53 protein-coding genes (2 of these 53 cut by a window edge) are annotated in these 55,989 nt (G+C 74.4%); 29 read left to right on the top strand and 24 right to left on the bottom strand.

The genetic code is table 11. The features are described from left to right. The 4 genes from JOE38_RS10905 to JOE38_RS10890 all read right to left on the bottom strand — a co-directional run. Positions 1-325 carry the 5' portion of an ABC transporter permease gene (locus tag JOE38_RS10905; protein WP_204576297.1) on the bottom strand. Its footprint begins 908 nt before the window's first position, so 325 of the gene's 1,233 nt are visible here — the first part of the coding sequence; the start codon lies at positions 323-325; the stop codon falls past the left edge of the window. Then, on the bottom strand, positions 322-1,029 hold the full coding sequence (locus JOE38_RS10900; RefSeq protein WP_204576296.1) for an ABC transporter ATP-binding protein: 708 nt from the start codon (positions 1,027-1,029) through the stop codon (positions 322-324). Before JOE38_RS10900 ends, JOE38_RS10905 begins: the two co-directional genes overlap by 4 nt. Beyond that, on the bottom strand, positions 1,026-2,039 hold the full coding sequence (locus JOE38_RS10895; protein ID WP_204576295.1) for an efflux RND transporter periplasmic adaptor subunit: 1,014 nt from the start codon (positions 2,037-2,039) through the stop codon (positions 1,026-1,028). The genes JOE38_RS10900 and JOE38_RS10895 overlap by 4 nt, the downstream gene beginning before the upstream one ends. Positions 2,040-2,193: 154 nt before the next feature. Beyond that, complete coding sequence (locus JOE38_RS10890) at positions 2,194-3,315, bottom strand: acyltransferase family protein (protein ID WP_204576294.1); 1,122 nt, start codon at positions 3,313-3,315, stop codon at positions 2,194-2,196. A gap of 122 nt (positions 3,316-3,437) precedes the next feature. On the opposite strand from JOE38_RS10890, the gene JOE38_RS16035 reads away from it, so the two are divergent. Both JOE38_RS16035 and JOE38_RS10880 read left to right on the top strand, forming a co-directional pair. Next, the gene (locus JOE38_RS16035) at positions 3,438-4,637 is read left to right on the top strand and encodes a sensor histidine kinase (protein ID WP_204576293.1); all 1,200 of its coding nucleotides are present in this window, start codon (positions 3,438-3,440) and stop codon (positions 4,635-4,637) included. Continuing rightward, on the top strand, positions 4,634-5,320 hold the full coding sequence (locus tag JOE38_RS10880; RefSeq protein WP_204576292.1) for a response regulator: 687 nt from the start codon (positions 4,634-4,636) through the stop codon (positions 5,318-5,320). The genes JOE38_RS16035 and JOE38_RS10880 overlap by 4 nt, the downstream gene beginning before the upstream one ends. A 34-nt stretch (positions 5,321-5,354) precedes the next feature. Here the strand turns inward: JOE38_RS10880 and JOE38_RS10875 are convergent, their stop codons facing one another. The 6 genes from JOE38_RS10875 to JOE38_RS10850 form a co-directional block, all read right to left on the bottom strand. Then, positions 5,355-6,485, bottom strand: coding sequence for an acyltransferase family protein (locus JOE38_RS10875; RefSeq protein WP_204576291.1), 1,131 nt, complete (start codon positions 6,483-6,485; stop codon positions 5,355-5,357). A 135-nt stretch (positions 6,486-6,620) separates the two neighbouring features. Further along, positions 6,621-8,777 (bottom strand): iron ABC transporter permease, encoded by a 2,157-nt coding sequence (locus tag JOE38_RS10870; RefSeq protein WP_204576290.1) that lies wholly within the window; start codon positions 8,775-8,777, stop codon positions 6,621-6,623. 34 nt (positions 8,778-8,811) lie between these two features. Next, positions 8,812-9,801, bottom strand: a complete 990-nt coding sequence (locus tag JOE38_RS10865; RefSeq protein ID WP_307838860.1) for an iron-siderophore ABC transporter substrate-binding protein — start codon at positions 9,799-9,801, stop codon at positions 8,812-8,814. After that, positions 9,798-10,724, bottom strand: a complete 927-nt coding sequence (locus JOE38_RS10860; RefSeq protein WP_204576289.1) for an ABC transporter ATP-binding protein — start codon at positions 10,722-10,724, stop codon at positions 9,798-9,800. Before JOE38_RS10860 ends, JOE38_RS10865 begins: the two co-directional genes overlap by 4 nt. Before the next feature lie 67 nt (positions 10,725-10,791). After that, positions 10,792-11,532, bottom strand: coding sequence for a hypothetical protein (locus JOE38_RS10855; protein ID WP_204576288.1), 741 nt, complete (start codon positions 11,530-11,532; stop codon positions 10,792-10,794). Positions 11,533-11,750: 218 nt separating this feature from the next. Then, entirely contained in the window at positions 11,751-12,782 is a 1,032-nt protein-coding gene (locus JOE38_RS10850) for a hydrolase (RefSeq protein WP_204576287.1), read from the bottom strand. A 207-nt stretch (positions 12,783-12,989) separates the two neighbouring features. Here JOE38_RS10850 and JOE38_RS10845 point away from each other — a divergent pair, with 207 nt between their 5' ends. From JOE38_RS10845 to JOE38_RS10820, 6 genes are all read left to right on the top strand, one after another. Further along, entirely contained in the window at positions 12,990-13,310 is a 321-nt protein-coding gene (locus tag JOE38_RS10845; RefSeq protein ID WP_204576286.1) for a hypothetical protein, read from the top strand. Between the two features lie 123 nt (positions 13,311-13,433). Next, on the top strand, positions 13,434-14,462 hold the full coding sequence (locus tag JOE38_RS10840; RefSeq protein ID WP_204576285.1) for a LacI family DNA-binding transcriptional regulator: 1,029 nt from the start codon (positions 13,434-13,436) through the stop codon (positions 14,460-14,462). 208 nt (positions 14,463-14,670) lie between these two features. Next, the gene (locus JOE38_RS10835; protein ID WP_204576284.1) at positions 14,671-15,399 is read left to right on the top strand and encodes a 2'-5' RNA ligase family protein; all 729 of its coding nucleotides are present in this window, start codon (positions 14,671-14,673) and stop codon (positions 15,397-15,399) included. A gap of 404 nt (positions 15,400-15,803) precedes the next feature. Then, the gene (locus JOE38_RS10830) at positions 15,804-16,223 is read left to right on the top strand and encodes a BLUF domain-containing protein (RefSeq protein ID WP_204576283.1); all 420 of its coding nucleotides are present in this window, start codon (positions 15,804-15,806) and stop codon (positions 16,221-16,223) included. A gap of 80 nt (positions 16,224-16,303) precedes the next feature. Then, positions 16,304-16,942: a hypothetical protein gene (locus JOE38_RS10825; protein WP_204576282.1), complete on the top strand. Its 639-nt coding sequence runs from the start codon at positions 16,304-16,306 to the stop codon at positions 16,940-16,942. Continuing rightward, complete coding sequence (locus JOE38_RS10820; protein WP_204576281.1) at positions 16,942-17,178, top strand: helix-turn-helix domain-containing protein; 237 nt, start codon at positions 16,942-16,944, stop codon at positions 17,176-17,178. Before JOE38_RS10825 ends, JOE38_RS10820 begins: the two co-directional genes overlap by 1 nt. A 27-nt stretch (positions 17,179-17,205) precedes the next feature. Here JOE38_RS10820 and JOE38_RS10815 read toward each other — a convergent pair whose 3' ends face one another. From JOE38_RS10815 to dnaK, 6 genes are all read right to left on the bottom strand, one after another. Continuing rightward, the gene (locus JOE38_RS10815; protein ID WP_204576280.1) at positions 17,206-17,646 is read right to left on the bottom strand and encodes a YdeI/OmpD-associated family protein; all 441 of its coding nucleotides are present in this window, start codon (positions 17,644-17,646) and stop codon (positions 17,206-17,208) included. A gap of 52 nt (positions 17,647-17,698) precedes the next feature. Then, positions 17,699-18,916: a class I SAM-dependent methyltransferase gene (locus tag JOE38_RS10810; protein WP_204576279.1), complete on the bottom strand. Its 1,218-nt coding sequence runs from the start codon at positions 18,914-18,916 to the stop codon at positions 17,699-17,701. After that, entirely contained in the window at positions 18,913-19,368 is a 456-nt protein-coding gene (locus JOE38_RS10805; RefSeq protein ID WP_204577181.1) for a heat shock protein transcriptional repressor HspR, read from the bottom strand. Before JOE38_RS10805 ends, JOE38_RS10810 begins: the two co-directional genes overlap by 4 nt. Positions 19,369-19,387: 19 nt before the next feature. Next, positions 19,388-20,401, bottom strand: a complete 1,014-nt coding sequence (locus JOE38_RS10800) for a DnaJ C-terminal domain-containing protein (RefSeq protein WP_204576278.1) — start codon at positions 20,399-20,401, stop codon at positions 19,388-19,390. Positions 20,402-20,521: 120 nt separating this feature from the next. After that, positions 20,522-21,193, bottom strand: coding sequence for a nucleotide exchange factor GrpE (locus JOE38_RS10795; protein WP_204576277.1), 672 nt, complete (start codon positions 21,191-21,193; stop codon positions 20,522-20,524). Next, on the bottom strand, positions 21,190-23,061 hold the full coding sequence (dnaK, locus tag JOE38_RS10790) for a molecular chaperone DnaK (RefSeq protein WP_204576276.1): 1,872 nt from the start codon (positions 23,059-23,061) through the stop codon (positions 21,190-21,192). The genes JOE38_RS10795 and dnaK overlap by 4 nt, the downstream gene beginning before the upstream one ends. A 405-nt stretch (positions 23,062-23,466) precedes the next feature. On the opposite strand from dnaK, the gene JOE38_RS10785 reads away from it, so the two are divergent. The 7 genes from JOE38_RS10785 to JOE38_RS10755 all read left to right on the top strand — a co-directional run bounded on the left by JOE38_RS10785 (position 23,467) and on the right by JOE38_RS10755 (position 32,023). Then, positions 23,467-26,862, top strand: coding sequence for a DUF7507 domain-containing protein (locus JOE38_RS10785; RefSeq protein ID WP_204576275.1), 3,396 nt, complete (start codon positions 23,467-23,469; stop codon positions 26,860-26,862). Between the two features lie 140 nt (positions 26,863-27,002). Next, positions 27,003-27,704 (top strand): TasA family protein, encoded by a 702-nt coding sequence (locus JOE38_RS10780; protein ID WP_204576274.1) that lies wholly within the window; start codon positions 27,003-27,005, stop codon positions 27,702-27,704. A gap of 115 nt (positions 27,705-27,819) precedes the next feature. Then, positions 27,820-28,617: a sortase gene (locus JOE38_RS10775; RefSeq protein WP_204576273.1), complete on the top strand. Its 798-nt coding sequence runs from the start codon at positions 27,820-27,822 to the stop codon at positions 28,615-28,617. Next, the gene (locus JOE38_RS10770) at positions 28,614-29,261 is read left to right on the top strand and encodes a signal peptidase I (RefSeq protein ID WP_204576272.1); all 648 of its coding nucleotides are present in this window, start codon (positions 28,614-28,616) and stop codon (positions 29,259-29,261) included. Before JOE38_RS10775 ends, JOE38_RS10770 begins: the two co-directional genes overlap by 4 nt. Beyond that, on the top strand, positions 29,261-29,905 hold the full coding sequence (locus JOE38_RS10765; protein ID WP_204576271.1) for a TasA family protein: 645 nt from the start codon (positions 29,261-29,263) through the stop codon (positions 29,903-29,905). The genes JOE38_RS10770 and JOE38_RS10765 overlap by 1 nt, the downstream gene beginning before the upstream one ends. A 125-nt stretch (positions 29,906-30,030) precedes the next feature. Continuing rightward, a complete protein-coding gene (locus JOE38_RS10760; RefSeq protein ID WP_204576270.1) occupies positions 30,031-30,723 on the top strand; it encodes a hypothetical protein in 693 nt (230 codons plus the stop codon). A gap of 316 nt (positions 30,724-31,039) precedes the next feature. After that, positions 31,040-32,023 (top strand): nuclear transport factor 2 family protein, encoded by a 984-nt coding sequence (locus tag JOE38_RS10755; protein WP_204576269.1) that lies wholly within the window; start codon positions 31,040-31,042, stop codon positions 32,021-32,023. A gap of 52 nt (positions 32,024-32,075) precedes the next feature. Here JOE38_RS10755 and JOE38_RS10750 read toward each other — a convergent pair whose 3' ends face one another. From JOE38_RS10750 to JOE38_RS10740, 3 genes are all read right to left on the bottom strand, one after another. Beyond that, positions 32,076-32,918: a LamG domain-containing protein gene (locus JOE38_RS10750; RefSeq protein WP_204576268.1), complete on the bottom strand. Its 843-nt coding sequence runs from the start codon at positions 32,916-32,918 to the stop codon at positions 32,076-32,078. Beyond that, positions 32,915-33,982 (bottom strand): S26 family signal peptidase, encoded by a 1,068-nt coding sequence (locus tag JOE38_RS10745; protein ID WP_204576267.1) that lies wholly within the window; start codon positions 33,980-33,982, stop codon positions 32,915-32,917. The genes JOE38_RS10750 and JOE38_RS10745 overlap by 4 nt, the downstream gene beginning before the upstream one ends. A gap of 96 nt (positions 33,983-34,078) precedes the next feature. Then, positions 34,079-34,747, bottom strand: a complete 669-nt coding sequence (locus JOE38_RS10740; RefSeq protein WP_204576266.1) for a hypothetical protein — start codon at positions 34,745-34,747, stop codon at positions 34,079-34,081. Positions 34,748-34,972: 225 nt separating this feature from the next. Between JOE38_RS10740 and JOE38_RS10735 the strand changes: the two genes are divergently transcribed. After that, the gene (locus JOE38_RS10735; protein WP_204576265.1) at positions 34,973-35,467 is read left to right on the top strand and encodes a MarR family winged helix-turn-helix transcriptional regulator; all 495 of its coding nucleotides are present in this window, start codon (positions 34,973-34,975) and stop codon (positions 35,465-35,467) included. Continuing rightward, positions 35,464-35,865 carry an NUDIX hydrolase gene (locus tag JOE38_RS10730; RefSeq protein ID WP_204576264.1) on the top strand — a complete coding sequence of 134 codons (402 nt, stop codon included), beginning with the start codon at positions 35,464-35,466 and terminating at the stop codon, positions 35,863-35,865. Before JOE38_RS10735 ends, JOE38_RS10730 begins: the two co-directional genes overlap by 4 nt. 4 nt (positions 35,866-35,869) lie before the next feature. On the opposite strand, the gene JOE38_RS10725 is transcribed toward JOE38_RS10730, so the two are convergent. Beyond that, positions 35,870-36,622: a phosphotransferase gene (locus JOE38_RS10725; RefSeq protein WP_204576263.1), complete on the bottom strand. Its 753-nt coding sequence runs from the start codon at positions 36,620-36,622 to the stop codon at positions 35,870-35,872. A gap of 72 nt (positions 36,623-36,694) precedes the next feature. On the opposite strand from JOE38_RS10725, the gene JOE38_RS10720 reads away from it, so the two are divergent. Continuing rightward, positions 36,695-38,083 (top strand): MFS transporter, encoded by a 1,389-nt coding sequence (locus JOE38_RS10720; RefSeq protein WP_204576262.1) that lies wholly within the window; start codon positions 36,695-36,697, stop codon positions 38,081-38,083. Positions 38,084-38,095: 12 nt separating this feature from the next. On the opposite strand, the gene pcp is transcribed toward JOE38_RS10720, so the two are convergent. Further along, positions 38,096-38,737 carry a pyroglutamyl-peptidase I gene (gene pcp, locus JOE38_RS10715; protein ID WP_204576261.1) on the bottom strand — a complete coding sequence of 214 codons (642 nt, stop codon included), beginning with the start codon at positions 38,735-38,737 and terminating at the stop codon, positions 38,096-38,098. A 140-nt stretch (positions 38,738-38,877) separates the two neighbouring features. On the opposite strand from pcp, the gene JOE38_RS10710 reads away from it, so the two are divergent. The 3 genes from JOE38_RS10710 to JOE38_RS10700 all read left to right on the top strand — a co-directional run bounded on the left by JOE38_RS10710 (position 38,878) and on the right by JOE38_RS10700 (position 40,796). Beyond that, positions 38,878-40,146 carry a hypothetical protein gene (locus JOE38_RS10710; protein ID WP_204576260.1) on the top strand — a complete coding sequence of 423 codons (1,269 nt, stop codon included), beginning with the start codon at positions 38,878-38,880 and terminating at the stop codon, positions 40,144-40,146. Positions 40,147-40,263: 117 nt separating this feature from the next. Further along, positions 40,264-40,527: a hypothetical protein gene (locus JOE38_RS10705; protein WP_204576259.1), complete on the top strand. Its 264-nt coding sequence runs from the start codon at positions 40,264-40,266 to the stop codon at positions 40,525-40,527. Positions 40,528-40,529: 2 nt separating this feature from the next. Beyond that, entirely contained in the window at positions 40,530-40,796 is a 267-nt protein-coding gene (locus JOE38_RS10700) for a hypothetical protein (RefSeq protein WP_204576258.1), read from the top strand. 97 nt (positions 40,797-40,893) lie between these two features. Here JOE38_RS10700 and JOE38_RS10695 read toward each other — a convergent pair whose 3' ends face one another. Further along, a complete protein-coding gene (locus JOE38_RS10695; RefSeq protein ID WP_204576257.1) occupies positions 40,894-41,562 on the bottom strand; it encodes a class F sortase in 669 nt (222 codons plus the stop codon). A gap of 5 nt (positions 41,563-41,567) precedes the next feature. Next, complete coding sequence (locus JOE38_RS10690; protein WP_204576256.1) at positions 41,568-42,281, bottom strand: CHRD domain-containing protein; 714 nt, start codon at positions 42,279-42,281, stop codon at positions 41,568-41,570. 254 nt (positions 42,282-42,535) lie between these two features. Between JOE38_RS10690 and JOE38_RS10685 the strand changes: the two genes are divergently transcribed. Together JOE38_RS10685 and JOE38_RS10680 are read left to right on the top strand one after the other, a co-directional pair. After that, complete coding sequence (locus JOE38_RS10685; protein WP_239544809.1) at positions 42,536-43,039, top strand: RNA polymerase sigma factor; 504 nt, start codon at positions 42,536-42,538, stop codon at positions 43,037-43,039. Next, positions 43,036-43,830 carry a hypothetical protein gene (locus JOE38_RS10680; protein WP_204576254.1) on the top strand — a complete coding sequence of 265 codons (795 nt, stop codon included), beginning with the start codon at positions 43,036-43,038 and terminating at the stop codon, positions 43,828-43,830. Before JOE38_RS10685 ends, JOE38_RS10680 begins: the two co-directional genes overlap by 4 nt. Positions 43,831-43,867: 37 nt before the next feature. On the opposite strand, the gene JOE38_RS10675 is transcribed toward JOE38_RS10680, so the two are convergent. Beyond that, positions 43,868-44,635: an SDR family NAD(P)-dependent oxidoreductase gene (locus JOE38_RS10675; protein WP_204576253.1), complete on the bottom strand. Its 768-nt coding sequence runs from the start codon at positions 44,633-44,635 to the stop codon at positions 43,868-43,870. Positions 44,636-45,305: 670 nt separating this feature from the next. On the opposite strand from JOE38_RS10675, the gene JOE38_RS10670 reads away from it, so the two are divergent. The 6 genes from JOE38_RS10670 to JOE38_RS10645 all read left to right on the top strand — a co-directional run. Beyond that, positions 45,306-48,683 carry a thioester reductase domain-containing protein gene (locus JOE38_RS10670; RefSeq protein ID WP_307838859.1) on the top strand — a complete coding sequence of 1,126 codons (3,378 nt, stop codon included), beginning with the start codon at positions 45,306-45,308 and terminating at the stop codon, positions 48,681-48,683. Positions 48,684-48,938: 255 nt separating this feature from the next. Beyond that, positions 48,939-50,531 (top strand): APC family permease, encoded by a 1,593-nt coding sequence (locus JOE38_RS10665; RefSeq protein WP_204576252.1) that lies wholly within the window; start codon positions 48,939-48,941, stop codon positions 50,529-50,531. Next, positions 50,528-51,370: an urea amidolyase associated protein UAAP1 gene (locus JOE38_RS10660; protein ID WP_204576251.1), complete on the top strand. Its 843-nt coding sequence runs from the start codon at positions 50,528-50,530 to the stop codon at positions 51,368-51,370. The genes JOE38_RS10665 and JOE38_RS10660 overlap by 4 nt, the downstream gene beginning before the upstream one ends. Then, positions 51,367-52,059: an urea amidolyase associated protein UAAP2 gene (locus JOE38_RS10655; protein WP_204576250.1), complete on the top strand. Its 693-nt coding sequence runs from the start codon at positions 51,367-51,369 to the stop codon at positions 52,057-52,059. Before JOE38_RS10660 ends, JOE38_RS10655 begins: the two co-directional genes overlap by 4 nt. Before the next feature lie 8 nt (positions 52,060-52,067). Continuing rightward, a complete protein-coding gene (uca, locus tag JOE38_RS10650) occupies positions 52,068-55,724 on the top strand; it encodes an urea carboxylase (RefSeq protein ID WP_204576249.1) in 3,657 nt (1,218 codons plus the stop codon). Positions 55,725-55,761: 37 nt separating this feature from the next. After that, positions 55,762-55,989, top strand: partial view of a TetR/AcrR family transcriptional regulator gene (locus JOE38_RS10645; RefSeq protein WP_204576248.1) — the 5' portion only. Its footprint extends 468 nt past the window's final position; only the first 228 of its 696 coding nucleotides appear in the window; its start codon is at positions 55,762-55,764; the stop codon falls past the right edge of the window.

Below are 55,989 nucleotides of genomic sequence, written 5' to 3'. Positions count from 1 at the left end.
CGACCGTCGTCGCCCATGTGATGCCGAACCGGCCGGACACCTGGCCGAGGATCGCACGCTGGTCGGCGTAGGACGTGACCGCGCCGGTGTCGGACTTCATCGTCACGGAGAGCGTCGCCGGTCGACCGCTCGAGCGCTCCATCTGCTCCGTCTGCGCCTGCTGCACGACTGCGCCGAGGCCCACCACCGAGGTGATCGCCGCGACCGCGACGGCGACCCCGACGAGGGAGAGGAGGACTCGGGTGCGGTGGATCCGGAGCTCGGTCCAGGCCTCGACGACGGCGCCGACGAGTCCGGTGCCCATGCGCTGGAATGAGGCGTTCATGCGTGGGCTCCGCGGGTGAGGGCCTCGGCCGGCGCGAGCACGCCCATCTCGAGGCGGTGGTGCCGGTCCGCGCGGGCCGCGACGGTCGGGTCGTGCGTGATCGTGACCAGTGCGGCGCCGGACGCGTGCGCGACCTGGGCCAGCAGGGTCATCACGGTGACGCCGGTCTCGATGTCGAGGGCGCCGGTGGGCTCGTCGGCGAGGATCAGGCGGGGCGAGCGCACGAGAGCGCGGGCGATGGCGACGCGCTGCTGCTCGCCGCCGGACATCGTCTCGGGCATGGAGTCGATGCGATGGCCGAGGCCCACGCGCTCGAGCATGTCCGCCGCGATCGACGCCCGCCGCCAGAAGGTGCGACCGGTCGAGTAGAGCAGCGGCGTCATCACGTTCTCGCGGGCCGTGCGGCCCTGCAGCAGGTTGAACTGCTGGAAGATGAACCCGATGTCGCCCCCGCGGGCCCGGTCGCGCCGCGATCCGGACACGTGGGCCATGGGTACGTCGTCGAGGTAGACCTCGCCCGTGGTCGGGGTGTCGAGCAGGCCGAGGATGTTCAGCAGGGTCGACTTCCCGGATCCGGACCGGCCGACGATGGAGACGTGGTCGCCGACGGAGACGTCGAGGTCGACGCCGTGCAGGATCGTGAGCGGCTCGTCGTCGGCCCGGTGGACCGTGCGGGTGACCTGCTCGAGGCGGATGAGGCTCATTCGGTGTCTCCTCCCGTCTTCCTCGTGTCGTCCTTCGCCTTGGGGGCGCCGGGGACGAACTCGAGGACCTTGTCGCCCTCGTCGAGGCCGGAGGTGATCTGGATGACCTTGCCGTCGCTGATGCCGAGGCCGACGGCGCGCTCCACGGGGGCGCCGGTGCCCGACGCCACCCAGACGTTGCCGGTGTCGACGAGGCCCTGGACCGCGGTGGTCGGGAGCGTCAGCACGTCGGCCGCCTGGCCCGCGGGGATAGTGATCTCGGCGGCGAGGCCCGGGAAGACCCGGACGCCAGAAGGGATGACGCACCATGCCTCGGTCCCGGAGGAGGCGGCGCCGCTGCCAACCGTGGAGCCCGCGGTGCCGCCCGTGGTCCCGGTGCTGACCGCGGCGGCCTGCTGGCCGATCCGGAGATCGGTGCAGTCGAACGGCGCGGGGCCGGAGGTGATGGCGACCTTCGCGGCGGTCGGCTGCGAGACGAGCCGGTACTGCTCCTCCGCGGTCAGCGGGGCGACGGCGCGGAAGGTGGTCGGGGAGACCTGGCCGACGACGTCGCCGACGGCGACCTCCTGGCCGACCAGCACGCCGAGCGAGGAGAGGGTCCCCGCGGCGGGCGCGGTCACGGTCTGCGTGACGACCTTCGGCTTCGACTGCGTGACGGTCCCGTCGGCGGCGACCACCGGGTCCACCGACGTCTCCTGGCGGATGACGAGGATCGGGTCGCCGGCCTTCACCGTCGCGCCCTCTCCGGCGACGAGCTTCGTGACCTTGCCCTGCAGCGTGGCCTTGACGGGCACGTCGGGATCCGGCTGGATGGCGCCTGTGACGGTGACGTCGTTGACGACCGTGCCGATCTTCGCGGCCACCTGCGACTCGACGACCGAGCCCGTCGGGGTCTCCGCGGTCTCCTCCGTCGCCTGGCCGATGAAGGCCATGCGGACGAGCGCGACCGCGATCGCGGCCAGCACCACCAGCCTCGTCATCGGGAAGATCCACTTGCGCCAGACGCTCACTATCGCTCCTTCTCCGGCGGTCCCTCGTGGCTCGTCCGGTCGCTTACGACGCTACGAAGGGGGTGCTCGCGCGGGATCGGTCGAACGGCCAGGACCGCGAGACGAACGGCCACTCCCCCTGCGCCGTCGCTCGAAGCGCGAAGGGCGAGACTCGTCAGGCGACCCGGGCGGAACGGTCCAGCCGCGTGAGGATGCGCTGGGCGGGGATCTCGATGCCGTGGTGCAGGACGAGCGCGAGTGCCAGGGCCGCGCAGAACGCGGAGACCATCAGCGCGGTGGCGGCCGGCCAGGGCAGGAGGGGATGCCCGCCCGGCCACGGCGACGAGATGGAGGCCATCACCAGCACGTGCACGAGGTAGAACGCGAAGGACGCGCGGCCGAGTGCCTGCCAGGCCGGACCGGCGAGGAACGTGCGCCCTCCCCCGGCATCCATCGCCGCCAGCGACGCGATGAGGATCGCGAAGGCGAGGGCTCCGATCGCGTGCACGATCTGGAGGCGGTCGTCCGGCTGGTCGGGCAGCAGCCCGACGGAGTAGCCGAGGACCGCCAGCGGGACGGCGATGCGAGGGCGCGGTGGTCGCCACTGGTGCTGTCGCAGGAGCAAGGCGGCCGTCATCCCGATGACGAACTCGGGTAGGCGCAGCAGCGGCGTCGCCGACGCGGACATGGGCACCGGCGAAGCGGCGGCGAGGGAGGGGGCGAACAGCATCACGGCGAAGGCCAGGGCGCTCACGACGGCGAAGGTGGGAGCGGTGCGGCCGGAGAGCAGGCGGATCAGGAGCGGGAACAAGAGGTAGAAGAAGGCCTCGCAGACCAGCGACCAGCTGACCGGGTTGCCCGCCTGCCACCAGACCGGGTTCCATGCGCTCACCAGCAGGAGGTTCGCGCCGAGGGGCGCGGCGCCGTGGGTGCGGATGCCGGGCACGAACGTCGCCGCGGTGACGAGCGCGAGCGCCAGCGCGACGAGGTGCAGCGGGTAGACCCGGGCCAGGCGCCGGACGTAGAACGAGCCGACGCGCTGGTGCGGGCGGCTCCCCCAGGCCAGCACGAAGCCGGACAGGATGAAGAACACGGTCACGCCGGCGGTCCCCCCGAAGAAGACCGTCATCCACGGCAGGGACCACGGGTCGGCGAAGTAGCTGACGACGAGGACGTGGTACAGGAAGATCATCATCGCCGTCACCCACCTGAGCCCCGTCAGCGACGGGAGGTCGGGCGCGCGGACGAGGGCGGATGACGGGAGGGGGCGAGCTGATCCGAGGCGCAGGGGGAGCATCCTCCGAGGCTCACGGCGAGGTCCGCGGCGCGGATCGGTCGATCGGCCAGGACCGCGAGCCGGATGGCCACTCCTTCGTCCTGGCGTAGGTGCGCCGAGACGGGGGACATACGGTTGCCCCTGTGATCAGATCCTCGACGAGCCGGAAGTCCTGGCGGCGCGACATCGCGCTCGTCCTCCTCGCCCTCGGCGCGATCCTCGCGGGGAGCCTGCTCGCCATCGCCCTGGGTCTCCGCGAGGCCCAGGTCCTCCTCATCGCCGTGGCCGGCGCCCTGGCCGCAGGTGCCTGGCTCACCACCGGACGCTGGCCGCGGACCTCCCTGGTCCTCGTCCCGGTGATCGTGTACGCCCTCGCCTGGCCGGTGGGGCTCACCGACCTCGAGGCGCTGCTGCTCCGCTCCCTCGCGGTCCTGGTCGTCGCGTTCCGTGCGGCGGTCGCCGGCGTCAGGTGGGCGGTGCTCCTGCCGCTCGTCGCCTTCGGCGCGTTGCTGTGCATCTACGACCCGGCCGCGAACTTCTCGGGGCTCGAGAACGTCCTCTGGCACCTCCTGGACGACCCCGTCCCGCGGACCCTGCTGATGGTGCTCCTCGTGTTCCTCCTCGTCCTCGGCCACATGATCCACCGGCAGCGCGAGGCCGCCCAGGCCCTCGTGCGGCGCGACGAGGCGCTGAAGGAGACCGAGCGCGAGCGCGACGCCGCCCGGGTGCGCACCGCGGTGGCACGCGACCTCCACGACACCGTCGCCCACCACGTCAGCGCGATCGTCATCCGCGCGCAGGCCGCCCTCCGCACCTCGTCCGACGATCCCGACGCGCTGCGCCGGACGCTCGAGGCCGTGGTCACGGACGGCGGCGAGGCGCTCACCTCCATGCGCCGGGCCGTCACCCTGCTGCGCTCCCCCGACGCCGCGACCACGCGGCCCCAGGGCTCACCCGCCGAGCGGCTGGACCGCGCCGTCGAGACGGTCAGGTCGACCGGCGTCTCCGTCGAGGTGTTCGGCGCGCTCGAGGGACCCGAGTACGCGCAGAACGCGATCGTCGAGGTCACCCGCGAAGCGCTCACCAACGTCATGAAGCACTCGGAGGGACGGCACGTGACCATCGACTTCCAGCACCGCGACCGACGGTTCCACGCGGTCATCGCCGACGAGGGTCCCGCGCGTCACCGCGAGGCGGGCGCGCCCGGCTTCGGCATCGTGGGCATGTCCGAACGCGCCATGTCCCTCGGCGGGACCCTCCGATCGGGGCCGACGGCCGAGGGCGGCTGGCGGACCGTCCTGTCGATCCCCATCGAGGAGACCCGAGAGGCGGCCGACCGATGAGCGGGACGATCACGATCGTCGTGGCCGACGACCAGCCGGTGATCCTCTTCGGGATCCGCGCGATGCTCGAGTACGAGGCCGACTTCACCGTCGTCGCGACCGCGGCGAACGGCCGCCTCGCGGTCGAGGCCGCGGCCGAGCACCGGCCGGACGTCGTCGTGATGGACATCCGCATGCCCGAGCTCGACGGCATCGCGGCCACCCGCCGCATCCTCGACGCGCAGACCGCCGGCGCGGTGCTCATGATCACCACCTTCGATGACGAGGAGTACCTCCTCGACAGCGCGCGGGCCGGCGCCTCCGGGTTCCTCCTCAAGGACGCGGGCGCCGACGTGCTCGCGGCCGCCGTGCGCAGCGCCGTCCGTGGCGATGCGCTGATCGACCCCGCCATGACCCGCGGCCTCCTGCAGCGCCGGATCGAGGCGACCCGCATCTCCGATCCGGCGAAGACCGCCCAGCTCGCCACGCTCACCGACCGGGAACGGGACGTGCTCGCGGCGCTCGTCGACGGGCTCAGCAACCTCGAGATCGCCGGCCGGCTGTTCATGAGCGAGGGCACCGTGAAGTCCCACGTGAGCGCCATCCTCGCCAAGTCGGAGTCGCGGAGCCGCGTCGGCGCCGCCGTCTTCGCGTACGAGAGCGGCTTCGTCGTGCCCGGGGAGGGCGACCGCCGCGGAGCGTGACCTCCGCGCGCGGTCGAGGCGACCGGTCCCCGCGTCAGGCGACGCGGACGCGCCGGTCGAGCCGCAGCACCAGGCGCTGGGCGGGGATCTCCACGTAGCGGTGGAGGATCCACGCGAGCGAGAGCGCGAGGAGGAACGCGCACAGCATCAGCGCGGTGGCCTCGGGCCAGGGCAGGACCGGCTGGCCGTCCGGCCACGGGGACGACACCGACCAGATGACCAGCACGTGGACGAGGTAGAACGCGAACGACACCTGGCCGAGCACCTGCCACCTGGGGCCCGCGAGGAACGTCCGGCCGCCGCGGGCGTCGACGTGCGCGAGGGACGCGATGAGGAGCGCGTAGGCGCCGACCTCGACGACGTGCCCGGGCTGGATCCAGCTCCCGTCGTTGACGGGGAGCATGGCGAGGATGGAGGCGGCGTAGCCGACGACGGCCAGGGTGACCGCCACCCGCAGGCGGGGCGGCGCCCACCGGTGCTCCCGCATGAGGACGGCCGCCGCCATGCCGATCACGAACTCCGGCAGGCGCAGGAGCGGGGTGGAGTCCCCGTTCATCGGCAGCGGCGACGCGGCCCCGATCCCCGGCGCCAGGAGCGCCACCGCGAGGCACCCGACGACCACGAGCCCCAGCGTGCGCGCCGAACGGCCGGACAGCAGGCGCATCAGCACGGGGAACAGCAGGTAGAAGAACGCCTCGCAGGCGAGCGACCAGCTCACGGGGTTGCCCGCCTGCCACCAGCCGCGGCTCCACGGGTTCACGAGCAGCACGTTCGCCGCCAAGGGGACGGGCCCGTCCGTCCTGATGCTCGGCACGAGCGTCGCCGCGACCACGAGCGCCAGCCCGATCCCGACCAGGTGCAGCGGGTACACGCGCGCCAGCCGCCGGATGTAGAAGGAGCGCGTCGAGCGGCCCGGGACGTGGCCCCACGCGAGCACGAACCCGGACAGGACGAAGAACATGGTCACGCCGGAGCGCCCGCCGGTGAAGGCACCCATCCAGGGCATCGCGGCCGGATCCGCGAAGTAGCGGACGACGAGGATGTGGAAGCCGAAGATCATCACCGCGGTGACCCACCGGAGTCCCGTCAGGGAGGGCAGGAGCGGCGCTGCGCCGGGCGCCGCCTGCGGCAGCGGGAGGACGGTCGGGAGTCGGAGGGAGGACATGCTCCGAGCGTGATCGCGACGCTCGCGACGCGGATCGGCCGCGCGACCACGGGTGCGCGCCGCTCGACCATGCCTGGCGAGCCGGACGACGGATCGCGCGTCGGCTGCCCGGCGGACCCCGGGCCCCGCGCCGGACTACCGCCCGCGCGCCGCCCGCCCGCGCCACAGCAGCCACACGAAGTACGGCGTGCCGACGAGCGCGGTCACGAGGCCGGCGCCGAGCTGGCCCGGGGCGATCACGGTGCGGCCGAGCAGGTCGGCGAGGGTCACGAGCGCGGCGCCCAGGAGGATCGCCACGGGCACGACGCGCGCGTGGCGGGATCCGACGAGCGCGCGGGCTGCGTGCGGCGCGACCAGGCCGACGAAGCCGATCACGCCGACCGCCGCGACCGCCGTCGCCGTGAGGACGACCGCGACCGAGAGCGCGAGCAGGCGGGAGCGGCCGAGCGAGACGCCGAGGAGGCGCGGGGTGTCGTCGTCGAGGGCGACGAGGTCGAGCATCCGGTGCCGCGGCGCCGCGACCGCCACCGCGAGCACGAGGGCGACCAGCACCGGCAGGGCGTCGTCGAAGCCGCGGCCGTAGGTCGATCCCGACAGCCACGTGAGCGCCTTCGCCCCGTTGAACGGGTCGGTGAGCACGATGATCATGCTGATGGCCGCGGCCGTGCCCGCCGAGACGCCGACGCCGATGAGCACGAGCCGGTTCTGCGGGAAGCCGCCGCGCGCGGCGAGGCCGAACACGACGGCCGCCGCGGCGAGCGCGCCCAGCCCGGCGGCGCCCGCGATGCCCCAGCCGGACGCGAGCGGGGCGGTGGTCACGAAGAGCACGGCGCCGAGGCCCGCGCCGCCGGAGACGCCGAGGATGGCGGGATCGGCGAGCGGGTTGCGGGTCACGGCCTGCACGAGCACGCCGGCGAGCGCGAGCGCCGCGCCCGCGAGCACGGCGGCGAGCACGCGCGGCACGCGGGTGTCGAGCACGTAGCTGACGACCGGGCCGGCGGTGCCGCGGATCCCGTTGACGACGTCGCCGAGGAGCAGCTTCGCGTCGCCGAGGAGCACCGACGCGAGCAGCAGCCCGACGAGCACCGCGACCAGCGCGCCGACGACGAGCGCGACCCGGCGGCGGGTGACCACGCCGTGGCGCTCGGTGGGCGCGGGCGTCGCGCTGTCGCGGGTGCGAACGGCGAGGACCACGAGCACGACCGCGCCGATGAGGGAGGTGACGAGCCCGGTCGGCACGGCGACGGACGCCTCGGCGCCGACCACCGCGCGCAGCAGCACGTCGGCGAGGAGCACGACCGCCGCGCCCATGAGCCCGGCGACGGGGATGAAGACCCACGAGCGGCGGACGCCCGGCACGAGCCGGCGCAGCGGCCGCACGAACGCGGGCGCGTACAGGCCGACGAAGCCGATGGGCCCGGCGACCGTCACCGCGGCGGCGGCGAGCAGCACCGAGGCGAGCACGGCGATCACGCGGGTCGCCCGCACGTCGACGCCGAGGCTGCGGGCGGCGTCGTCGCCGAGCCCGAGCGCGTCGAGCCGGCGGGTGATGAGCAGCAGGATCCCGAGCGCGACCACCACGACGGGCGCCATCTGCGCGACCGCGTCGAAGCCGTTCTGGCCGATGCCGCCCTGCCCCCAGCGGTAGAGGCCGCTGGTCTGCTGCGGGAAGAGGAGGAGGAGCGCGCTGGTGACGGATCCGAGGCCGAGCGCGAGCGCGCTGCCCGCGAGCACGAGGCGCACGGTGCCGGATCCCAGGCCCGAGACCGCGAGCACGACAGCCGCCGCGACGAGCCCGCCGACGAACGCGACGCCCGCGCCCGCGAGCACCGGCAGCGTGAGGCCCGTGACCGCCGCGACCGCGAGGGCCGCGTAGGCGCCCGCGTTCACGGCGAGGGTGTCGGGCGACGCGAGCACGTTGCGGCTCACCGTCTGGAGGGCGGCGCCGGCCGCACCGAGGGCGAGGCCCACGAGGATCCCCGCGGCCATGCGCGGCAGCCGCGAGGCCACCACGACGGACGCGTCGCCCGGCGTCGCGCGCCCGGTGAGCGCGTCCCACACCTCGCGCGGGCCGACCGCGGCGGTGCCCTGGGTGACGTCGATCACCGCGAGCACCGCCACGAGGAGCGCGAGCGCCCCGACGACCGCGACCGCCCGCACCGGGATCCGGCCGGCCCCGTCGGCGCGCGCGACGGCGGCGAGCGACGGGGCAGGATCCGGGATCGCCGCCGACGCGACGGACGCGGGAGGCGCGTCGGCCGGCGGGGGCGCGGTGCGGACGGGAGCGGTCATCGGATCAGCGGGATGCGGTTCGGCGGGGTGCGGGTCAGCCGGCCAGCAGGTCGGACACGGCCTTCGCGTACGCCGTCATCGACGCCGGGCCGCCGAACGCCCAGATGCCGTCGGGCATGCGGTGCACGTCGCCCGCGGTCACGAACGGCAGCGACTGCCACACGGCGTTGCCCGCGAGCGTGGTGGCGAACGGGTCGTCGCCCTGCGTGGAGTTGGAGTTGTAGAGGAACTGCACGTCGCCGACGGTCGTGAGGCCCTCGACGTCGGTGGATCCGAGGCCGTAGGCCGGGTCGACCTCGCCCGTCCACGCGTTCTCGAGGCCGAGCTCGGTCGTGACGTCGCCGATGAGCGAGCCCTTCCCGAACGGGCGGATGGTGACGGCGCCGGCGTCCACGTACGCGTCCGCGAACAGGAACCTCGAGCCGGCGAGCCCGGCCGCGTCGAGCTTCGCCTTGGCGTCCGTGACGGCCTGGTCGTAGGCGCCGATGACCTCGGTCGCCTTGTCCTCGGTGCCCGTCGCCTTCGCGATGAGCTCGAGGTTGTCCTCGCTCTGCTGGATCTGCTTGCTGCCGTCGGCGGAGTTCACCTGCAGCACGGGCGCGATCGCCTTGAGCTGCGTGATCGCGTCGGCCGGCAGGTCGGTGGTCGCGACGATGAGGTCGGGCGCGAGCGACGCGATGGTCTCCACGCTCGGCTCGCCGCGCGTGCCGATGTCGGCGGGCTCGTTGACGAGCGGCACGGCCGACGACCACGCGCTGTAGCCGGCGACGTCCGCGACGCCGACGGGATCCACGCCCAGCGACACGAGGTTCTCCACGACGTTCCACTCGGTGCCGACGACCTTGGTCGCGGGCCCGTCGAGCGTGACCTCCGCGCCGGTGCCGTCGGTGAGCGTGATCTGCTCGCCGGCGGGCGTCGTGCCGGATCCCGTGGACGCCTCCTCGGTCGTGCCGCATGCGGTCAGCGTGAGCGCTGTCGCGGCGGCGAGGGCGGTCATCGCCAGGGTTCGTCGTCTCGTGATCACGGGTGGAGCCTCTCGTTCCTGTGGTGGTGGCGGGCGACCGCGCGGGTGCGCAGGCTGCCCGTCGTCGGGTCCGCGTGGACCTCGACGGGGATGCCGTAGACCTCGGTGAGGAGGTCGGGGGTCAGCACCTCGGATGGGGTGCCGGTCTTCACGATCCGGCCGTCCGAGAGCAGCGCGACGGTGTCGGCGAGCGCGGCGGCCTGATCGAGGTCGTGGAGGACGACGCCGACGGCGATGCGCCCGTCGTCGGCGAGGTCGCGCACCAGGTCGAGGAGCTCGACCTGGTAGCGGAGGTCGAGGTACGTCGTGGGCTCGTCGAGGAGCAGCACCCCCGTCTCCTGGGCGAGGCAGCTCGCGAGCCAGACGCGCTGGAGCTGGCCGCCGGAGAGCTGGTCGACGCCGCGGTCGGCGAGGGCGGCGAGGCCGGTGAGGTCGAGCGCGCGATCCACGGCCGCGCGGCCCTCGGGATCCGCCCCGCCGAAGCGGCCGCGGTGCGGGTAGCGGCCGAACTCGACGACGTCGCGGACGCTCAGGCCGCCGGGCGTCGGCCGGCCCTGCGTGAGGAGCGCGACGCGGCGGGCGAAGCGGCGGAGGGAGAGGTCGAGGGCGTCGGACTCGCTGCCGTCGTCGGCGCTCGCGTCGCCGGCCGCGCCGCTCTCGTCGCGCAGCACGAGCGATCCCGAGCGCGCCGCCTGCAGCCGCGCCATCGTGCGCAGCAGCGTCGACTTGCCGCTGCCGTTCGGGCCGACGAGCGCGGTGACGCAGCCCGGCCGGATCTCGAGCCCGGCCCCGTGCACGACCTCCGTGTCGCCGTACGCCACCGTGATGTCGCGGGCCTCGAGGGCGGATGCGGCGGATGCGGCGGGCGTCGGATCCGGGTCCGCGGCGCGCGCGATCGGGGCGGTCGAGGCGGGGAGGGTCACGCAGGTGAGGTTAGCCTAACCTCATCATCCGCGACAAGCCGGGCGGGGATCCCGCCGCGGCAGCGGCTCAGGCCCGCGCGTCGGCGAGCGCCTCCGAGAGGTGCGCGCCCCACGAGCGATAGGTGCGCTGGTAGCGGCTCTCCTCCGACTCCGGCCGCCACAGCGCGCGCGTGAGCCCCTCGGGGAACGGGACGGCGCGCGTGCACGGGAGCCCGTCGATCACGTCGCGCGTGCTCCGGTTGAGGGCCTGCGCGTGGAGGCCCGCGGCGAGCCGCGCCGGCCGGGAGAGGCTCCCGGCGTTGTCGAGCGGCGGGATGTCGGCCACGAGGATCCACGCGTCCCGCGGCAGGTGCACCCGCAGCGCGTCGATGGCGCCCTGCATGTGCCGGCTCCACGCGCGGGAGGAGGTGACGCGCATCACGTCGGTGATCCCGGCGAGCAGCACGACCGCGTCCGCCCGCGCGAGGTCGTCCTCGGCGCGCTCGATCACGGCGGGCGCCTCGCGGAGGCGCGAACCGGGCAGGGGCGCGATGGACCAGTTGACGCCGCGACCGGTGCGCGTCGCGTGGTGCCGGGCGAGGAACGCGGGGAGGGCGATCTGGTGCGTGCGGACGCCGAGGCTGATCATGCCCATCTCGCCGACCACCGCGATCCGGTCGGGGTCCGGGCCGTCGACGGTGCCGTGCGCGGCGTCGTCCGGGTGGATGTCGCCGGACGCGTCGGACCGGCGGTAGAGGAACTCCCCCACCCGGGCGGCGATGCCGGGCAGGGCGAGCACGGGCAGGAGGGGAGCGAGGAGTCGGAGCATGGGGGTCCTGGGGCAGCGGGCGGATCCGGCGCGCTCCGCTCTCGGACGCCGACGTGCGGCGGCCCGCGCGGAGGGGCGGAGGGGGTCGCGGAGAGCGGGCTCTCCGTCGTGCGCACGGGGGATGGATCCGTGCGGCCCGAGGTCCAGGGGATGCCCCACCCTAGACGCGCGCGCTGACCGTCGGCCCGTCCGGACGATCGTCGGCGCCCGCGGGTCGCTCAGCCGGGCAGGTCCGCGGGCCCCAGCCGGTGCGCCCCGCGCAGCCAGGCGACCAGCTGCGGCGCGGTGGCGTCGGCGGACGACGGCAGCGGATCCGCGCTCGCCAGCGCGTGCGCGATGCCGCCGGGCGCGCTGCCCAGCACGGCGTCGAGCAGCGCCGCGCCCCGCAGCCCGACCTCGCCGAGCAGCTCGACCTCGCGCGCGTTCAGGCCCACCGGGAGGTCGCCGTTGCCGAGGTCGGTGCCGTAGGCGACCCGGCCGCCGAGCGCGACGTACCGGCGGGCGTTGTCGAGGGCCGTCGCGAGGTCGGCGCCGTCGTGGATCGCCAGGGTCGAGATCCAGAGCACGTCCCGCGCCGCGGACGCGCGCAGCGTGGCGTCGTCGAGCCGCTCGGTCCACGGCACGTGCACGAGCACGTCGGCGCCCGCCCGGATCGCGCGCGCCGCCTGCCCCGCGCCCTCCGCGTGCACGGCCGCGGGCAGCCCGGCGTCGTGCGCGGCGTCGACCAGCGCGGCCAGCACGTCGTCGGCGAGGAGCGGTCCGCCATCGTGCAGCACGATCTTCACCGTGCCGGATCCGCCCGCCCGCGCCTCCGCGACGGCGCCCGCCGCGTCCACCGCGCGCACCACCCCGCGCACCGCGGCCGAAGGCGCCCACGGGCGGTCCGAGGGGTAACCGCCCAGGGCGGTGTGGAACGGACCCGCGTAGCGGACCTCAACGCCGGCCGGCGGGCGGGCGGCGATGCGGGCGATCTCCGCGGGATCCCACCCGAGGTCGACCACCGCCGTGACGGGCGATCCGGCGAGCGCCGCGCGATCGACGAGCCCGAGGTGCACGTGCCGGTCGACCACGCCGTCGCTCAGGCTCAGGTCGAGCCGCCCGAGCACCTCGTCGGCCGGGTCGGCGAGCGCGACGCGACCGCCGGCGATCCGCACGGCGACCTCGCGGTGGATCCGGTCGAGCCGCAGCTCCCGCACGCGCCAGGCACCGCCGGACGCGTCGCGTGCGGCATCGACGGCGTCGTGATCCATGCGCCTCCCCGGGTCCCGCCGAACCTAGCGCGCCGCGGCATGTGCAGGGCCCGCGCCGCCGGATCCGCGCGGCCCGTAGCCTCGTGCCCCTCCCGTCCGAGCCGCAGCCCGAGGTCCCATGCCGCACGCCCCGCACCCCCGCACGCCGTCGGTCGCCCTCCCCGCGCACCGCGGCCGCCGGCGCCGCGCGTCACCGGGAGCCCGCGCGTGCTGAGCAGCCCCGACCGCGACGACGACCTCCTGCAGGAGCGGCTCCGCGCGCTGCACGACGTGTGGCCCGGGGATCAGGCCGACGACGACCCGCTCCGCGCGACCCGCCGCGCGACGGCCGCCGCGGGCGCCGACCGGGTCCGCGCACCGAGGCCCTCCGACCTCTTCCGCCTGGCGTGGCGCGCGATCCTCCGCCGACTCGGCGCCAGCGCGGCCGGCCTGCCCCTGCCGCCCGTCCGGGAGCCCGCGGCAGACGCGGATCCCGCGCCCGTCGCCGATCCGCCGCCCGCCATCGATCCCGCGCCGCACCACCCCTGACCTGCCACCCGCGGCGCCCCCGCATCGCTACCGTGGACCCGTGCCCACCGCCGCCGCCCCGCACCCCGCGCCGATCCCGCTCCCCGCCGCCGACCCCGGGTCGCCCTCCCCGGGGATCCGCGCATGAGCCGCCCCGGCGCCGCCCCCACCATCCACGACGTCGCCGCGCGCGCGGGCGTCTCCAAGTCGGTCGTCTCGCGGGCGCTCTCGGGGGCGCCGGGCGTGGCCCCCGCGACGGAGCGGGCGGTCCGCGACGCCGCCGCCGCGCTCGGCTACGTGGCCAACGCCCACGCGCGCGGGATGTCGGCGCACCGCACCCACACGCTCGGCGTGCTCGTGCGCGACGCGTCCACGCCCTTCTACGGGCACCTGCTCACGGCGCTCCAGCAGCGGGCGTCGGAGCGCGGATACCGGGTCGTGACGACGACGGGGTTCGGCGCCTTCGACATCGAGGAGGAGCGCAAGGCCCTCGAGACGCTCGTCTCGCTGCAGGTCGAGGGTCTCGTCGTGTGCAGCGGCGCGCTCCCGGTCGCCGACATCCTGCCGTCCGCGCGCCGGATCCCCACGGTCGTCGCGGGCCGCCCCGAGGTGGACGCGGCGCTCAGCAGCGTCTACTGCGACGAGCGGACGGGCGGACGCGGCCTCGCCGACCACGTGGCGTCGCTCGGCCACCGCCGCGTCGCCGTCCTCACGCTCCCGCCCGCCATCTCCCTCACGATGTCCGCCCGCACCCGCGCGATGCTCGACCGCCTCCGCGAGCTCGGCCTCGACGTCGTGCACGTGCGCGGCGAGGAGCACCGGGACGGGCACATCGACGGCGCGGACGGCGTCGCGCAGGCGATCGTCGACGCGGGCGGAGTGACCGCGATCATGACCCCGAGCGACGGGTGGGCCCTCGCGATCCTCGACGGCCTCGGCCGCCGCGGCATCACCGCCCCGGCGAGCGTCTCCATCACCGGCTACGACGGCCTGCCGCCCTTCACGAGCGCGCTCCTCGACTTCACCACCTGGCGTCAGCCGATCCCCGTGATCGGCGCCCTCGCCGTCGACGCCGTGGTCGACCGCATCGACGGCACCGTCACGGGCACGTGCCACATGGCGGTGGACGGCGCGCTGATCCCGGGCCGCACGGCCGTCGCCCTCCGCGCCTGACGCGCCCCGAGCGCGCGCACCGGTCAAGCGCACGCCGGTCGACCGCACGCCGAGCGTCGGCCGAGCGCCCGGTCCGCCCGGCCCGCCGGCACCACCCGTCCACCGGCCGTTCACCCCGCGGCCGCTCCCCTCCGCCCGCGGTGTGGCACGGTGGTCGTCGCATCGTAGGGAACGTTCCCTGCGCCGCTCGACGACAGGAGGATCCCGCATGGACCACGACGACCCGAACGACTACGACATCGCCGCACCCGACATCGTCCCCGCGTCGGCGAGCCGCGTCGAGATGCGCCCGTCGCTGCTCCCCCGCGACGACAGCGACCCCTACCGCTACGGGATCTTCCTCCGCCCCGACCCGCGCACCTGCCGGGCCGTGACCGTCGTCACCGACCAGATCCGCGCGCAGTACGGCCTCGTGTCCGCGGGCGCCTTCCCCCCGCACGCGACCCTCATCGGGAGCCAGCCGTTCGGGCACGACGAGGCGCGGGTGATCGAGGCGGTCACCGAGCTCCTCGCCGACCGGCCCGCCTTCCCCGTGCACAACGCGGGCGTCCGCGAGCACGGCTTCGGCTTCGTCTACGACGTCGACGAGCGGCCGGACGGCAGCAAGAACACCGAGCTGCTCGCGCTCGCGGCAGACATCGACCGCGTCGCGGCGCCGTTCCGCCGGCCCATGGACTCCCCCGAGCACCACGTGTTCGACCCCGCGCGCTTCCGGGCGCACCTCTCGCTCGCCTCGCACGACCTCCTCGTGCGCCCCGACCTGCACGACGAGGTCGGCGACTTCATCCGCGAGCTCGACGAGCCCGTCCCCACCGGCTTCGTCGGCGACACGGTCGTCATGTACCGCACCGCCAGCCCGGACTGGTCCGGCCGCTGGTGGACCACCCTCACCTGGGAGCACGTGCGCACCTGGACCCTCGGCGGCACCGCCCGCTGACCCTCGGATCCGCGGCGCGACGGGCCTCTCACCCTCGCCTCACCCTCGGTTCACCCGCGATTCGTGCACGACGTGTCCCCCTAAATGAGGACCAGCGTCGTAGAGTCTTCTCAGCACAGCGGGTTCCCCCCCCCGATGCCGCCGTGCGAATGGATACCCGACGAGCGCCCGCCGCGTCCCCCCGCCAGCGGGGCAGCTCATCAGATCCCTCCGCGGTCCGACCCGAACGGACGCGGCAGCAGCAGGAGCCCGACGCGCGCCGTACCCGCGGACGCGTCGGGCTCTTGTGCATCCGCGGGCGTCGGCGGCGACCGGACGGGGTCCGGCGATGTCCGGCCCGCGCGTGCCGTCCCCCGTCGGCCACCGCGACGCGCCAGGATGGAGGGACGGCCTGAGGGGGATCCATGCGCACGACCGTCTACACCAGCACCGCCACGCGACACATGACCGACGAGGACCTCGCGGAGCTCCTCGGCCAGTGCATCCGCAACAACGAGGAGGCGGGCCTCACCGGCCTGCTGCTCCATCGCGACGGGAAGTTCATGCAGGTGCTCGAGGGCCCGCACGACGCCGTGGAGGCGGTGTACGCCACCATCGAGGCGGATCCCCGCCACACCGACGTGCGCCTGCTGCTCGACGAGGAGATCCCCGCCCGGCAGTTCCCCCAGTGGTCGATGGGCTTCCGCACGGTGGACGACGCGACGCTCCGCGAGCTCCGCGGCTACGACGACTTCCTCGACAAGCCCGTGTCCGCCGCGGCCCGCCCCGACGCCCCGTCCCGCGCCCGCTGGCTCCTGGAGTGGTTCCGCACGCACCCGGTGTGATCCCGGCGGGCCTCGACACCGGGCCCGAGCGCGTGCCACCATATCGACATTCGTTGTAACGATGATCGATGGGACACGACATGGGACGCTCGCCTCTCGCCGGCACCGGATCCGCCGCGCGCCTCTCGCGCGCCGTCCTGTGGTCGGCCCTCGCGATCGCCGTGCTGGTGCTGCTGGCGGTCGCCGCGGCGGCCGTCGTGAGCGCGGTGGAGACCCTGCGGACCGGGGTGGTGCGCACGTCGCTCGAGATGCGCGGATCCCTGCCCGCCGAGGCCGACGCCGGCCCCGCCGACCTCCGCGCCGGCGCCTACCGCACGGCCGAGGTCGCGGTGGGCGAGCTGCCCGGCGGGATCGTCGCGCTGCACGTCGCCCGCATCGCGCTGGACGCCGCCGTGGGCATCGCGCTCGCGGGCACGGTCGCGATCCTCGCCCGCCGGCTGCTCCGGCCGGATCCGCTCGCCCGTCGCCTGAGCCTCGTGGTCACGCTGGCGGGCGGCACCGTGATGATCGCGGCGCTGCTCTCGCTCGGCGCGCGCACGGGCGTGGCCTGGATGGTCGGCGACGCGCTCAACGACCCGGACGTCGGGCTCGACGGCTTCTGGCCCGTCATCGCGGAGGTCGACGCCTCCACCATCGCGCTCGGCTTCGCCCTGATGATCGTCGGGCTGGTGGTCGAGCACGGCGAGACCCTGCAGCGCGACACCCGCGGCCTCGTCTGATGGGCGCCGACGACGAGGGCCCCACCGGCGTCCACTGCCGCCTCGACGAGCTGCTCGCCGCGCGCGGCATGACGCTCACGAGGCTGAGCGCGATCGTGGGCGTGAGCCAGGTGAACCTCTCGGTGCTGAAGAACGACCGCGCCCGGGCGATCCGCTACTCGACCCTCGTCGCGGTGTGCCGCGCGCTGGAGTGCGAGATCGGCGAACTGCTGGTGCTGGATCCGCCGACGGCCTGACGCGCGCCGCCCGCGGTGGTGGCCGGGTCAGCCGCGCAGCGCCGCGAGCGCCTTCTCGACGCGGCGCGCGCGGGTCTCGTCCGTCTTGGCCTCGCCGATCGGATCCACGAGGGCGCGCTGCCGGGTCGACGAGAGCGCGCGGAACGCCTCCGCGAGGGCCGGGTCCGCGGCGAACGCGGCCGCGACCTCGTCCGAGATCACGGCCTCGCGCGGCGCGGCGTCGAGCTCGATGGTCACCTCGACCTCGTCGTCGGCGGCGACACCCGACGCGGCACGATGCGCCGCGCTGAGCGGGATCAGCGCCTGGCCGCCCATCGCGCCGACGCTCGTGCGGTACGTGTGGCCCGCGACGGTCACGACGACCGAGGGGCGCTTCCCCGCGCCCAGCTCGTCGAGGGCCTCCGGGGGCACCGGGAGGCCGGTCGCGTTGACGCGGGCCTGCATGACGCGGGTGCGGAAGGTGGGCATGGCGGCTCCTCGGCGAGCGGGCGCGGCACGGGCGGCCGCGGTGGACCCGAGGCTAGGCCCGGCGATCCGGCTTCGTCGAGACGGCCACCGTGAACTTCGCGTTCCGACCCGCCTCGCGCGTGGGGCCGACGATGCGCGTCAGCTGCGGCCGGTAGCCGAGCGGGCCGTTGTAGACGGTCCAGAGCTGGCCGCCGGGTCGGAGCATGCGGGCCGCGGCGGCGAAGAGGCGCGGGGCGAGGCCCGCGTGCACGGTCGCGCCCGTGTGGAACGGCGGGTTCAGGAGCACGAGGTCGGCGGATCCGTCGGGCACGGTGGATCCGGCGTCGTCGCGCACCACGGTCACCCGCTCCGCGACCCCGTTGGCGGCGACGGTCGCGCGCGCCGAGTCGACGGCCGCCCACGACTGGTCGGTCGCGACGACCCGCAGATCCGGCAGCGCGAGCGCCACGGCCGACGCGATGACGCCCGTGCCGCAGCCGAGGTCGACCGCGACGCGGGCGTCGGCGGGCAGGTCGGCGAGGAAGGAGAGCAGGAAGCGCGTGCCGATGTCGATCTTGGATCCGGCGAAGGCGGCGCCGTGCGCGCGCACCTCGAGGCCGAGGTCGGGGTGCGACTCGCGGCGGGGGTAGGCGTCGACCTCGTCGCCGGTCGCGGGGAGCGGCTCGCGCGCCACGAGGATCCGCGACTTCTGCCGCGCCAGCGTCGCGTGCACGTCGCCGAAGCGGCGGCGGAGCACCTCGGTCATCGCGGGCGTCATGTGCTTCACGCGGCCGCCGGCGAGCACGGTCACGTCGTCGGCCGCGGCACGCGCGACCGCCCCGGCCCACTCGTCGAGGGCGTCGAGGCTGCGGGGCAGGCGCGCGACGACGACCCGGGCGCCCGCGGCGAGCGCGTCGTCCAGCCCGTGGTGGGCGATCTCCGCGGTCTCGCCGAGCAGCTCCGCGTTGAGGTCGAGCGCGGTCTCGGAGGCGAGGGCGTCCTGGTGAACGCGGATGCGCACGGGATCCACGGCGCCCGCACGGCGCAGCGCGGCCGCGGCGCCGAGCGCGAGGGCGCCGTACTGGTCGCCGATCACGACGAGCTCCTCCGGCCGCACGGGACGGCCGGTGTCGGAGGCCGCGTCGAGCAGCGCGATCAGCTCGTCGAGGAGCAGCCGGTCGGCCGCGTCCACGGCGAAGAGGTTCTCGGCCTCGACGTCGGGCCGGCGGCGCAGCGCGCCGAGGTCCAGCAGGTCGTCGGCAGCGGATGACGTGGTGGGAGCGTCGCTCACCGCGCGTCGCGCCCGGAGCCGTCGCGGTCGTCGCCGGGCATGGCGAGCGCCGCCCGGTACAGCACGACCTCGGTCGGCCGCGAGGGCCGCACGCCCGCGCGCAGCGACACCACGTCGCCGTCGCCGCGCGCCGCGAACACGCGGCGGCCGGGCCGCGACAGCAGCTCGTCGGCGAGCGCCGACTCCAGCTGGCGCACGCGCCCGCGGAGCTCGCTCACCTGGTTCTCGAGCTCGAGGATCCGCGCGATGCCCTCCAGGCTCACGCCCTCCGCGCCCAGCCGGGCGACCTCCCGCAGCTGCACGATGTCGCGCATCGAGTAGCGGCGGGAGCGCCCGGCGGTGCGGGTGGGCGACACGAGGCCGAGGCGGTCGTACTGCCGGAGCGTCTGCGGGTGCATGCCCGACAGCTCGGCCGCCACGGAGATCACGAAGACGGGGGCGTCCTCGTCCATCGTGTCGCGGGGATCCACGTCAGCTCCTGGCCCGCTCGATGAGCTCGCGGCGCGGGTCCTCGTCGGGTCCCGAGCTGGCGAACGCGTCGAGCGCCACGCGCTGGGCGTCGGTGAGGCGCGACGGCACCGCGACCTCGATGCGCGCGAGCAGGTCGCCCGTGCCCTTCGGGGTCGTGACGCCGCGGCCCTTGACGCGCAGCACCTTGCCGCTGGACGTGCCGGGCGCGACCTTCAGCCGCACCGGGTCGCCGCCGAGCGTGGGCACCTCGATGGTCGCGCCGAGCGCGGCCTCGGGGAACGTGACGGGCACGTTGACCCGGAGGTTCAGCCCGTCGCGCTCGAACACGGGGTGCGGTCGCACGTGCACGGTGAGGATGATGTCGCCCGACGCGCCGCCGTCGCCCGACGGCTCGCCCTTGCCGGCGAGGCGGATCTTCTGCCCGTCGGAGACGCCGGCCGGCACGCGCACCGTGAGGGGGCGGCCGTCGGAGTCCTGCAGGCGCACGACGTCGCCCTGCACCGCGGTGAGGAAGTCGACCGTGGTGGACGCCGTGACGTCGCGGCCCTTGGTGGGCGCGCCGTAGCCCCGGTAGCCGCCGGTCGACTGGCCGAAGCCGCCGTTGCCGAACATGCCGCCGAGGATGTCCTCGAACCCGCCCTGGCTGTACTGCGGCTGGCCGGATCCGAACCCGGCCGCACGCCGCCCGCGGCCGCCGGCCTGCTGGCCGAACATGCCGCCGAACACGTCCTCGAACCCGCCGCCCGGCGCGCCGGCGCCGGGTGCGCTGAATCGCGCGCCGGATCCCATCGCGCGGATCTGGTCGTACTCCTTGCGCTGCTCCTTGTCGGCCAGCACGGCGTGCGCCTCGCTGATCTCCTTGAAGCGCGCCTCGGCCGACGGATCCGGGTTGCTGTCCGGGTGGTACTGCCGCGCGAGCTTGCGGTAGGCCTTCTTGAGGTCGGCCTCCGAGACGTCCTTGGACACTCCGAGGACCTTGTAGAAGTCCTTGTCGAACCAGTCCTGGCTGGCCATCAGACGCCTCCCTTCTTCGTCGTCTCGTGGTGGGGGCCGCACGACCCGGTCCGGGCGCCCGCGCGTGCGGACGCCCGGACCGGGATGGGTGCAGCCGGATCGATGCTGCGGTTGATGGCGCTACTCCGGCTTGTCGACGACGACCTTCGCGGCCCGCAGCAGCGTCTCGCCGATGTAGTAGCCACTCTCGACGACGTCCGCGACGGTGTCCACCTGGACCTCGGGGTTCGGCTTCTGGAAGATCGCCTCGTGCACCTGCGGGTCGAAGGCGTCGCCGACGGCGCCGACCTTGACCAGCCCGATGCGCTCCACGTTCGTCCGCAGCTTGGCGACGATCGCGGTGAGCGGCCCGCCCTCCGCGAGGTCGCCGTGCTTCTCGGCGCGATCCAGGTCGTCGAGCACCGGGAGGATGCCCTTGACCACGTCGCCGACCGCGCGCTGGCGCTCGATCTCGCGGTTGGCCTCGGTGCGCTTGCGGTAGTTGGCGTACTCCGCGGTCACGCGCTTCAGGTCCGCGAGGTGCTCGCTGTCGCCCTCGGCGGGCTCGGCGCGCGTCTGCTCGATGAGGTCCTGCAGCTCCTCGTCCATGGCGTCGGTCGTCTCGACGTCGGGGCCCTCGGCCTCGACGAACGCGCCGTCGACGCCGGGGACGGAGGCCGCCTCGGCCGCGTCAGCCGCCTGCGCGTCGGACCCGGCCGGGGCCGAGGGGGCCGCCGACTGCTCGGCCCCCTGGCCCTCGGGCGTGACGTCGTCGGGCCCGCGGCCCTCGCCGTTCGCGGTGTCCTCGGTCATCGGTCGGTCTTCTTGTCCTCGTCGTCCTCGTCCACGACCTCGGCGTCGACGATGTCCTCGTCGTCCTTCTTCGCCTCGGAAGCGCCCTCGGGGGTCTCACCCGCGGCCTGCTCCTGCTGGCCCTGCGCGTAGATAGCCTCGCCGAGCTTGGTCTGGCTGGCGGACAGCTTGTCGAAGGCGGTCTTGACCGCGTCCTCGTCGTCGCCGGCGAGGGCGCTCTTCAGGCCGTCGACGTCGCCCTGGACCTCGGACTTGACGTCCTCGGGCAGCTTGTCGTCGTTCTCCTTGATGAGCTTGTCGATGGAGTAGGCGAGCTGCTCCGCGTTGTTGCGGACCTCGGCCTGCTCGCGGCGCGTCTTGTCCTCCGCCGCGTGCTCCTCCGCCTCGCGCACCATGCGCTCGATGTCCTCCTTCGCGAGCGAGGATCCGCCCGTGATGGTCATCGACTGCTCCTTGCCGGTGCCCTTGTCCTTGGCGGACACGTGCACGATGCCGTTGGCGTCGATGTCGAAGGTGACCTCGACCTGCGGGATCCCGCGGGGCGCCGGGGCGATGCCGGTGAGCTCGAAGGTGCCCAGGTTCTTGTTGTCGCGGGTGAACTCGCGCTCGCCCTGGAAGACCTGGATCGCCACGGACGGCTGGTTGTCGTCTGCCGTGGTGAAGGTCTCGCTGCGCTTGGTCGGGATGGCCGTGTTGCGCTCGATGAGCTTGGTCATGATGCCGCCCTTGGTCTCGATGCCGAGGCTCAGGGGGGTGACGTCGATGAGCAGGACGTCCTTGCGCTCGCCCTTCAGCACGCCGGCCTGGAGCGCGGCGCCGACGGCGACGACCTCGTCCGGGTTGACGCCCTTGTTGGGCTCCTTGCCGCCCGTGAGCTTCTTCACGAGGTCGACGACGGCGGGCATGCGGGTGGATCCGCCGACGAGGACCACGTGGGCCACGTCGCCGACCGAGACGCCGGCCTCGCGGATGACGTCCTCGAAGGGCTTGCGGGTGCGCTCGAGCAGGTCGTTCGTGAGCTCCTCGAACTTGGCGCGGGTCAGCGTCTCGTCGAGGTTGGCCGGGCCGTTCTCCGTGAGGGAGAGGTAGGGCAGCTGGATGCTCGTGCTGGTGGAGGAGCTGAGCTCCTTCTTCGCCTGCTCAGCGGCCTCCTTGAGGCGCTGCTTGGCGATCTTGTCGTTCGAGACGTCGACGCCCGTCGACTCCTTGAAGCGCTTGACGAGGTGGTCGACGATGCGCTGGTCCCAGTCGTCGCCGCCGAGGCGGTTGTCGCCCGCGGTGGAGCGGACCTGGATCGTGCTGAAGTCGTCGTCCTTGCCCACCTCGAGGAGGGAGACGTCGAACGTGCCGCCGCCGAGGTCGAAGACGAGGATGAGCTCGTCCTCCTTGCCCCGGTCGAGGCCGTAGGCGAGCGCCGCCGCGGTGGGCTCGTTGATGATGCGGAGCACGTTGAGACCCGCGATCTCGCCGGCCTCCTTCGTGGCCTGGCGCTCGGCGTCGTTGAAGTACGCGGGGACGGTGATGACCGCGTCGGTCACCGAGTCGCCCAGGTACTGCTCGGCGTCGCGCTTGAGCTTGCCGAGGATGCGGGCGGACAGCTCCTGCGACGTGTACTTCTTGTCGTCGATGCCGACGGTCCAGTCGGTGCCCATGTGGCGCTTGACGGACGAGATGGTGCGGTCGACGTTGGTGACGTTCTGGCGCTTGGCGGTCTCGCCGACCAGCACCTCGCCGTCCTTGGTGAACGCGACGACGGACGGCGTGGTGCGCGCGCCCTCGGCGTTGGCGATGACGGTGGGCTCTCCGCCCTCCAGGACCGAGACCACCGAGTTGGTGGTACCCAGGTCGATTCCTACTGCACGAGCCATGGGGTGTTCTCCTTCTATTGCCGCGAGGCCCCGGATCACGGGGTCGCTTCGTGTGGTGACGCGGGTGTCCCGCGGAGTCTCGCTCGCGGTGCCGCTTCGTCAGCGGCGTGCTACTTGAGCCGCGATGACTCAACTCTAGCGGAGCCTCCGCGAGCGTCAAGTCGTGGTGCCCGGAGTTGAGCGATGTCGGCTCAACTCACAGGATCGACGCGTCGCGTACCGCCCTCGCCGGGTCGGTGTGCCCCGACCGGGGGGCCGGAGGGACGAGACGGGGGCTACTGGTTCACCTAGATCGCTACTGGGTCCCTTTTCCTGCGTCGACCGGCTGATTTAGCGTTGCCGACGCGAGGCCGGGGGGCCTCTCGGCGCCCTTCATGAGGACGTGGTCTCCAGGGGGTGGTCGACATGGTCGGTACGCGTGCGCGCCATGCCGCCGGTCCGCGTCCGGTCGCCACCGGCGCGCGCTCCCGCCCCGGGATCCGCCGCCTGGCCGCGCTCGCGGCGGCCGCCGTCGGAGCTGCGCTCCTCATCGCGCTCCCCGCGCAGACCGCGACCGCGGCGTCGCAGCTGATCGCCGAGTCGTTCAGCGGGACGAGCGTGGCCGACGCCGCGTGGAAGCCGCTCGGCAGCGCGTGCCTCACCCGCGCGACCTCGGCCCCGAGCAGCGGCTCGACGCTCGGGGTCTGCTCGAGCCGCGCCCAGTCGCTGCCCGCGAGCGCGAACCCGGGCGCGCTCCAGCTCACCGACAACCGCGCCAGCGCGGTCGGCGGCGTCGTCTACGACAACGCGATCCCGGCCAGCGGCGGGCTCGACATCAAGTTCGACCAGTACCAGTACGGCACGTCGTCCGGCGGCGCGGACGGCATCGGCTTCTTCCTCACCGACGGATCCGTGCCGCTGACGGCGGCGGGCCCGGCCGGCGGATCCCTCGGCTACGCCCAGACCACAGCGCCGGGCGTCGCGGGCGGCTACCTCGGCGTCGGCCTCGACGCGTTCGGCAACTTCTCGAGCCCCACCGAGGGTCGCGGCACGGGCTGCGTCAACGCCGGCATCGGCCAGCGCCCGAACACGGTCGCGCTGCGCGGACCCGGCCAGGGCACGACCGGCTACTGCTATCTGACGGGCGCCTCGCCGGCGTCGAGCCTGCGCGCCACCACCACGCTGAGCACGCCGACCACCGACCTCGGCCGCACGATCCGCATCACGGTCTCGTCCGCGCGGCTCCCCGTCGTCACCGTCTACGTGGGCGCGACGGCCGGCGCATCCACCGCCTCCCTCACGCAGGTCGTCCAGTACACGATGACGACCGCCGCCCCCTCCTCCTACAAGCTCGGCTACCTCGCCTCCACGGGCACGTTCACGGACACGCACCTGATCCGCGAGGTCAGCGTCTCGAGCCTCGACAACCTGACCGCCCTCACCCTCGTGAAGCAGATCGACCGGTCGACCGCGCAGCCCGCGGCCTACGCCGAGGGGCAGACGATCCCGTACCAGTTCGTGATGGCCAACACCGGCGGGCTCACGCTCTCGAACGTGTCCGTGAGCGATCCCCTGGTGTCGTCGGTCTCCTGCCCCGGCGGCCTGCTCGGGCTCGGCGTGTTCCTCGTCGGCACGTCGGTGACGTGCACGGGCGGCCACGTCGTGACGCCCGCGGAGGCCATGTCCGGCACGCTCGTGAACACGGCGACGGCGAGCGGCACCAACACGCTGCTCGCGCGCGTGACCAGCAACCAGAGCTCCGCGACCGCGCCGATCGTGGCGCCCGCCCCCGCGCTCGCGCTCACGAAGACCGGCGTGCTCACCGACTCCAACGGCAACGGCCGGGCGGACGTCGGCGAGCGGATCGCGTACTCGTTCGTGGCGCGCAACGCCGGGAACGTGTCGCTGTACACGGTCGCGGTGGCGGATCCGCGCGTCACCGGCATCAGCCCCGCCTCCACGACCCTCGCGCCCGGCGCGTCCCAGACCTTCACCTCCACGGCGTACACCGTGACCCAGGCCGACGTGGACGCCGCGACGCCGATCGTCAACACCGCGACCGTCTCCGGGAGGACCTTCGCCGGGGTGGCCGCGCCGACCGCGAGCTCGTCGACGAGCACGCCCGTCAACGGATCCGCGGCCCTCAGCCTCACCAAGGGCGCGACGCTCACGGGCGGGTCCGTGGCGGGCGCCACGGTCGCCTACTCCTTCTCCATCCGGAACACCGGCACCGTGCCGCTGACCGGGGTGGCGCTCACGGATCCGCTGCCCGGGCTGTCGGCCGTGACGTACACGTGGCCGGGCACGGCGGGCACGCTCGCCGTCGGCGCGACCGCGACCGGCACCGCGAGCTACACGGTGCGGCAGGCCGACGTCGACGCGGGGCAGATCGCGAACACGGCGACCGTGCGCGGCACGAGCTCCGGCGGCACGCAGGCGCAGGCCTCCGCGACCCGCACCGTGACCCTCGACCGCACGGCGACCCTGGCATTCACGAAGACCGCGACGCCCGGCAACGTGCCGGCCGCGGGCGGCGTCGTGACGTACGCGTTCCGGCTGCAGAACACCGGGTCGACGACGCTCACGGGCGTCTCCATCGCGGATCCGCGCGCCGGCGTCTCCGCCCTGGCGTACACGTGGCCCGGCACCGCGGGCACGCTCGCGCCCGGCCAGGTCGTCACGGCGACCGCCACGTACACGGCCACGACCGCGGACGTGGCGGCCGGATCCATCGTCAACACCGCGACCGCCACCGCGACGGCGCCGACCGGGCCGATCAGCCGCACCGCGACGGCGACCGTGCTGGCCGTGGCGGACCCGCTGGCCGACGCCGCGACGACCCCGCAGGGCGTGCCCGTGGTGGTCGACGTGCTCGCCAACGACGGGCCCGCCGCGGCAGGCGCGACCCTCAGCCGCGCGCAGCTCTCGGCGACGCCGGCGCTCGTGGGCGGCGCGGCGGGACCCGTGCCCGCGTCGCCGACCGCCGGCAGCGTCACGTGCGTCGCGAGCGGCACGGACCGCGGACGCTGCACGTACCGGTCGGTCGACGGCTTCACGGGCGTGGACGTCTTCGACTACGCGCTGCAGAGCGCCGCGGGCACCTGGAACGTGCGGGTCACGATCACCGTCACGCCCGTCAACCGCACGGCCGTCGCCCGCGCCGACCGGCTGGTCGCGACGATCGGCGGCCCGGACGTGACGATCGACCCGCGGGCGAACGACACCGACGTGGACGGCGACGCGCTCGCGATCACGGGCGCCACCCCGCCCGCCGCGCTGCCCGGCTCGTTCAGCTGCACGACCGCCCTCTGCACGTACCGACCGCCGGCGGCCGGGACGCCCGGATCCACCGTCGTCGCGTACGCGATCACCGACCGCCCGGCGGCGCCCGGCACCGGGATCGCCGCGACCTCCACCATCACGGTGTTCCTGGACCCCGCCCCGCTCGTGCCCCGCGGCTTCACGCACCGGGACGACGCCAGCCTCGGCGCATCCACCGGCACCTGGACGAGCACGACGACCGTCACCGCCGCGACGGCGAGCTGCGTCGCCGGCCGCCCGGTCACGACGCTGGCCTGGAGCGCGGTCCCGGGCGCCACCGACCAGCTCGTCGAGCGGCGCCTCGCGGGCACGACGCCCGGAGCGTGGGTCACGGTCGCCCGTCTCGCCGGCGCCGTCACCTCGTTCTCGGATGACCGGCTCGGCGAGTCCCGCTCCTACCAGTGGCGCGTCCGGCCCGACCTGCAGCGCTGGCTCGGCGTCCCGAGCGCGCCCTCCGTCGCCGTCGCCCAGCCGGCGGCCGTCTCCGCGGTGGGCTGCTGATGCCCGCCCTCCGCGCCCCCCGGCCGCATCCGCCCCCGGATCCGGCGCGCCTCCATCGACACGTCCATCACCGCACCAGCACGAACAGCAGCACCACCCGCGCACATCGCGCACCACGAGACCCATCGAGAGGAACCACCATGAGCACCACCACAGCACCCCAGCGTCGTCGCCCCTGGAAGAAGATCGTCGCCACCGGCGCGGTCGTCGCCGTGGGCACGATCATCACCGGCGGCGCGTTCGCCATCTTCACGGACTCCGACACGGCGACCCTCCAGGCCGACGCGGGTCAGCTGGACATCGTCGCCACGGGTGACTACACGGTCGCGGACATCGCGCCCGGGGACACCGTCCAGCGGCCGATCCTGCTCGAGCTGCCCGACGCGACCAACGACGGCGACCTCGTCGCGGCCGTGCAGCTGTCCTACGCGGTGACGGCGGAGACCCCCGGCACCGATGACCCGGCCCTCGCCGGAGGCGGCGAGTCCATCGTCAGCGGGGCCGCCGGGCTCACCTACTCGCTGCAGACCTGCGTCGGCGGCGAGTGGACGGCGGCCACCGCGCCCGTGGGCGCGTACACGTGCTCCGGCACCGTGCAGCAGACCGGCACGGGCACCCTCGCGTCGATCACGGGCGCGGGCAACTCCACCACGCTCACGCCGGCGGACTTCGGCGTCACGCCGACGGCGGACGGCACCTTCCCGAGCGACACCGCCGACGTCGCGCTCAACACCCTGATGGTCCTGCAGCTGCCCGACACCGCGGACAACGACTACGAGAACGCCGCCGCGTCGCTGACGTTCACCGCAGCCGCGATCCAGCGCGACGGCCTGCAGCGCTGATCGCCCCGATCGGGCCCCGGCATGCGCCGGGGCCCGATCGCCCGGCGTCGCCCCCGCGCGTCGCCCTGTCCCACCGCACCACCCCTCATCCGCCCCGACCCCGGAGGACCCGACCATGCGCGCACACCACGGCACCGGCGCCATCGCCGCCGCCGCCCTGTGCCTGACGCTGGTCGCCTCCGCCCCGGCCGCCCCGGCCCGCGCCGCCGGGAGCCCCACCGCCGTCGACTCCCCCTCGCTCCAGGTCGAGGAGCTCACCGGCCCCGACATCCCGCTCGACGACCTGGCCCCGGGCGACACCGTCGACTGGGCCGCCGACGTCACCAACGTCTCCGGCGACGCCTCGCCGCTCGCCGTCCGCCTCGACTCGATGCGCTCGATGGCCCTCACCGGCGACGCCCTGGGCGGGATCCAGCTGTCCGTCCGGCTCTGCGAGGACGGCTTCGAGACCCTCACGGCGCCCATGCGCTGCCGCGGCCCCGTCGAGCGCCTCGGATCCGGTCCCGCCGCCACGCTCGACCGCGTCGTCACGCGCACCCCGCTCGGCAGAGGCGAGACCGTGGGCATCGCCGTGCGCGTGCGGTTCCCGTCCGGCGCCGACAACGGGATGGAGTCCACCGCCGGCATGGTGCGCATCGGCTTCGCCCTCGTCGACGAGGCGGGCACCGGCACGGATCCGTCCACCGGCGGCGGCACCGGCACGGGGTCCGGGACCGGCCCGGGCGACGGGAGCGGCACGGGCACGGCGCCCGCGGGATCCGCCCCGGCCGCCGACGCCCCGCGCGATCTGCTCCCCGTCACCGGCCGCGACATCGCCTCCGCCCTGGCCGGCGCCCTGCTCGCCCTGCTCGGCGGCGGGATCCTGCTGCTCGCCGGCCGCCGCCGACGCCGCACCGTCGAGGCCGGCTCGTGACCCGCGACCGCGCCGCCGACGTCGCGCCCGCCGCCCCGGCCGCAGCGCCGGCCCGCCGCAGCACGGCCCGCCGCAGCCCGGCCCGCCGCAGCCCGGCCCGCCGCGCCCTCGGGGCCCTCGGCGGGCTCCTCACGGCGGCCGTCGGGCTGGCCGTGATCGCGGTCGTCGCGCTCTCCGCGCTCGGCGTCACCCGCTTCGTCCCGGTCCTGTCGAACTCGATGGCGCCCGGCATGCCCGTCGGCTCCCTCGCGATCACCGCCCCCACGCCCCGCGCGGAGGTGGCGGAAGGAGACGTCGTCGTCTTCACGGCCCCCAGCGGCCCGCGCGTGCGGGTGATCCACCGCGTCACGCACGTCTTCGGCCCGGAGGACGCGGCGAACCTCGACGGCTGGTCGGACGACCGGCTCGCCATCCAGACCAAGGGCGACAACAACCCCTCCGCCGATCCGTGGATCGTCACCATCGGCGACGACGCCGTGTGGGAGCGCACGTCGGTCGTGCCCTTCCTCGGCTGGCCGTTCGTCTGGCTCGGCGACCCCATCACCCGCGCGATCGCGTTCGCGGTCGTCGGCGCGACGGGCACCATCTGGCTGCTGACGGTCATCTGGCGTCGTCCGCCGCGCACGACCGGCGAGCCGGCCTGATGCCCCGCCATCGCGCCGCGCCCGCCGCCCCCGCCGCGCCCGCGCCGCACGGCCGCCGTGCCGCACGCCGCCGGATCCGCCGCGCCCGTCCTCTGCTCGTCCCCGCGATCGCGGTGGTCCTCGCCCTCGCGGGCGCCGGCACCGCGTACGCCGTGTTCACCGACCGCTCCACGTCGCGGGTCACCGTGGGCGCGGGCGCCGTGGAGCTCGACTGGGGCGGGGGCGGAGCCGATCAGCTCGCCGTCCCGATCACCGGGCTGCGGCCGGGCGACGCCCAGGTGCGTCTCGTGGACCTCGCGAACACCGGCACCGTCGCGGCGCGGGAGCTCCGGGTCACGCTCGGCGGGACGGCCGTCGCGAGCACGTCCGACGGCCTCCAGGTGGCGTTCGACCGCTGCACGGTCGCGTGGACGGGCGCACCCGGCACCGCGGTCTGCTCCGGCACGACGACCTCCGTCGTCGCCGACCGCCCCGCGACCGGGCGGTTCGCGCTGCCCGCCTCCCCCGCTCGCGCGGTCGGCGGCCGGGATTACCTGCGCGTCACGGTGCGTCTGGCCGAGTCCGCACCCACGACCGCCCAGGGCACGACTGGATCCGTGACCCTCCGGGTCGACGGCGACCAGCGCCTCGGCATGCAGCGATGACCCGGATCGGGACCCGCGAGATCACGAAAGCATCACGGGACCCATCGCCTCGGCGAGGGGCGCCGAAGCACCATCCGACTCCAACCGGCGACCACGTCGGCCGCCCTGAGAACAAAGGATCCATCATGCGCAACCTCACCAAGTCCGTCTTCGGCCTCGCCACCGCGGGCTTCCTCGTCGTCGGCCTCGCGGCCTGCTCGACCCCCGCCGAGAGCCCCTCGTCCTCGAGCTCGTCCCAGCCCGCCGCGACCGCGACGACCGAGGCGAACCCCACCCCGCTCGCGACGATCCCGACCCTCACCGGCGTGAACACGCAGGTCACCCTCGACTCCGGCTTCACCGGCGCCCTCACGACCCTGGGCCTGACCCCCGGCGTCATCGGCGGCGCGACCCTCGACGGCGCCACCGGCACCCTCGCGTTCCCCATCACCGGCGGCAACGTGAAGTACTTCGACCCGCAGCAGTCCTACCGCCCCTACGTCCAGGGCGAGATCGACCACGCCGGCTCCGGCATCAGCCTCACCGCCGGCTCCACCGTCGTGAAGCTCACCGACTTCGTCATCGACCCCGGCACCAGCCGCCTCACCGGATCGGTCCAGGTCGGCGACGGCGAGGTCATGAAGGACGTCTACATCTTCAACCTCGACGGCACGACCCTGAAGCCCCTCCAGATGGAGGGCGACAACGCCGTCCTCGAGGGCACCACCGTCAAGGTCAGCCCCGACGCCGCCGCCCTGCTGAACAGCACGTTCGGCACCACCGCGGTCACCGACCAGCTCGTCGTCGGCATCGCCAAGATCACCGTCAACACCAAGTAGCACCCTCCCGGGCTCGACCCCGGACAGCACCACCTCGAACGGCCCGGCCCACGACGCCGGGCCGTTCGTCGTGCGCCCTCGGACACGGCGGGTCCGGGCGCAGCGAGGCCCCCTCGCATGCGCAGCGAGGGGGCCCCTGCCGGGTGACTCGGACCCGGCGCATGGGCTTCGGAACGGAGCGACGATCGGGCGGGCGGGCAGGCCCGCGCGACCCGCACCGGACGATCCGCCTCGCGCGCGGCGTACCAGGAACAGCCGTCGGACGCCGCATCCATGCACATCGGAGATCTCCAGCCGCGGGCCGCATCGTATGTGCATGAGCGTTCAACGAATCCCCGTCTCCCTGCTCGCCCGCGGCACCGCCGCCCTCGCCGGCGTGGTCATCCTCGCCGGATGCTCGGCTCCCGGCGCGGCCTCCGCCGCGACCGACGCCGCCCCCGACGCCACCACCGCCGTCGCCACCACCGGCCCCACCGCATCGGGCGACGGCGGCACGACCGCCGACCGCACCGACTCCGACGCCGAGGACCGCAACGCCGACACCATCTCGGCGCTGTTCACCGCCGCGTTCCCGGATCCCTCCTCCGCCGCGGCGAACGCCGCCGCGATCGCGACCATCGCGCCCGACGCGACCGCGAACGGGACGGGCGCGAAGGCCGGCCCCGGCGGGTTCCTCGACGAGTTCGCCAGCGCGCACCAGCGGGTGCCGGGCGCCCAGGCCGTGGTCAAGCACATCGCCGCGGACGGCGACCTCGTGGCGGTCCACTACCAGATCACCTCCAAGCCCGACGACGAGCGCACCGGCGAAGCGGCCGTCGACCTCTTCCGCCTCGCGGACGGCAAGGTCACCGCGGTCTGGTCGTTCCACCAGCCGGTGCCGCAGGGCACGCCCGCGAGCGGCAACACGAACACCATGTTCAGCGACCTCTACCAGGGCGAGGCGGACGCGCCCGAGCTCACCGAGCAGCAGGAGGAGGCGAACCGGCAGCTGGCCGTGGGCGCCTACGACACGCTCTTCCGGGATCACGACGCGAGCGTGCTCGACCGCTCCTTCGACCCGGCGTACCTGCAGCACAACACGGTCGCCGCGAACGGCACGGCGGCGCTCAAGGCGTTCTTCTCCGGCGGCGCGCAGTTCCCGGCGCAGCAGTCGGTGATCTCGATCGCCGATGACGACCTCGTCTGGACCTTCTCGCAGCCGGTCGGCGCGAAGGCGGACGACCCGTTCCTGGCGGCCGACATCTTCCGGGTCGACGGCGGCCTCATCCGCGAGCACTGGGACGTGGTGCCCGCGAGCTGATCCATCGATCGCACGCACGACGGGACGGCCATCCGGCCGTCCCGTCGTCGCGTCAGCGGCCGGCGGTGTAGTGGTTCTGCACCTGCGTCGCGGTGAGCGCCGTCTTGTACACGGCCGCGAAGCGCATGCTGCCGACGAAGTAGTTGGATCCGGCGTTCGGCCAGCCCGAGGTGTTGTCGTAGCCGATGCGCCAGTAGCCGCTGTTGCTCTCCGGGGCGGTGAAGCCCGTGTTCTGGGCGACGCGGGCGCCGTCGAGGTACAGGGTCATGCCCGTGGCGGGCGACATCGTGGCCACGACGTGGTGCCAGGCGCCGTCGGCGACGTTGGCGGAGCTCGTGATCGTCTGGTAGCCGCCGTTGTAGGTGCCGAAGGCCAGCTGGCCCGTCGTGGAGACGTAGGTGTGGCGGTCGTAGGCCGACGAGGATCCGGACTGCGAGTTGCCGAAGCCGATGAGCTTGCCGCCCTTGACGGTCGTCTTGAACCACACCTCGGTGCTGAACGTCGACGGACCCTGCGCCTGCAGGGCGTTCGTGACGAAGTCGCTGCCGTCGAGCACGTAGGCGCCGCCGGTGTCGCGGGCGCAGGCCCGGCTGCTCGTCGTGTCGCTCGTCATGCCGCCGCGGTACGTGCCCGGGTAGGAGCCGGTGGCGGCGTCGACGGCGGTCGTGGATCCCGAGGCCTCGTTGAGCGGGTAGGCGAACAGCGCGTTCGCCTTGTCGGCCGCGAAGGCGCTCGAGCAGGTGAAGAAGGCGGCGGACGACGCGGCGGTGTTGTTCGTGTTGGTGATGGCGGCGCTGTAGGCGCCGCTCGTGCCGGGCGCGAGGAGGAGCACGGCGCCGAGCGCGACCGCGGAGACGGAGGCGGCGATCCCGGCGAGGCGGGAGGCGACGCTCACGCGCGACGCTCCTCGCGCTCGGCGGGGAGGCCGACGACGAGCGTGCAGAGGAGGGGGAGCGCGCAGATGCCGAAGAAGAGGATCCAGCCCCACAGCGGCAGGTCGAGCGTGGAGGACACGTCGTAGAAGCGCCCGGCCTCGCCGGCGGGGGCGGTGATGGTGCCGACCTGGCCGGCGGCGAGCGTGGCGTGGGTGCCGCCCTCCGCCGCGATGCGGATGGGGAGCATGCCGGTCGAGACGACGGTCGCCTCGACGTCGCTGCCACGCGTCGCGGCGTCGAGGACGACGAGGCCGACGAAGGGCTTGAGCAGGAAGACCGTGAACGCGGCGACCAGCGCGCCGCCGAGCATGCGCATGGAGGCGCGGTGCGTGGGCGAGCCGATGAGGCGGGTCAGCATCAAGACGATGACGAAGCCGGCGAGCAGCAGCGGCACGCCCTTCGCGAGCCAGCCGAAGCCGGGGAGGATCGTGGTGGCCTCGCCGACGAGGTGCGCCTGGTCGGTCTTCCAGGGATCCACCGCGCCGTTGATGTCGCCCTGCGTGGTGAGGCCGTCGGCGTCGACCGCGATGACGCGGTGCGTGTAGGTCTCGTCCGGGGTGGTCGAGGGGTGGAAGCTGACGACGTCGCCCGGCTGGACGTCCTCGAGGAGGACGGGGGTCGTGAGGAGCAGCGTGCCGACCGGGGCCGTGGTGCCCATCGACGGGGTCTGCACGACGAACCAGCGGCCGCCGGACGCCTGGAAGAGGAGCGTCGTCGCGACGAGGGCGGTGAGGATCACGGTGGCCGCCCACATGAGGACGGTGCGGCGGCGGATCGTGCGGGAGGCGCGTGCGGCGCGACGGGTAGCGCCGCGCACGGGGAGGGCGGGGGCGGGGGCGGGGACCAGGGGGACGAGGACCGCGGCCGGGTCGAGGTGCAGGTCCTCGGCGCGGAGCTCGAGGTCGAGCTCCAGGTCCAGGTCGATCTCCAGCTCGAGGTCGAGCTCGAGGGCGTCGATCGCCGTGGCGTCGAGCGCCGTGGCGTCGGCCGTCGGGGCGGTCGAGCGGTCCTGGATGTCGGTCATGGTGCGCCTCCCGGGTCAGGGGCTTCGAGGGGATGGGTGCGGGGCCGCCTCTCGGCGGCCCCGCGGGGGATCCAGCTGGGGGACTGGCAGGGGGGACTAGCTGGCGAAGGTCCAGGTGAGGGGCAGCGAGGCGCCGAGGCCCTGGTACGTGTTGCCGGCGGAGGCGTCGAGCGTGACGGCGAAGGTGAAGTCGGTGCTCGCGGTCGCGGCGAGGGCGGTCAGCGTCTTGGCGGAGGAGCCGGCGAGGGCCGCGGCGGTGCCCGAGTAGACGGGGGTGGCGCTGCCGGCCGCGGTGATGACGACGTTGAGCTTGGAGCAGAAGTCGGTGGCCGAGCCGTTGACGGTGCCGTTCTTGGTCTGCGTGCAGGCGGCGCCGGGGGTCAGCGTGAAGGTCGAGGCCTTGGAGGTGCCGACGTTCTTGATGTTCACGACGCTCGTGACCGTCTGGCCGGGGATCATCGTGGTCGAGCCGCCGAACTTGTTGATGGTGGAGCAGGTGGCGGCGTTGGAGTCGACGCCGGACGTCGCGCTCGTGCTGAGGCAGGTGACGGTCGCGGCGCCGTTGGCGCCGGCCTGCGACTCCTGCATGACGAGCGAGCCGGAGGCCGCCGTGTTCGTGTCGTTGGTGATCGAGGCGACGAAGCCCGACAGCGTGCCGGACATCGAGACGGAGAGGAGGACGGCGGCGGCGACGCCGCCGGCGATGGCGAGGGGGGCGAAGCGGACGCGCTTGGTCTTGGCGGCGGCGGCGATGTGGTGCGACATGGTCAGACTCCGGGTGCGTAGGGGGGAGGGGCGGGGTGAGCCCCTGGGGAGGAAGCTCGGTGACTCGCTTTGCAAGTAACTCGAAGATACAGCTACTTGGGAATCGCGCAATCCCCCCACTGCGGGGGGCGTGCGTTCGCCGAGGGGATCGCGGCCGCGAGGGCGCGTTACAGTCGCTGGACCGCCCATGGATCCGCCGGATCCACCGATGCAGGGACACCCGACATGAGCCCGGAGAGAACCGCTCCCCGCCGCGACGACGCCGCGGCCGTGGAGGCCCTCGCCAACGCGCTGCACATGGTCGAGACGGCGCAGCGCCACCTGCGCACGCGCATCGCGCAGGACATCGGGGTGAACGTCACCGACCTGACCGTGATCAGCGTGGTCGGCGACCTCCACCGGATGACCCCCAAGCACCTGGCCGCGGAGATCTCGATGGGCACGGGTGCGGTGACCGCCGTGATCGACCGCCTGGTGGGAGCCGGGCACCTCGACCGCGTGCCCAACCCGAGGGACCGCCGCAGCGTCTTCCTCGAGCTCACCGCCGCGGGCCGGAAGACCCTCGCGCGCATGGAGGCCGACTACCGGGAGGCGGCCGCCGTCGCGCTGCGGGCCTCCCCCGCGCTCGGCACCGAGGAGACCGCCGAGGACATCGCGCGCGCCGCGATCGCGATGACGGCGCACACCATCGACGGGCCGGACGCGGGCGCGTCCGCGTGAGCGAGGGCTGCCAGGTCGTGCTGGTCGACGCGGCCGGGCGCATCCTGCTGCAGCTGCGCGACGACATCCCGACCATCCCGTTCCCCGGCATGTGGGCGATCCCGGGCGGGATGCTCGAGCCGGGCGAGACGCCGCTCGCGTGCATCGTGCGGGAGGTGGAGGAGGAGCTGGGCGTGCGGATCCCGCCGGCCGAGGTCGCGCACCTCATGACGCGCACGCGCTCCTACGGGATCGAGCACACGTTCACCGCGCGGCTCGACGCGGCGGCGGAGGATATCCGGCTCACCGAGGGGCAGCGCGTGGCGTGGTTCCCGGTGGCCGACGCGGTCGGGATGGGGCTGGCCTACGAGGACGCGGACGTGCTGCGGGAGGTCGCGGGGCGGATCGCGCGCGGCTGAGGCGTCAGGCCGGGCCGGGATGCGTGCGCTCGGCGTCGAGGATCCCGCGGAGGAACGCGGCGTCGCGCTCGTAGTGGGCGGCGTCGTCGCGGAGGCGCGGCTTGCCGAGCTCGTCGGCCTTGGCGAGCGAGATCCCGGCGAGGTCGTGCAGGCGCAGGATCGCGATCCGCAGGACGTCGGCCCACGTGGCGTCGGATCCGTAGGCGTCGAGGAGCAGCGCCACGCGGCGGCGGGCGTCGTCCATGCCGGGCGCGCCCTCGGGGGTCGATCCGGTGAGCGGCACCGCGCGCGTGGCGAGGTACGCGATGTCCCAGATGCGCGGGCCGGGCGAGGCCATGTCCATGTCGATGACGCCCGTGAGCCGGCCGTCGGCGAAGACGAGGTTGTGCGGCGCGAAGTCGTTGTGGCGGATCACCTCGCTCGGCACCTTGACCTCCGACTGCCAGACGGCGCCGCCCAGCATGAAGCCGACGCTCGCGTCGTGCAGCTCGCGCAGGCGGCGGCCGGCCTGGACGAGGACGTCGTCGGCCCAGATCCAGTCGGGCAGCGGGTAGACGGGCACGTCGCCGTGCATGTACGTCAGCCGCTCGCGGCCACCCTCGATGCCGAGCGGCTGCGGGATCCCCTTGACGCCCGCGAGCGCGAGGTGCCGCATCCAGCGGTGCACGGTCGGGGTCCACGGGCCGGCGTCGCGGGTGACGGTGTCGCCCTCGCGCTCGACGCGGTTCATGTTCCCGCCGGTGAGGGGTCCGTCCATCGGGCCAGCGTAGGGGCGGGCCCGAGCGGCCCGCGACCCTGCCGCGACACGTCCACCGACTAGGTTGCGAGCATGAGCACCGCCGCGCCCGGACGCATCGACGAGCCCGCCGCCCCTCCCCGCCGACGGGTCGCCGCGTGGGCGCTGTGGGACTGGGGATCCGCGGCCTTCAATGCCGTGGTCACCACCTTCGTCTTCAGCACGTACCTCGCCAGCAGCCTGTTCGTGGATCCCGCCATCGTGGCGGCCGCGGGCGACGACGCCCGGAACCCCGCGCTCGTGGCCGCCAAGGCCGACACCTCCGGCGTGATCTCGCTCGCCCTCACCATCGCGGGCCTCCTCATCGCGGTGCTCGCGCCCGTGCTCGGGCAGCGCTCCGACGGATCCGGGCGCCGCCGCCTCTGGCTCGGGATCAACACCGGGATCGTCGTGCTCGCGATGCTCGGCATGGTGTTCGTCGAGCCCGTGCCCTCCTACCTCTGGCTCGGCGCCGTGCTGCTCGCGACCGGCAACGTGTTCTTCGAGTTCGCGAGCGTCAACTACAACGCGATGCTCGTGCAGGTGAGCACGCCGCGCACGGTCGGCCGCGTGTCCGGCCTCGGCTGGGGCATGGGCTACGTGGGCGGCATCGTGCTGCTCGCGCTGCTGCTCGGCCTCTTCCTCTTCGACTTCGGGACGCCCGGCGCGTCCGGCCTCCTCGGCCTGCCGTCGGGGGCGGAGGGCGGCGCGCTCGACGTGCGCATCGCGATCCTCGTGGCCGCCATCTGGTGCGCCGTGTTCTCGATCCCCGTGCTCGTGGGCGTGCCCGAGATCCCCGCGACGCCCGGTCGCGCGCGGCAGGGGATCGTCGCGTCGTACCGCACGCTGTTCCGCCGCATCGCCGAGCTCTACCGGGAGTCGCCGCGCGTGCTCGTGTTCCTGCTCGCGAGCGCGGTGTTCCGCGACGGGCTCGCGGCGGTGTTCACGTTCGGGGCGATCATCGCGGCCCAGGTCTTCGGGTTCACGACCACCGAGGTGCTGCTGTTCGGCGTCGCGGCCAACGTGGTCGCCGGCATCGGCACGTTCGCGGCCGGTTGGTTCGACGACCGGTTCGGCGCGAAGCCCGTCATCCTCGTCTCGCTCGTGTGCCTCATCGTCGGCGGATCCGCGGTGCTCTTCGTCGGCGACGCGAAGGCCGGCTTCTGGGCGACGGGCCTGTTCCTCTGCCTGTTCGTGGGTCCCGTGCAGTCGTCGAGCCGCACCTTCCTCGCGCGGATCTCGCCGGCCGGCCGCGAGGGCGAGATGTTCGGCCTCTACACGACCACCGGCCGCGCGGTCTCGTTCCTGGCGCCCGGCCTCTTCGGCATCGCGGTGGCGATCACGGGCGACACGCGCTTCGGGGTCATCGGCATCGTGATCGTGCTGCTCGCGGGGCTCGTGCTCATGCTGCGGGTGCGCGGGGCGGACGCGCGGGTGGCGTGACGCCGCCGCGGATCAGTCGAGCGACCCGCCGCCCACCTTCACGTCGGTCGCGTTCGCGAGCGTCGCCTTCACGACGGCGGTGAGGGCCGTCGCGATCTGCTCCATGCGCATGTAGGGGCGGTCGGTGCCGATCGCCTCCTCCGTCGAGTACGGGATGTGGACGAAGCCGCCGCGCGTGCCCGGGCGCTCGCGCAGCTCGTGCATCAGCAGGTAGAAGACGTGGTTGCAGGTGTACGTGCCGGCGGTCTGCGAGACGACCGCGGGGATCCCCTTCGTGCGCACGGCCGCGACCGCCGCCTTGATCGGCAGGGTGCTGAAGTACGCGGCGGGGCCGCCGTCGACGACCGGCTCGTCGATGGGCTGGAAGCCCGTGTTGTCGGGGATGCGGGCGTCGTCGACGTTGATCGCGATGCGCTCCACCTCGAGGGTCTCGATGCCGCCGGCGAGGCCCACGGAGATCACGACGTCGGGATCCACCTCGGCGAGCGCCGCCCGCAGCGCGTCGTCGACCTTCGCGAAGTCGACGGGCAGCTGCCGCACCTGGATCTCGGCGTCCCCGTCCCAGCGGTCGCGCACCTCCTGCACGGCCGTCCACGACGGGTTGCTGGTGTCGCCGTCGAAGGGCTCGAATCCGGTGAGGAGGACGGTGGGCATGCGGGGGCTCCTGACGGTGCGGGGCGGGTCCCGTCCACGGTACGCCTCGTCCGGGGGCGGCCCGGACGGGGGGATGCGCGGCGTCCACCTCAGCGAGAACCATGGGCACGGGCGACCCGGCCCGCAAGGAAGGAACCCACATGACCCGCACCACCGGGGGACGACAACTCCCCCTCACCGCCCTGGCCGTCGTCGTCGCGGCCGGCACCGCGTTCGCCGGGGTCGCGCCCGCGCAGGCGGCGACGACGCCCGCGCCCGCCGCCGACTCGTCGACCGCCGCAGCGGTCCGCATCCCCGCCCCCACGGTGCGCGGCTACGGCTTCGACTACAGCGCCGACGCGAACTTCCACGGCGTGATCTCGGTGGACCTCGGCGGGATCACCGACAACTCCGGCCTCCGCTACGAGTACCAGCTCGACGGCGCCGGGCCCTGGCTCTCGGACGGGACGGGCAGCGTCACCGGCGACGAGGACGAGGTCTACATCCCGGCCTCCCCCGGCGAGCACCTCATCAGCGTGCGCGTCGCCGGGACCGTGGGCGGCGTCGCCGTCACCGGCACGGCGTCCGCGCCCACGACGGTCCGGTCGGTCGGCGGCCCGCTCGAGTACACGCCCGAGGTGATCGTGGACGGCCCGTCCGTCACGTTCCGGTGGGACGTGCGCGCGGCCCTCAACGGCTTCACGCCCGAGGAGAGCGACATCTTCTACCAGATCGACGGCGGCGCGCTCGTGGACGCCGGCGGCACCGGATCCGTCACGGTCACCCCGGGCTACGGCAAGCGCGTGGCCTTCGACCTGACCTTCGGCCCCATCCCGGACGCGTGGCGCTACGTGCACGTCGAGGGCAGCACGGCGAGCGCGCCGGGCGCGCAGGCGCTCACGTCCGCCCCGCAGCCCCAGATCGTGGGGACGGTCGAGTACGGATCCACCCTCTCCGTGCGCACCGGCCTCTGGCAGCCGGCGCCCGTGACGCTCGAGTACCAGTGGTTCCGCGACGGCGAGCGGATCCCGGGAGCGACGGACGCCGCGTACACGGTGACGGCCTACGACGCCGGGCACCGCCTCACGGTGTCCGTGCGCGGATCCCGCGACGGCTACGTCCCCGTGACCCGCACGTCGGGGCAGACGAAGGTCGTCGCCGCGCCCGTCATCACCGCGGGCACGCCGCGCATCACCGGCAACCCGGTCGTCGGCCGCACGCTCACCGCGCAGCCCGGCGTCTGGAAGCCGTCGTCGCTCGAGCTCGGCTACCAGTGGAAGCGCGACGGGAAGGCCATCGCCGGTGCGACCGCGAAGACGTACACGCTGACGGAGGCGGATCGCGGGCACACAGTGACCGTCGTGGTCAGCGGCGTCATCTACCTGTACGACAACCAGGCGCGCGCGAGCGCGGGCGTGAAGGTGCGCTGACCCGCGCATCCCGCGCCCGACGGGCCCGGCTCCTCCACGGAGCCGGGCCCGTCGGCGTCCGCCCCCATGCGGGTGACTCCCTCGTGCGGGAGCGCTCCCGGCCGATACGTTCGGGGGATGATCTCCTCCCCCGGCGCCAGCATCGGCATCGCCCTCTACATCCTCGTGATCCTCGCGCTCGTGGCCCTCTCGGTCGTCGCGACCGTGGTGCTCATCCGGCTCGCGCTCACCGCCCGGAGCACGCTGCTGGTGACCACGACGCTGCAGGAGGCGCGGCTCGAGCTCATCCGGGAGCAGACCGCGCGGCTGCAGGCGGACGACGGGGACGAGCCGGCCGGGCCGTACGCGCCAGGCGCGGGTCCCGTCGGACCGGCCGCCTGAGCATGGGCGGCACGTCCGACAGCATCCTGCTGCCGACCGCCTACGACGTCGTCTGGTCGATCGCGCTGCTCGTGGCCGTCGCGCTGGTGGCGCTCGGCGCGGTGCTGCTCGTCGTGCTGGTGCGGGTCGCGCTGGCCGGCCGCCGCACGCTGGCCGCATCCGCCGCGCTCGACGACGCCCGGCTCGAGCTGGTGCGCGAGCGCACGGCGCGGCTGCGCGCGGGGCTGCCGGATGCCGGCGGCGTGGACCCCGAGGATCCGGCCGCCTGACGCGCGCCGCTCGCCGCGAGGTGGATCAGCCGACGGGCTCCGCGGCGGATCAGCCGACGGGCTCCGCGGCGGATCAGCCGACGGGCTCCGCGGCGGATCAGCCGACGGGCTCCGCGAACACGACGCGGTTGTCCTCGTAGTGGCCGACGCTGCGGTCGAAGATCCCGCCGCAGGTGATGAGGCGGAGCTGATCCGTGGGCTGCGCGCCGAAGACGCGCGCGGTCGGGAAGTCGGCCTTGGCGAAGTCGGCGACCTCGGTCACGGCGTAGCGCGTTGATCCGCCGTCGACGTCCTGCACGGAGACCTCGTCGCCCACGCCGAGCTCGGCGAGCCGGGCGAACGCGGCGGGCCCCACGCGCGAGTCGACGTGCGCGGCGATCACCGTGGGTCCGCGACCGCCGGGGCGGCCGCCGCCCGTGAACCAGCCGACGTCGTCGAAGTCGATGGGCACCTCCATGCGGCCGTCGGGGGCGATCCCGAGGTCGATGAGCGGCTGGTCGAGGTCGATGGCGGGGATCGCGACGCGCGTGGGCACCGCGCCGAGGCCCTGCACGGCCGTGGGGGCGGTCGGGGGCGGGACGCTCGGCGCGGTGGTCGGTGGCGCGGTCGGCGCCGTGGACGCCGCCGCGGGTGGCGCGGCCGGAGCCGGCCCCGGATCCGCGGGCGCGCAGCCCGCGAGGACGGCCAGCGGGATCAGCGCGCCCGCGAGCACCGCGGCCCGGCGGGCGTGCCGCGCGGGCGACGCGTCCGCCGGGGAGCGGTGCACGCGGATCAGGACTCCTGCGCGCGGTGGCGGCGCATCAGCACGACGCCGGCCGCGGCGAGCGCGACGGCACCGCCGCCCGCGACGAGCGGGATCGCGGCCGAGGTGGAGGTGGCGGATCCGCCCGCGCCCGTGTCGACGCCGCCGACCGGCACCTGGGTCAGCTGGCCGCGCACGGCGCCGGCCGTGAACGACGCGGTGTGCGTGTCGGCCGCGAAGGAAGCCGGGTCGGCCTCGATCTGCGCGACCGTGAAGCCCGTGCCGGTGTCCTGGTTCTGCGCGCTCATGATCCCGGTGGTGAAGGGCCCCTGCATGCAGCCGGAGCTCGTGCGCGTGCCGTTCCCGGCGTCGACCGGGTTCGGGAACGCGATGCGCGGCGGGCCGGCCTTGCCGACGGCGGCCTGGTGGATGTGCGTGGCCGTCTTCGCGGGGCTCTGGTACTCGCCGGTGACGCCCGTGAGGGTGATGTCGTAGCAGATGGTGTTCGACGCGGAGTCGAGGCGGAGGTCGAAGCGGCCGGTCGCGCCGGGCTCGCCGGGGGTCGCGACGCCGTCGGCGTTGAGCACCTGGTCGGGCGTCGCCATCACGGTGAACGCGCTCGTGAAGCGCTCCGGCTCGGGGACGGTCGTCTCGGCGGACGCGGGCGTCGCGACGAGGAGGGTGAGGGCGGCCGCGGCGGCTCCCCCGATGGTCGTGTTCCGGACGAGTCTCGTGTGCGTCATCGCGTGCAGCCTCTCGTGGTGGGGCGCCCGGGCGGGCACCGCTTCTGACAGGGCATACGCACGGCGGGCGGCGGGCGTTCATCGGGTGCGGGAATCCATCGAGGCCGGTTCGGGTCCCTCCCCGCCCGTCGATGAACGCCGCACCCTCCGCCGACGTATCCCCCGGTGAGGGCGCGCACCCGCCGCCTAGGCTGAGGGGGATCACGATGGCGCTCGTCCTGACGCGTCCGGCCCCTGCACCCGAGCGGAGCACGATGAGCGCACCCCCGCCCGGGCTCGACGTGCGCGGGGCGTTCGCGGAGCACGGGAGCGCACTGCTCGGCTTCGCGGTCAACGCGCTGCAGGACCGCCAGCTCGCCGAGGACTGCGTGCAGGAGACGTTCCTCCGCGCGTGGCGGGCCCGCGACTCGTTCGACGGCGAGCGCGGCAGCGCGCGCACCTGGCTGTTCGCGATCGCGCGGCGGGTGATCCTCGACGTGCACCGCGCGCGGGCGCGCACCCCGCGCGTCGTCGCCGAGGAGGAGGCGCCGGAGCAGGCGACGCGGGAGGCGGATCCGCTCGACCGGCTGGGCCTCGTGGAGGGCCTCGCGCGCCTCAGCGACGCGCACCGCGAGGCCGTCGTCGCCGTGCACCTCACCGGGCTCAGCTACCAGGAGCTCTCCACGGCCACGGGCGTGCCCATCGGCACCCTGCGCACGCGCGTCTTCCACGCGCTCCGCGCCCTCCGCACGCATCTCGACGAAGTGGATCCCGCATGACCGACGACCGCACCCCCGATCCGCACGCGCCCGATCCGGGCATCCCCGAGCCGGACATGCCCGAGGCCGAAGACCGCCGCGGCGAGCTCATCGCGGCGGCCCTCGCGGACGACCTCTCCCCCGCCGAGACCGCGGAGCTGGATGCGCTGCGCGCCGCCGACCCGACGATCGACGAGGAGATCGCGCTGCTCGGCGGGCTGCCGGGGGCGATCCGCGGGGTCGGCGGCTGGCGGGAGGCGGAGCCGAGCGCGGAGCTGGCGCGACGGATCGAGCTGATCGCGGACGGCCGCGGCGAGGCCGAGACGACGACGGACCTGCCCGCCGACCTCGACGCGCACCGCGCGCGCCGCGGACCGCGTCCCCGCCGCACCGCCCTCCTGATCGCCAGCGCCGCGGCCTGCCTCGCCCTCGGCGCGGCCGGCGGCGCGTTCCTCGCGACCCCGCGCGCCGACGTCGCGACCGGCCCGGCCGGCACGCTCGGCGCCCTCGAGGACGTGACCTTCCAGGGCGCGCCCGCGGGCGTCGACGTCACCGGCGACGTCGTCGCGCACACCTGGGGCACCGAGACCGTGCTGTCGGTCGACGGCCTGCCCGCGGGCGACTCCTTCTCCGTGGTCGTGATCGATGCGGCCGGCGGGGAGCACGCGTCCGGCACGATGCTCGGATCCACCGTGCGCATCGACTGCCGCCTCAACGCCGACGTGCTGCGCCAGGACGCGTCGGCCGTGGAGATCCGCGACGCCGCGGGCGACCGGATCGCCGTCGCGGAGCTGCCAGCCGTAACCGCCTGACGCGGATGCCGGCCGCCCGCCCCCGACGAGCCGAGCCCTACGCCTGCGAGGGCTGCCCGTTGCTCGCCGTGGTGCCGCCGTCGACCGGCAGGATCGCGCCCGTGATGAACGACGCGTCGTCGCTCGCGAGGAACGCGATGGCGGCGGCGACCTCGTCGGCCTGGCCGCCGCGGCCGAGGGAGATGCGCTTCGCGAACTCGGCCTTCAGCTCCTCGTCGTCCTCCTTGCCGGCGACCAGCTCCGTCCAGATGAGGCCGGGCGCGACGGCGTTCACACGCACGCCGTCGACCCCGTGGTCGAGCGCGGTGGCGCGCGTGAGGTTGCTCACGCCGCCCTTCGCCGCGTTGTAGGCGCTCATGTGGTGGTCCGCCGCCATGCCCGACACCGAGGAGACGTTGACGATGGATCCGCGGGTCGCGATGAGGTGCGGGAGCGCCGCCCGCGTGCCGTAGAAGACGCCGGAGAGGTCGGTGTCGATGACGCGGTGCCACTCCTCGTCGGTGATGCCGGAGATCGGCCCGGCCTGGAAGGTGCCGGCGTTGTTGACGAGCACGTCGAGGCGGCCGTGGGCGTCGAGCGCGGCGGCGACCGTGCGGTCGGCGTCGGCCGAGACCGCGGCGTCCGCGACGAGCGCCGTGACGCTCCCCGCGGGGAGTGAGTCGGCGACCGCCCGGACCTTGTCCTCGACGCTGTCGGTGATGACGACCTTCGCGCCCTCGGCGACGAAGCGGCGGGCGGTGGCCTCGCCGATGCCGGATCCGGCGCCCGTGATGATGACGACCTTGCCGTCGAAGCGTCCAGCCATGGTGATCCTCCTGAGGGGTTCGCGGGGACGACGGGCGTCGTCGCCGCGAGGCGCGCGCACCGCCGTCGGGAGCGTCCAGCCAACTCCTCCGGCCCCGCCGGCGACCACCCGCATGGAGGCGATTCCGAGGCTCCGGGCGGCACGGGCCGACCGTTCGACCGCCCCTCCCGCCGGTCCGGCGGCGGAGTGTAGCGCGCCGCCCGGGACCCGGGAACCTCGGAGGAAGCGGGGGTTTAGTTGTGTCAGTGCAACTACTATTGCGGACCCCCGGGGAGGCCCTCCTCCCGGATTCCGCGGTCGTGGCGAACGCGGATCACGCCGTGGACGGGGCGCTCGCCGCGACGGTCATCCGACGCGCATCGATCCCCGTCGCGCTCAGCGGAGCGCCCGTGCGGCCGCCCGGGGTCGTCGGCCGCATCACGCGCTGCATCGGACTCCGGGCGTGCGCCGTGGGACACCGCGACGAGCACGCCGGGATCGGCAACGGGGGCGCGGACGTCGCGCTCGACCCGGACCGCTCCCTCGCCGTGCGTGCGCGCCGGGGGCCGGCGTCCACCGGGACCGGGAGGTGGGCCGCGGTCGGGGGATGGCGTCGGCGGGGATCGAGCTCGACGAGCGCTGAAGCCGGTGCGCAGGCGCGCGCCGGGACGAACGACGAGAGGACGAGAACGTGGGGAACGAGAACATGGGGACCGAGAACATGAGGGACGAGCACGACGACGCGTCGGTCGAGGCGATCTTCGCGCAGCACGCCGATCGGACGGCGCTGCGGCAGCGATCCGGGGCGGACATCACGGACACGAGCTTCCGGGAGCTCTGGGACCGGGCGAGCGCGCTGGCAGCCGCGCTCGGGGAGACCGTGTCCGCCGGCGACCGCATCGCGGTGCTCGGCACGGCGACCGCGGACGCCGTCACCCTCGACCTCGCCACGTGGATCCTCGGCGCGGTGATCGTGCCCCTGCAGGCGAGCGCGCCCGTCGCGGCCCTGGAGCGCATCGTCGAGGAGACGACCCCGGTCTGGATCGCCGCGACCGCCGAGCAGTCCGCGATGGCGCGGGCGGTGGCCGAGGCGTCGGGCGACGGCATCCGGACGGTGCTGCTCGACACCGACACCGACACCGGCACCGACACCGACCCGACCCTCGACGGGCTCGTCGCCCGCGGGGCCGGCCTGCCGCGCCGCAGCCCGTGGCACCCCGCACCCGGCGAGGATCCGCTCGCGCTCCTGCTCTACACGTCGGGCAGCACCGGCACGCCGAAGGGCGCGATGTACACGCGATCCATGGTGGAGCGGATGTGGCACGCGCTCCGGCCCGACGCAGCCGCGGACGCAGCCGACGCCGATGCCGACGCCATCGTCGGGTACGCGTACCTCCCCATGAGCCACCTCACCGGCCGCTCCTCCCTGCTCGCCACGCTCGGTCGCGGCGGCACGGTCGCGCTCGCGACCTCGACCGACCTGTCGACGCTCTTCGACGACCTCCGCGCCTTCGCCCCGACCGAGTTCGTCTTCGTGCCGCGCGTCGCGGAGATGGTCCGGCAGGAGGGCGACCGCGAGGAGCAGCGACGGCTCGCCGCCGGCTCCACGGATCCGGACGCGGTCCGCGCCGAGGTCCAGGCCGACCTGCGCGTCCGGGCGTTCGGTGGGCGGATCAGCCGGGCGATCTGCACCAGCGCCCCGCTGACGCCCGAGCTCCGCGCGTACATCGAGGGGTGCCTCGGGCTGACGCTGCACGACCTCTACGGGTCGACCGAGGCCGGCGGCATCCTCCACGACGGGGTGATCCAGCAGCCTCCCGTCACCGAGCACAAGCTCGTCGACGTGCCCGAGCTCGGGTACCGCACCACCGACCTCCCGCACCCGCGGGGCGAGCTGCTCGTCAAGAGCGCCTCCGTGATCGCCGGGTACTTCCGCCGGCCGGACGTCACCGCAGCGGTGTTCGACGAGGACGGCTTCTACCGGACCGGCGACGTCATGGCCCAGACGGGACCGGGCACCTACGAGTACCTCGACCGCCGGAACAACGTGCTCAAGCTGTCGCAGGGCGAGTTCGTCGCGGTGGCGTCGCTCGAGGCGACCTACGGCGGGACGCCCGAGGTGCACCAGATCACGCTGCACGGCGACAGCCGGCACGCGTTCCTCGTCGCGGTCGTCGTGCCGGCGGACCCCGGGGCGTCGGAGCGCGGCGTCCTCGCCGCCCTCCAGCGCACGGCTCGCGAGCACGGCCTCGCTCCCTACGAGGTGCCCCGCGGCGTGATCCTCGAACCGCAGCCCTTCACGGTCGACGGCGGCATGCTCTCCGACGCCGGCAAGCTCCTGCGCCTGCGCCTCACGCAGCGGTACGGCGAGCGCTTCGCCGCCCTCTACGACGCGCTCGAGGCGCAGCAGACCGGCTCCCTGGTCGCCGCCCTCCGCGAACGCGCCGGCGACGAGCCGACGGTCGACACCGTGGTGCGCGCCGCCCTCCGGCTCCTGGGGGCCGAGGTGCCCCCCGCGACCGCCGCCGCGTCGCGATTCTCCGACCTCGGCGGGGACTCGCTGTCCGCGCTGACGTTCTCCGGGATCCTCGGGGACGTGTTCGGCACCGAGGTGCCCGTCGGCGTCCTCACCGACCCGACCAACGACCTCGCCGCAGTCGCCGCGTTCGTGGAGCGCTCCGCCTCCGACGACCGGCCGACCGTGACCCGCGTGCACGGCGCGGGCGCATCCACCCTCCGCGTGGGCGACCTCCGGCTCGACCGGATGCTCGGCGGCATCCCGACGCCGGTCCCGCGCGCCGCGGCCACCCGGTCGGGGTCCCGCACCGTCCTGCTCACCGGCGCCAACGGCTACCTCGGCCGGTTCCTCGCCATCGACTGGCTCGAGCGCCTCGCCCCGGCGGGCGGCACGCTCGTGTGCATCGTGCGCGGGGCCGACGACGCCGACGCCCGGCGCCGCCTCGACGCCGCCTTCGCCGCCGACCCCGCGTTCGCCCGGCGCTTCGCCGAGCTGGAGGGCTCGCTCGAGGTGATGGCGGGCGACGTCAGCGAGCACCGCCTCGGCCTCGACGACGAGCGGTGGACCGACCTGGCCGCCCGGGTCGACCTCGTCGCGCACGCCGCGGCCCTCGTGAACCACGTCCTCCCGTACCAGGCGCTGTTCGGTCCGAACGTCGTCGGCACCGCCGAGGTGATCCGCCTGGCGATCGCCGCCGGCAGCGTGCCCGTCACCTTCGTCTCGAGCGTCGCCGTCGCGGGCGGCGCGCAGCCGGGCGCAGCCGCCGACGCGGAACCGTCCGCGCCCGCCGCGCTCGACGAGCACGCCGACATCCGCGCCATGATCCCCGAGTGGGCCGTCGGCGACGAGTACGCCAACGGGTACGGCGCGAGCAAGTGGGCGAGCGAGGTCCTGCTCCGCGAGGCGCACGAGCACCACGGCGTCCCCGTGGCCGTGTTCCGCTCCGACATGATCTTGGCGCACCCGCGCTGGCGCGGCCAGGTGAACCTCCCCGACGTCTTCACCCGGCTGATCTGGAGCGTGCTCACCACCGGGCTCGCCCCGGCCTCGTTCGTGCGGCGCGGTCCCGACGGCGAGCGGCAGCGGTCCCACTACGACGGCCTGCCGGCCGACTTCACGGCCGCGGCGATCGACGGGATCGGCGCCGCCATCACCGAGGGGCACCGCACCTTCAACGTCGTGAACCCCCACGACGACGGCGTCTCGCTCGACACCTTCGTCGAGTGGCTGCGCGAGGACGGCCACGACATCGAGCTCGTGGGCGACCACGCGGAGTGGGTCGACCGGTTCCGCGCGGCGCTGGGAGCGCTGCCGGACGCCGACCGCGCCCGGTCGGTCCTGCCGCTGATGCACGCGTTCGCCTCGCCCGAGGAGCCGCACGCCGGCTCGGCGATCCCCGCCGACGCGTTCGCCGACGCCGTCCGCACGGTGCGCCCGCTCGGGGCGTCGGAGATCCCGTCGCTCGACCGCGTGCTCATCGTCAAGGTGGCGGACGACCTCGCGTTCCTCGGGCTGCTCGCGCCGGCGCCGGCTCGGGAGGAGGCGGCGTGACGCCCCCGCACGAGGAGTGAACGCGAGGGGCCGGCAGCCACCAGCTGCCGGCCCCTCCGCGCGTGCGGTGGCCGACGACGGCGACCGGATCCGTCGCCCGAGGAGACGACACACACCGGTAACACGAGGGAAACCGCGGTGATACGGGGCAGAACCACACTGGACGGAAATACCTATCAACCGATAGATACTCCGACCGGGCAACCGGATCCCCGGCGCATCCCCTCCCCGCGCCCTCCGTGAGAGGCCAGCAGATTGAGCACCCCGCACCTCCCCTCGCCGGCCGCGACACCCGCCGCGGCCGCCCCCGTCATCCCGCCCGGCTACGCCCAGGAGCTGCATCGCGGCGTCGGCCCCTTCTCCTCCTTCGCGGCCGGGTTCTCCTTCGTCTCGATCCTCACGACCGTGTTCCAGCTCTTCGGCCTCGGCTTCGGGTTGGGCGGCGCCGCCTTCTTCTGGGCCTGGCCGATCGTGTTCGTCGGCCAGCTGCTCGTGGCGCTGAACTTCGCGCAGCTCGCGGCGTCGTGGCCCATCTCGGGCGCGATCTTCCAGTGGTCGAGCAGGCTGGCGGGCACGACGTTCGGCTGGTTCACCGGCTGGACGATGATCGTCGGCCAGATCCTCACCGTCGCGGTCGCGGCCATCGCGGTGCAGGCCGTGCTGCCGTCCATCTGGGCCGGGTTCCAGATCGTGGGCGGGCCGGACGCGGATCCGTCGGTCGCCTCCCCCACGGGCTCCGCGAACGCGGTGCTGCTCGGGATCATCATGCTGGCGGTCACGACGGTCGTGAACATCCTGAGCGTGCGGCTCATGGCGCGGGTGACGACCGCGGGCGTCGCCATCGAGATGGTGGGCGTCGTCGCGCTCGTCGCCGTGCTGTTCCTGCTGCCGAAGCGGGGACCCGAGGTGGTGTTCACGACCGTGGGATCCGCGAGCGAGGAGCCGTACGTGTGGGCCTTCCTCGCCTCCTCCCTCATGGCCGCGTACGTGATGGTGGGCTTCGACTCCGCGGGCGAGCTCGCCGAGGAGACCCACAGCCCGCGGAAGACCACGCCGAAGACGATCATCCGCGCGCTCACGGTCTCCGGGCTCGGCGGGGCGCTCCTCATCGTGGGCGCGCTCGTCGCGGCGCCGAGCCTCACCGACGGGCAGCTGGCCACGCAGGGGCTGGCCGGGGTGATCACCGCGGTCGCCGGCGAGTTCGGCGGCCGCCTCCTGCTCTGCGCGGTCGCCGTGGCGGTGTTCGCGTGCACGCTCGCCGTCCAGACCTCGGGCACCCGGATGATCTACTCGATGGCCCGGGAGAAGGCCCTGCCGTTCCACCGCCAGCTCGCGAAGGTGTCGCCGCGCACGGGCACGCCGGTGCTCACCTCGGTCGTCGTCGGGGTCGGCGCGGTGCTCGCGCTCGCGGTCAACGCCGGCCAGTCCGCGATCTTCACGGCGCTCTCGAGCCTCTGCATCGCGATGCTGTACCTCGCCTACCTCGGCGTGACCGGGCCGCTGCTGGTCGCCCGGATCCGCGGGCGCTTCCCCGCCGGCGGCGTCGACGAGGACGGCAAGCCGCTCTTCACTCTCGGCCGCTGGGGCATCCCGATCAACGTGGTGGCGGTGCTGTTCCAGGCGGCCATGGCCGTGAACCTGATCTGGCCGCGCCCCGAGATCTACGACCTCACGGGCGAGTCGTGGTGGCTGCAGTACAGCGCGCTGCTGTTCATCGGCGCGACCCTCCTGGTCGGCTGGGGCTACCACGCGTGGCGGCACCGCTCCGACGGGCCGATCCGGCTCACGGAGGTGCCGACGACCGCGACGATCCCGGTGGTCGAGCCGGCGGGGGCGAGCGCGCGATGAGGGACCAGCGCACGACCGACAGCGTCACCGCCTCCCGCGCGGACGCCCGCGCGCAGGCCGACCGGCAGAGCGAGTGGATGCCGTACGTGCCGGCGTCCTCGTCGCCGCACCGGCCGGAGGGAGTCGCCGCGGACGCGCTCACCTGGGCCGAGACCGTCGCGCCGGGCGGGTACGCGCACCGGGTGCTGGCGCGCGGATCCCGCCTCCGCCTCGACGACCCCACGGGCGAAGCGTGCGCGCACCTCGTGCTCTACGACGCCGAGGCGCCGTGGGAGCGGCTGAACGTCGCCGACACCGTGAAGATCCCGTGGCAGGCGTACCTCGGCGCGGGCTCCCCGCTGCTGAGCGGCGACGGCCGGATCCTCGCGAGCATCGTCGAGGACACGTCCGGCCACCACGACGCGCTCTGCGGCACCTCGACCGACGCGCTCAACGACCGGCGCTACGGCGGATCCGCGCCCGAGGGCCCCACGCCCAGCGGCCGCTCGCTGCTCGTGAAGGCCGCCGCGAAGCACGGGCTGACCCGGCGCGACCTGCCGCCCGGCGTCTCCTTCTTCCAAGGCGTGCGGGTGGAGGCGGACGGGGCGCTGCGGCCCACCGGATCCGCCGGGCCCGGCACGCACGTGACGCTCGTGGCCGAGATGCCGCTCCTGGTGCTCGTCGCGAACGTGCCGCACCCGCTGGATCCGCGGCCCGATCACGTCGTCGGCCCGCTGCGGATCCACGCCTGGCGCGGCTCCCCCACCGGCCCCGACGACGCGCGCTTCCACGCGACCCCGGAGCTGACGCGCGCCTACCTGAACGCGATCGACCACTGCGAAGCGAGAGGAACCCGATGACCCGCACCGCGGCATCCCCCGTCCCGACCGGCGCCGTCCACGCGCCCGACGCCGTGCTCGACTGGAGCTCCTCCCTCGTCGACGGCACCGTCGTGCGCGACGACCGCGTCGCGCCGCTCGCGCCGTGGTCGGCCGTCGTGCGCGCCGGCGAGGTCCTCACGATCGTGGACGTCGGCGGCAACCAGTCCGCCGACTGCCTGGTCTACGACGCCCAGGATCCGGACGAGCGCTACAGCGTGCCCGACACCCTCGTGGCGCAGGGCAACGCCTACATCCGCACCGGCACCGTGCTCATGTCGAGCGAGGGCCGGCCGCTGATGACCGTGGTGGGCAACGAGATCGACCGGCAGGACACCCTCGGCGGCGCCTGCTCGAAGGAGTCGAACACGCTCCGCTACGGCCACCACACCGCGTACCAGCACGGCTGCCGCGAGAACTTCCTCAGCGAGGCGGCGCGGCACGGGCTCGGGGCGCGCGACATCGTGTCGAACATCAACTGGTTCATGAACGTGCCGGTGGAGGAGGACGGATCCCTCGGCATAGTCGACGGCCTCAGCGCGCCCGGGAAGCGGGTCGCCCTGCGCGCGGAGCGGGACGTGCTGGTGATCGTCTCGAACTGCCCGCAGATGAACAACCCGTGCAACGACTTCAGCTGCACGCCGCTGCGGATGATCGTGGTGCAGCCGTGAGCGCGCGCATGAGCGACGCAGGCGGCGCGCGCCGCGCGCTCGACCTCGACACCGTCCTCGTCGCCAACCGCGGCGAGATCGCCTGCCGCGTGATCCGCACCGCGAAGGCCATGGGCATGCGCACGGTCGCGGTCTTCTCCGACGCCGACCGGGCCGCGCCCCACGTGCGCGAGGCCGACGAGGCCGTGCGGCTGGGCCCGGCGGCGCCACGCGAGTCGTACCTGCGCATCGACGCGATCATCGAGGCCGCGCGCGCGACGGGCGCCGGCCTCATCCACCCCGGCTACGGCTTCCTCAGCGAGAACCTGGAGTTCGCGTCGGCCTGCGAGGAGGCGGGGATCCGCTTCGTCGGGCCGACCGCCGACCAGATCCTCGCGTTCGGCGCGAAGCACACCGCGCGCGAGCTGGCCGAGGCCGCCGGGGTGCCCCTGCTCGCCGGCACCGGCCTCCTGGCCGACGCCGACGAGGCGGTCGCCGAGGCCGAGCGCATCGGCATGCCCGTGATGCTCAAGGCCACGGGCGGCGGGGGCGGCATCGGCATGCAGGCGTGCGCGACGGCCGCCGAGGTGCGCGAGGCGTTCGGGCGGGTGACGCGGCTCGCGGAGTCGGCCTTCGGATCCACCGGCATCTTCCTCGAGCGGCTCGTGCGCCCGGCCCGGCACGTGGAGGTGCAGCTCGTGGGCGACGGCGCCGGCCGCGTGGCCGTGATCGGCGACCGCGACTGCTCCCTCCAGCGCCGCAACCAGAAGGTCATCGAGGAGGCGCCTGCGCCCGCGCTGCCCGATCGCGTGCGCGCGCAGCTGCACGACTCGGCCCGCGCGCTCGCGGAGTCGGTCTCCTACCGCAGCGCCGGCACGGTCGAGTTCGTCTACGACCCGGTGCGCGAGGAGGCCGCGTTCCTCGAGGTGAACACGCGCCTCCAGGTCGAGCACCCCGTCACCGAGGAGGTGCACGGCGTCGACCTCGTGGAGCTCATGCTGCGGCTCGCGCGCGACGGCGCCGCCGGCCTCCCCGACGACCTCTTCACGCGCGAGTGGACACCTGCGGGCCACGCCGTCGAGGCCCGCGTCTACGCGGAGGACCCGGCCAAGGGATCCCTCCCGTCGAGCGGCCTCGTGACGCAGGCCGTGCTGCCGGCGGGCCCGGGGATCCGCGTCGACGGCTGGATCGAGACCGGCCTCGAGGTCTCCGCCTCCTACGACCCGTTGCTCGCCAAGGTCATCGCCACGGGCGAGACGCGCGATGACGCGCTCGACCTGCTCGGCGAAGCGCTCGACGGCTCCCGGATCGACGGGATCGTCACCAACATCGGCCTGCTGCGGGCGCTCACCGACGACATCGAGCTGCGCACGGCCACGCACTCCACGTCCACGCTCGACGAGACGGACGACCCGGCGCCGCGCATCGACGTCGTCTCCCCCGGCACCATGACCACCGTGCAGGACCTCCCCGGCCGGCTCGGCCACTGGCAGGTGGGCGTGCCGCCGAGCGGCCCGTTCGACCCGGTGTCGCTCGCGGAGGCGAACCTCGCGGTCGGCAACCCGGAGGGCGCGCCCGGCCTCGAGATCACGGCGGACGGACCCGTGCTGCGCTTCTCGACCGCATCCGTCGTGGCGGTCACGGGCGCGCCCGCGCCGGTCACGATCGACGGCGAACCGGCCGCGATGTGGGAGCCGCTCGAGGTCGCCGCCGGGCAGACGCTCGCGATCGGCCGCGCCGACGGGCCCGGCCTCCGCCTGTTCCTCGCCGTGCGCGGCGGGATCGACGTGCCCGCGTACCTCGGATCCGCGTCCACCTTCACGCTCGGCCGCTTCGGCGGGCACGCGGGCCGGGCGCTGCTCGCGGGCGACGTGCTGCGGCCCGGATCCCCCGACTCCGACGCCGCGCACCCCGCGTTCCCCGCGGGCGCGCGCCTCGGGATCATCGGCGGCCCGACCCCGGCGCACCGCCGGCCGGCCCTCACCTCCACGTGGGAGATCGGCGTCACCGAGGGCCCGCACGCGGCGCCCGACTTCTTCACGCGCGCCGACATCGACGTGCTCTACGCCACCGACTACGGCGTGCACCACAACTCGGCGCGCACCGGGATCCGGCTCATCGGCCCGCGGCCCGGCTGGGCGCGCGAGGACGGCGGCGAGGCGGGGCTGCACCCGTCGAACATCCACGACACCCCGTACGCGGTGGGCGCGATCGACTTCACGGGCGACACCCCGATCATCCTCGGCCCCGACGGGCCGTCCCTCGGCGGGTTCGTGTGCCCGGCGGTCGTGGCGAGCGGCGAGCTCTGGAAGCTCGGCCAGCTGCGGCCGGGCGACACCGTGCGGTTCGTGCCCGTGACGGAGGCGGCCGCGGCGTCGCTCGTGGACGCGCGCGCCTCGCTCCAGGTGATCCGGGCCGGCGGCGACGGCGACGACGGCGTGATCGGCAGGCTCCCGCCGACCGACGCGCGCCCCGGCGTCGCGTACCGCCGCGACGGCGACGACAACGTGCTCGTCGAGTACGGCGACATGACCCTCGACATCGCCCTCCGGATGCGCGTGCACGCGCTGATGACCCGGCTGCAGGAGCACATGCCGCCCGGCGTGCTCGAGGTGACGCCGGGGATCCGCTCGCTCCAGGTCCGCACCGATGCGCGCGTGCTCAAGGCCACGGCCGTCACGCGGCTGCTGCAGGAGCTGGAGGACGAGATCCCGCCCACCGGGCAGCTCGTGGTGCCGTCGCGGAAGGTGCGGCTGCCGCTCTCCTGGGACGACCCGGCGACGCGCCTCGCGATCGAGCGCTACATGGCCGGCGTCCGCGACGACGCGCCCTGGACGCCGTGGAACATCGAGTTCATCCGCCGTATCAACGGCCTCGACTCGGTCGACGACGTCTTCCGCACGGTCTTCGACGCGAGCTACCTCGTGCTCGGCCTCGGCGACGTGTACCTCGGGGCGCCCGTGGCCACGCCGCTGGATCCGCGCCACCGCCTGGTGACCACGAAGTACAACCCGGCGCGCACCTGGACGGCGGAGAACTCCGTCGGCATCGGCGGCGCGTACCTCTGCATCTACGGGATGGAGGGGCCGGGCGGGTACCAGTTCGTCGGCCGCACCGTCCAGATCTGGAACCGCTTCCGCCGCGGCGGCCTCTTCCAGGAGGATCCGTGGGCGCTGCGGTTCTTCGACCGCATCGAGTGGTACCCGGTCGGCGCGGAGGAGCTGCTGGAGCTGCGCGCCGAGACGGACGCCGGCCGCGGGCACTACGAGACGGAGGACGGCGAGTTCTCCATCGCCGACCACCACGCGTTCCTCGCCGCGAACGACGCGTCGATCCGCGACTTCCGCGACACGCAGACACGCGCGTTCGAGGAGGAGAAGGCGCGTTGGCGCCTGTCGGGCGAGTTCGACGTGCGCGACGAGCCGCCCGTCGTCGAGGCCGCGACCGTGGCGATCCCGCCGGGTGCGACGGCCGTCATGGCGCCGTTCACCTCGACCGTCTGGCGGGTGGACGTGCGCCCGGGCGATCTCGTGTCGACGGGCGACGCGGTGCTCGCGGTCGAGGCGATGAAGATGGAGTCCGTCGTGGGCGCGCCGGTCGCCGGCCGCGTGCTCGACGTCCTCGTCCGCCCCGGGGAGCAGGTCGCGCCCGGGCAGGTGCTCGCCGTGATCGGGGCGGCCTCGTGATCGGCGCCGGGTGATCCCCACCTGCGAGGATGGCGGGATGGCCAAGGACGACAAGCCGGCCCGCGTCGGTCGCCCCCGGGCGGTGCCCGACGCCGGATCCCCGCTGAGCCCGCGCGAGCAGATCCTCGACGCCGCCGCCGCGCTGTTCGCGGAGCACGGCCTGAGCGGCACGTCCACGCGCGCGATCGCCGAGCGGGTCGGGATCCGGCAGGCGTCCCTCTACTACCACTTCGCCGGCAAGGACGACCTGCTCGTCGAGCTGCTC

The sequence above is a fragment of the Clavibacter michiganensis genome (assembly GCF_016907085.1).
Taxonomy (GTDB): domain Bacteria; phylum Actinomycetota; class Actinomycetes; order Actinomycetales; family Microbacteriaceae; genus Clavibacter; species Clavibacter michiganensis_O.
Note: the sequence above shows the minus strand (reverse complement) of the source record. Positions and strands in the feature narration are given on the sequence as shown.

Bases quoted from the DNA above. Each gene is read 5' to 3' on its own strand.
- JOE38_RS10780 (WP_204576274.1), top strand. From the start codon at position 27,003: ATGAGCACCACCACAGCACCCCAGCGTCGTCGCCCCTGGAAGAAGATC.
- JOE38_RS10765 (WP_204576271.1), top strand. From the start codon at position 29,261: ATGCCCCGCCATCGCGCCGCGCCCGCCGCCCCCGCCGCGCCCGCGCCG.
- JOE38_RS10735 (WP_204576265.1), top strand. From the start codon at position 34,973: ATGAGCCCGGAGAGAACCGCTCCCCGCCGCGACGACGCCGCGGCCGTG.
- JOE38_RS10820 (WP_204576281.1), top strand. From the start codon at position 16,942: ATGGGCGCCGACGACGAGGGCCCCACCGGCGTCCACTGCCGCCTCGAC.
- JOE38_RS10805 (WP_204577181.1), bottom strand. From the start codon at position 19,368: ATGGACGAGGACGCCCCCGTCTTCGTGATCTCCGTGGCGGCCGAGCTG.
- JOE38_RS10675 (WP_204576253.1), bottom strand. From the start codon at position 44,635: ATGGCTGGACGCTTCGACGGCAAGGTCGTCATCATCACGGGCGCCGGA.
- JOE38_RS10800 (WP_204576278.1), bottom strand. From the start codon at position 20,401: ATGGCCAGCCAGGACTGGTTCGACAAGGACTTCTACAAGGTCCTCGGA.
- JOE38_RS10685 (WP_239544809.1), top strand. From the start codon at position 42,536: ATGAGCGCACCCCCGCCCGGGCTCGACGTGCGCGGGGCGTTCGCGGAG.
- JOE38_RS10775 (WP_204576273.1), top strand. From the start codon at position 27,820: ATGCGCGCACACCACGGCACCGGCGCCATCGCCGCCGCCGCCCTGTGC.
- JOE38_RS10890 (WP_204576294.1), bottom strand. From the start codon at position 3,315: ATGCTCCCCCTGCGCCTCGGATCAGCTCGCCCCCTCCCGTCATCCGCC.
- JOE38_RS10795 (WP_204576277.1), bottom strand. From the start codon at position 21,193: ATGACCGAGGACACCGCGAACGGCGAGGGCCGCGGGCCCGACGACGTC.
- JOE38_RS10760 (WP_204576270.1), top strand. From the start codon at position 30,031: ATGCGCAACCTCACCAAGTCCGTCTTCGGCCTCGCCACCGCGGGCTTC.
- JOE38_RS10840 (WP_204576285.1), top strand. From the start codon at position 13,434: ATGAGCCGCCCCGGCGCCGCCCCCACCATCCACGACGTCGCCGCGCGC.
- dnaK (WP_204576276.1), bottom strand. From the start codon at position 23,061: ATGGCTCGTGCAGTAGGAATCGACCTGGGTACCACCAACTCGGTGGTC.
- JOE38_RS10680 (WP_204576254.1), top strand. From the start codon at position 43,036: ATGACCGACGACCGCACCCCCGATCCGCACGCGCCCGATCCGGGCATC.
- JOE38_RS10740 (WP_204576266.1), bottom strand. From the start codon at position 34,747: ATGTCGCACCACATCGCCGCCGCCGCCAAGACCAAGCGCGTCCGCTTC.
- JOE38_RS10900 (WP_204576296.1), bottom strand. From the start codon at position 1,029: ATGAGCCTCATCCGCCTCGAGCAGGTCACCCGCACGGTCCACCGGGCC.
- JOE38_RS10825 (WP_204576282.1), top strand. From the start codon at position 16,304: ATGGGACGCTCGCCTCTCGCCGGCACCGGATCCGCCGCGCGCCTCTCG.
- JOE38_RS10710 (WP_204576260.1), top strand. From the start codon at position 38,878: ATGACCCGCACCACCGGGGGACGACAACTCCCCCTCACCGCCCTGGCC.
- JOE38_RS10870 (WP_204576290.1), bottom strand. From the start codon at position 8,777: ATGACCGCTCCCGTCCGCACCGCGCCCCCGCCGGCCGACGCGCCTCCC.
- JOE38_RS10725 (WP_204576263.1), bottom strand. From the start codon at position 36,622: ATGGACGGACCCCTCACCGGCGGGAACATGAACCGCGTCGAGCGCGAG.
- JOE38_RS10700 (WP_204576258.1), top strand. From the start codon at position 40,530: ATGGGCGGCACGTCCGACAGCATCCTGCTGCCGACCGCCTACGACGTC.
- JOE38_RS10850 (WP_204576287.1), bottom strand. From the start codon at position 12,782: ATGGATCACGACGCCGTCGATGCCGCACGCGACGCGTCCGGCGGTGCC.
- JOE38_RS10875 (WP_204576291.1), bottom strand. From the start codon at position 6,485: ATGTCCTCCCTCCGACTCCCGACCGTCCTCCCGCTGCCGCAGGCGGCG.
- uca (WP_204576249.1), top strand. From the start codon at position 52,068: ATGAGCGACGCAGGCGGCGCGCGCCGCGCGCTCGACCTCGACACCGTC.
- pcp (WP_204576261.1), bottom strand. From the start codon at position 38,737: ATGCCCACCGTCCTCCTCACCGGATTCGAGCCCTTCGACGGCGACACC.
- JOE38_RS10835 (WP_204576284.1), top strand. From the start codon at position 14,671: ATGGACCACGACGACCCGAACGACTACGACATCGCCGCACCCGACATC.
- JOE38_RS10785 (WP_204576275.1), top strand. From the start codon at position 23,467: ATGGTCGGTACGCGTGCGCGCCATGCCGCCGGTCCGCGTCCGGTCGCC.
- JOE38_RS10705 (WP_204576259.1), top strand. From the start codon at position 40,264: ATGATCTCCTCCCCCGGCGCCAGCATCGGCATCGCCCTCTACATCCTC.
- JOE38_RS10720 (WP_204576262.1), top strand. From the start codon at position 36,695: ATGAGCACCGCCGCGCCCGGACGCATCGACGAGCCCGCCGCCCCTCCC.
- JOE38_RS10690 (WP_204576256.1), bottom strand. From the start codon at position 42,281: ATGACGCACACGAGACTCGTCCGGAACACGACCATCGGGGGAGCCGCC.
- JOE38_RS10660 (WP_204576251.1), top strand. From the start codon at position 50,528: ATGAGGGACCAGCGCACGACCGACAGCGTCACCGCCTCCCGCGCGGAC.
- JOE38_RS10855 (WP_204576288.1), bottom strand. From the start codon at position 11,532: ATGCTCCGACTCCTCGCTCCCCTCCTGCCCGTGCTCGCCCTGCCCGGC.
- JOE38_RS10815 (WP_204576280.1), bottom strand. From the start codon at position 17,646: ATGCCCACCTTCCGCACCCGCGTCATGCAGGCCCGCGTCAACGCGACC.
- JOE38_RS10830 (WP_204576283.1), top strand. From the start codon at position 15,804: ATGCGCACGACCGTCTACACCAGCACCGCCACGCGACACATGACCGAC.
- JOE38_RS10745 (WP_204576267.1), bottom strand. From the start codon at position 33,982: ATGACCGACATCCAGGACCGCTCGACCGCCCCGACGGCCGACGCCACG.
- JOE38_RS10880 (WP_204576292.1), top strand. From the start codon at position 4,634: ATGAGCGGGACGATCACGATCGTCGTGGCCGACGACCAGCCGGTGATC.
- JOE38_RS10755 (WP_204576269.1), top strand. From the start codon at position 31,040: ATGAGCGTTCAACGAATCCCCGTCTCCCTGCTCGCCCGCGGCACCGCC.
- JOE38_RS10655 (WP_204576250.1), top strand. From the start codon at position 51,367: ATGACCCGCACCGCGGCATCCCCCGTCCCGACCGGCGCCGTCCACGCG.